Here is a 57,671-nt window from a genome sequence, read left to right on the forward strand (position 1 = left end):
GATCAATAGTTCCTGCCGTTTCAAGAGATACATGGTGAAGTGAATTGTATTTATAATCATATCGCTTTAATGTTCTTTTTTTACTAATCGCAGAATCACCATCAACGTGGATTAAGGCGTAGTTTGTAAAACAATATTCATCAGCCTTCGTTTTAATAATAAAATAAATCTTCTCACCTTTTTCGTATAAAACGTAATCATCTGATTCAGTTTTATCATAATCCTGAGGTTCAATTACTTTTCCGATATCGGATAGACCTAAAGCATCGGCTGCAAGTTTTTTAAACAAGTTTTAACCCCTTTTCACTTAAAAATTACTACAAGATTAATATACTTTTTTATCATCAATATATGACAATAAATTCGAAGCTAATTCATACTATTTATTATTCTGGTATGAACTATCTGAACCTATTAATCTATGCTAAACTAAGAATAATTATCCAAAGAAAGTGCTGGTGGTCACATGTCAATCAATACAATTATTTTTGATTTAGATGATACATTATTATGGGACAAGCAAAGTATACAAACCGCTTTCGATAAAACTTGTGAATATGCTGCCACGATACATAATGTAGAACCAAAGCAATTAGAACAAGCTGTACGTGTGGAAGCTCGGAAATTATATGAGTCTTACGAAACTTATGATTACACTGTGTTAATTGGTATCAATCCTTTTGAAGGTCTGTGGGGCACGTTTGATGATCCGACACCGGAGTTCCAAAAAATGAAGGAAATTATTCCGCAATATCAAAAAGAAGCATGGACAAACGGGTTAAAAGCTGTGGGAATTAATGACCCGGCGCTTGGTGTAGCACTTAGTGAACGATTTGTTGAAGAAAGAAAAAAATCCCCATATGTATATGAAGATACATATGCAGTACTTGATGAATTAAAAGGGAAATATCAACTTGTACTTTTAACTAATGGAGCACCGAGTTTACAAAATTTAAAATTGCAAATTACACCTGAAATTCGTGCCTATTTTGACCATGTAATTATTTCTGGAGATTTTGGAATAGGAAAACCCGATGCCAGTATTTTTGAGTTCGTAATGGATAAAGCAGGTATCACTGCTGAAGAAGGGATCATGGTTGGTGATAATTTAAATACGGATATTTTGGGATCCTCTCGCGTTGGTATGCGTAATGTGTGGATTAACCGTGAAAACAAAGAACAGAATCCTGAAATTCCAACGACTTATGAAGTGACGTCGTTGACAGAGTTTTTAAACTTAGTGAAAACCTTATAGTTTAAGTAGAAAAAACGTTGGAATGGTATGAAATTATTCATTATCATTCCAACGATAAATTAACTGTACAACACCGGAACTAAACGATCGCGTATTTACCAGTTGAAGGTATACTCTCTGCTGAATATTAGTAAACAATGGCTTACCTTCCCCTAAAATCACTGGATGAACAGATAATCTAAATTCATCAACAAGCCCCAAGTTGATAAAGGTAGTAATTAGGCTCGATCCTCCATATAGCCAAATGTCTTTACCAGGCTGCTTCTTTAATTTAGTAACTTCTTCCTTTATATCATTATTTATATATTTTACTTTTGACCCGATTTCTTTTTGCGTTTTGGAAAACACAATTTTCTCTTTTGAATGAACTAAATCCCACATTTCTTTTTCTGCCTCATCAGAAGTTTGTGGCAAAAATTCTCCCCACAAATCGTAACTTTTTCTGCCGTAAAGGATTGTATCAATTTGATTTAGAAATTTTGTGAAATCCATATCTGGCTCCATTATGCACCAGTCAACTTCTCCATTTTTCCCCTCAATAAAGCCATCTAAAGTGACCGCTAAATCTAATATGACTTTTCGTTTAGACATTTACTTCCACCTCTTTTTAGGAACGTTCGTTCTCTATATTGTACCAAAGGTTAAAAAAAATGGCGAATTCGAAATAACCGAATCGCCACTTAATTTATTCCTCTAAATAATCGTATTTTCTTGCATGGTCAACTTCCCGTTGAGAAAGTTGTTGTGTTAACTGATCAATTTCTGAAATATGGAAGGAACTGAGTTCGTCGTTTCTTGCCACTTCTTCAGGGTCATCATATAAATCCTCATATTCTTCAAAGTCCCCTTCGAAATCTGAAGGAGTCTCGGATGTCCCATATTTTGCAACAACTTGAAACGTATCCTCATAATCATGGATGTCATCTTTATCATCTCTACCTGAAAATGAATTATCAACAGGTGGTAAAATCACTTGTTCTTCAACAGGGCGATCTGTTGGAATGTTTTTTGCATCCGTATGTTCAATACAAAAAGCAGTATAGGGAAGTGCTTCTAGACGTTCATATGGAATATCTTGATGACAAACTTCACAAACTCCATATGTACCGCTATCCATTTTTTCTAATGCAGCATTAACTTTTGCTAGTTCATCTTCATCGTGAACTTTTAACGCCATATCTTTTTCACGTTCATATAACTCAGTTCCTAAATCAGCTGGATGATTATCAACGGTAGACAATTCATCAATTGAGTCACGAAGACTCCCGCGTTCTAAATATTCCTGGTCATCAGCCAAATCTTCCTTAGATAGAGATTTCTTTTGATCGAGTAACATCATTTTTAAGTTCGATAACTGATTTTCATTTAACAAAGCATCACGTCCTTTCTAACAAACATAGTATGGACGGAAAAAGGGAAGTTATTAGAAGGAGAATTTTAAAAATTACCGAGGAAAGTCGCTTAACCTATAGGGAAATTTGTTCAGTAGTTTGAGCAAGTGCTGAGGTTGCCCATAAGTGGCGAAAAGTCGCTCATAAAACAGTAGAAGTCGCTCAATTGGCACCAAAAGTCGCTCAATTCCATCCGATAGTCGCTCATAAATTGGAGTGGATGCTGGAGTCGCTCATAAGAGGCGAAAAGTCGCTCATAAAACAGTAATAGTCGCTCAAATCGCACCAAAAGTCGCTCAATTCCATCCGAAAGTCGCTCATAAATTGGAGTGGATGCTGGAGTCGCTCATAAGAGGCAAAAAGTCGCTCATAAAACAGTAGAAGTCGCTCAAATCGCACCAAAAGTCGCTCAATTCCATCCGAAAGTCGCTCATAAAATGGATTGGATGCTGGAGTCGCTCATAAAACAGTAGAAGTCGCTCAATTCGCACCTAAAGTCGCTCAATTCCATCCAAAAATCGCTCAAATCACTCCCGAAATCGCTCAAAAAAAGTCAAGTCCTTATTATTGTGTAAAATACTTTTACTCTGTTTTCAACCTATTTTTTTATGAGATTATTGGGTTTTGAATTTACATCCCTAACATTTTTTCGGCCTTAACTTCCGTGGGGTAATAACTTCATACTCAGTGAAGGCTGTCAAAGGCTCTTTTCACTTTGATAGCCTTTACTGGGTATGAAATACTCCCAGGAATGGAAGTTAAGTACGAAATTGACTCATAGTGATTTTCTATTGTTATATTTTGTTTCTTGATATTCCATTAGTACTGCTCCTACTAATCTAAAAGCTGACTGTGTATTAGGGAAAATACGCAATACAGTCTCTCTTCTTCGAACCTCTTGATTTAAGCGTTCAAGCGAGTTAGTACTTCGAATATGTTTACGGATTCTTTCAGGAAAATTCATATATTGAATGGTATCTTCGAAACCTTCTTCAAAGATCTCAAGTGCTTTTTCATATTTTGAGTGATCACAAAATTGTTCCATTAATTCATCCTTGAATTTGCGGATATCATCGATTGTTATAGCTTCAAAAACACGTTTAATCATTGTACGTATTTCAGTTGAATCCTTTTTAGGAAGTTTATCCATGATATTACGCTTAAAGTGCACATTGCATCTTTGCCAGGAAGTACCGATGAATTCACGGTGTATTGCTTTTTGTAACCCTTGATGAGCATCTGAAATAATTAGCTTGGGTGATTGTAGTCCACGAGCTTTAAGTTGTTGTAAAAAACGACTCCAACTTTCAAAACTCTCTACATGATCAACACTTAAGCCTAGTATTTCTCTTTTATTATCTTCTGTTATAGCAGTTGCAATATAAACAGCTTTAGAAACAACACTATGATGCTCGCGAACTTTAATATACATTGCATCAACAAAAACATAAGGGTAATAAGTGGTGTTTAGAGGCCTATTGGCCCAATCGTTAATAACTGGATCTAACTTAGATGTTAGTGAAGAAACAAAAGACTTTGAAACATGTTCCCCACATAATTGCTTTACGATATTCGTAACTTTTCTAGTGGAGACACCATTTACAACCATCTCTAACATAGAAATTACTAATGCTTGATCACAACGAGCATACTTTTCAAAGACTTTAGTTGAAAATTCTCCACTACGAGTTCTTGGAACCTTAAGTGTTAACTTTCCAATGCTCATTATTAGTTCACGTTCATAGTATCCATTACGATAATCACGGCGTTCGGCAGAACGCTCATAGGCAGCTACATTTAAGTATTCATCACGTTCTTTTTCCATGAATTCATTTAATACAAGAACAATTGCCGATTTAATAACAGTATCAATATTTGAATTCATAATAGAATCTTTTAAAACATCTAAATCTAGGTTAAACTGTAATTGAGTCATTTTATATCCTCTTTTCTAATGTGATCGTGGTTGAAAACATTGTATCAAAGAGGAACAAAAATGACTCTTTTCTTTTTACACAATTATACGGACTTAATCTCAAAAAAAGACCCCGGAAACTAATCCGAAGTCTTTCTCAAGTTAATTAAAGCGTGATTGCTTTTACTTCATCAATATTTTCAAGTTGTGCAACATAATCTAAATCTTCAGGTGTAACTTCATTATCAATAGTTAACATCATTACTGCTGTTCCACCTACTTGGTCACGTCCAACTTGCATTGTTGCAATGTTAATGTCTTTTTCAGCTAATTTTGTTGCAACACGTCCGATAGCACCTGGTTTGTCAGTGTTTTTAATGTATAGTAAATGTCCTTTTGGAATTACGTCAACTACATAGTTTTCAACTTTTACAATACGAGCACCAAGGCCGTTTAGTAATGTTCCTGCAACTGTGTGAACTTCATTTACAGTTTTAACCTCGACAGTAATTAAGTTCGTAAAGCCTTTTGCAGTCGTTGTTTTATGTTCATTGATTTTAATACCAACTCGTTCAGATAAATAACGAGCATTTACATCGTTTACATGGTCGCCATGATTTTTCTTCAACAAGCCTTTTAGACCGTTTGATGTTAACGGGCGAACATCGTAATTTGCAACTTCACCAGCATAAGAAATATTCACTTCTTTTATCGCTTCTTCTGTTACTTGTGATAAGAAATCACCAAGTTTTTCCGCTAACTCAAAGAACGGTTCCACTTGAGCAAGTAATTCTTTCGGAATAGAAGGCATGTTCACTGGATTCGTCACTGTTCCTGTTTTAAAGAATTTAATGATGTCGTTAGAAACGTCTACTGCAACAGATTCTTGAGCTTCAACTGTAGAAGCACCTAAGTGAGGTGTTGCAATAACTTGAGGTAAAGTTAATAGTTTGTTGTCAGTTGCAGGTTCCTCAACGAATACATCAAGTGCAGCACCAGCAACTTTACCACTTACGATTGCATCGTATAAATCGTCTTCGTTAATAATTCCACCACGTGCACAGTTGATGATACGTACTCCGTCTTTCATGATGGCAAACTTTTCTTTGTTAAGTAAGTTTTTCGTATCTGGTAAAAGTGGAGTATGTACTGTAATGAAATCTGCTGCCTCACAAATTTCTTCAACTGTAGCTTTTGTTACTCCAAGTTTTTGAGCACGTTCTTCTGTTAAGAATGGGTCATAGGCCATTATTTCCATACGCTGTCCTTTTGCGCGGTAAGCAACTTCAACACCGATACGGCCAAATCCAATAACACCTAATGTTTTATTTTTAAGTTCTACACCGACAAATGATTTACGATCCCAAACGCCATTTTTTAAAGAATTGTAAGCTTGTGGAATATGGCGAGCAAGAGACGTCATCATTGCAATTGAATGTTCAGCGGCAGAGTTTGTGTTCCCATCTGGTGCATTGACTACGATAATACCGTATTCAGTTGCAGCAGTTAAATCAATATTATCTACTCCAACCCCTGCACGGCCGATTAATTTTAAGTTTTTAGCAGCTTGAATAATTTCACGAGTTACTTTTGTTTGGCTACGAACTAATAACACATCTACATCTTCAATTTTTGAAATCAATTGTTCTTGAGTTAAGCCAGTTTCAACAATCACATTTAAATCTAGTTCCGTTTCTTGACGAAGTGGGAAGATCCCTTCTTCGCTTAGTGGATCTGCTATAAATACGTTAATTACTTTCGTTGCTGTTGTAGTTTTTGTTACCATGAGTATTCGCTCCTTTAAAGTGTTTTCCAAGTATTTACAAAAAATAAAAAGCCTTCCGTTCCTTACAAAATGTAAGGGACGAAAGGCTATAAATAACGACCTTACGTGGTACCACCCAAATTTGCTGTGCAACAATGGCACAGCCTTCGCATATACGTAACGTGTACGAACCGGAAAAGGCATACTCTAATTCAGCCATTCTATTCGGGAGTGGAACATTAACCGCAGAATTACTGATTCGCACCAACCATCAGCTCTCTAAAAATTCAGACGACTATGTATGTCTCCGTCTCTATATTTTTCGTAATTGATTTGAATACATCATAATACCGAATGTTCACCTTTGTCAACAGAATTTAACGAAAAAATTAATATTAAATAAGAAAACGGTTTCATATTCATGTAAAAAACGAACAATATATATATTTAATATTGTTAATGTTCGTAATACGAGTTATAAAATTAGGTTGTTGTTCCGTTCGGAATCGGATAAATGTCAAAAAAAACTGAATAATCAAGAAAAATTTGTACATGACCTAAAGTATTTTATTGAGCTCTAAATTTTTCAAAAGAGGGAATAGAAATCGAAAATCGAAATATACAAGAAGGGGGGATTAGTATGAAATATGACGTCATTATTGTTGGTGGTGGACTTGCAGGATTGACTGCTGCAGCGGAACTAATTGAAGCAAAGAAAAAAGTATTACTCCTGGATCAAGAACCTGCGAATTCAATTGGTGGACAAGCATTTTGGTCCTTTGGAGGGTTGTTTCTAGTTGATACACCGGAACAAAGGCGGCTCGGCATCAAGGATAGTAAAGAACTCGCTTGGCAAGATTGGATGGGAACTGCCGGATTTGATCGTCTCGAAGATGAAGATTATTGGGGCTATCAATGGGCGAAAGCTTATGTTGATTTTGCAGCGGGTGAAAAATATAGCTGGTTAAAATCTAAAGGGATAAAGTTTTTCCCAGTAGTAGGGTGGGCTGAAAGGGGAGGCTCACTTGCAGCGGGACATGGAAATTCTGTTCCTAGATTTCATATAGTTTGGGGAACAGGTCCTGGAATAGTTGAACCCTTTGCGAATAAGGTATTGGAAGCTGCTAAAACTGGTCTAATTGATTTTAAACCTAGACATCGAGTGGATGAGCTCATTATTGAAAAGGGTTCTATTGTTGGGGTGAGTGGAATAGTTTTAGAAGAAAGCGATAGCGAACGTGGTAAAGAATCTAATAGAAATGAAATTGCCGAGTTTGAATATAGAGCAAATGCTATTGTAGTAGCTAGCGGTGGGATTGGTGCCAATTTAGAGCTAGTCAAAAAAAATTGGCCATCTCGATTAGGGAAAGCACCTGACTTTATGGTTCAAGGTGTTCCATCTTATGTTGATGGACGAATGCTAGAAATTTCAGAGAGAAATGGTGCAAGGATTGTTAACCGTGATCGTATGTGGCATTACACAGAAGGTTTAAGGAACTGGGATCCGATTTGGAATAACCATGGAATACGTATTCTTCCTGGACCTTCTTCCCTTTGGCTTGATGCGGAAGGAAATCGTTTTGGTGCACCTAATTTTCCAGGATTCGATACACTCTCAACTTTGGAAGCGATATTAAAAACAGGATACGATTACTCGTGGTTTATCTTAACTGAGAAAATTCTTGAAAAGGAATTTGCATTATCTGGCTCTGAACAAAATTCCGATATTACAAATAAAAGTGTGAAAGATATTTTAAAGCGAATTCTACCTGGGCCACCTGCACCAGTAAAAGCATTTAAGGATAATGGCGTTGATTTTGTTGTAGCAGATAGTTTGAAAGAATTAGTTGATGGAATGAATAACCTTGTCGGCAATGAATTGTTAGATTTTATGAAAGTGAAAGAACAAATTCTTGCACGTGATCGTGAAATAGAAAATAAATTTACAAAAGATGCTCAAATCATGGCGATAAGAAGTGCACGCAATTATGTAGGCGATAAATTAATACGAGTCGCACCACCGCATAAACTATTAGAGGCGAAAAATGGACCGTTGATTGCTGTTAGACTAAATATTTTAACACGTAAAACATTAGGTGGACTTCAAACGAATTTGAATGGACAAGTATTAAACGATGAAGGTCTACCCATCAATGGGTTGTATGCTGCTGGTGAAGTAAGTGGATTTGGTGGGGGTGGTGTGCATGGCTACCGCTCACTAGAAGGCACTTTCCTTGGGGGCTGTTTATTTTCAGGAAGACAAGTAGGAAAATATTTAAGTAGTTTAAAGGATAATTCGACTATGATGTGAAATATAATGAATGGAGATTCATTTATTAACTATGGGGGTGGGGAATATGACGTATCAAACTATTAATTTAGAGATAGCTGATCGTGTGGCAACGCTTACATTAAATCGTCCACAAGCGATGAACTCAATGGACACACTCATGATGAGCGAGTTAGCTGATTGCTTTGAATCATTAACTTCAAACAATGATGTACAAGTATTGGTGATTAAGGGGAATGGTAGAGCTTTCTCTGCGGGTGGTGACATTAAAATGATGTTGCAATCAAATGAGGTAACAGATTTTAATGTTCTTATGGAGGAAGTTACTAGGCTTATATTAGCTTATTATCAATTGCCAATTATTACGATTGCTCAAGTACATGGCGCTGCGGCGGGATTAGGCTTTAGCCTTGCCCTTGCTAGTGATATTGTAATTGCGGAGGAAACTAGTAAATTAGCGATGAATTTCATAGGAATAGGGCTTGTACCAGATGGTGGTGGCCATTTCTTTATGAAAGAAAGATTAGGCGTACCGAAAGCAAAACAGGTAATTTGGGAAGGCAAATTGATGAACGGGCAAGAAGCATATGCACTTGGTTTAGTAGATCAAGTAGTACCAGCGGATAATGCTGAACTTGTTGTTAACCAATTTGCTAGGAAATTATTATCCTCACCAATTTCTGCAATGATCGAAACGAAACAACTCTATCATCAACAAAAAATTGATGAATTAATAGAAGTCTTGAAGCTAGAAGCGGATGCACAACTTCGGATGAGGAAAACTGAAGATCATCTTGAAGGGATTCAAGCTTTTGTCGAAAAACGAAAGCCTGAGTTTAAGGGGAGATAAAGGGAGTAGGGTCTTCATCGTGTTGATGAAGACCTTTTAATATGGGGATTGATCTAGAAAGGGTCATCATAGGGTTGATGAAGACCTTTTGAAAGGGAAATCAGCCCAGAAAAGGTCTTCATAAGGTCGATGAAGGACATTTGGCAGGTGAATCAGCGCGGAAAAGGTCATCATAGAGGTGATGAAGACCTTTTGATAAGGGAATAGATCCAGAAAAGGTCATCATAGAGGGGATGAAGACCTTTTGATAAGGGAATTGCCCCAGAAAAGGTCATCATAAGGGTGATGAAGACTTTTTGATAAGTGAATTGCCCCAGAAAAGGTCATCATAAGGGGGATGAAGACCTTTTGATAAGGGAATTGCCCCAGAAAAGGTCATCATAAGGGTGATGAAGACTTTTTGATAAGTGAATTGCCAAAGAAAAGGTCATCATAAGGGGGATGAAGACCTTTTGATAAGGGAATTGCCCCAGAAAAGGTCATCATAAGGGTGATGAAGACTTTTTGATAAGTGAATTGCCAAAGAAAAGGTCATCATAAGGGGGATGAAGACCTTTTGATAAGGGAATTGCCCCAGAAAAGGTCATCATAAGGGTGATGAAGACTTTTTGATAAGTGAATTGCCAAAGAAAAGGTCGTCATAGAATAGATGAACGATAATTGAAAGGTGAATCAATGCGTAATGCCAAAAAAAACGACCCAAGCGAGTAAAAGCGCCTGAGTCGTGATTTTTATACATGAAATAATAATAACTTACCTGACGAATTCACTAAACGATGAGTTTTTGCTGCTATCCCTTTTTCTTCAATACGTTTCTGACCTTCTACTTTAGCAACCTCGTCACTTTCAAAAGTCCAGACTTCATCAAATAATGTCTCACCAGATTTTTCAAAAGCAGTAAAACGATAATTTCCCATCCCAATCCCCACTTTCAATAACAAATCTCAATTAAGAAAAATAACATTATATTAATAAAAATCTTACATCAAATAGAAAAAAATGTGAATAGCATAAAATATATAATTTATATGAACTCATTAGAGTGTACATCTTTTTAGATATACTGGGCATCTACGGCAATCATAAAGGCATCACTACAGTTAAAGTTATATTACTCTAAAAGATTATAACTCATTTATTCCCATCGAAACTAACCGTAACAAATGATACAATATTGATTGAATGCAAGATTAATGTAAACATAAACTAATTGAAAGGGAGTGATTTCTTGGAAGGAATTACAAAGCTCCAGGCTGGGGAACAAGTAGACCAATATTTATTAATTAAACAAGCGACAAAAGGTGTTACAACTGTAGGAAAACCCTTTATGTCATTAGTTTTGCAAGATAAGAGCGGAGATATTGAAGCAAAATTATGGGATACAAATGAAGAACATGAGCAAATGTATAAGGCCGAGACAATTGTTCGTGTTGGTGGAGAAATTCATGACTACCGTGGAAAAAATCAACTTCGTATAAAGCAAATTCGAGTAGCTAAACAGGAAGAAGGAATAAGTATAAATGAACTAGTTCCTTCATCATCCACACCAAAAGAACAATTATTTGATGAACTAACTCAGTTTTTCTTTGAAATCAAAAATCCGAATATCTCTAGAATTACACGTCATATTATTAAAATACATCAACCTGAAATTTTAGTTTTCCCTGCAGCAACTAAAAATCATCATGATTATGCGTCTGGATTGCTAGATCATGTAGTTTCCATGTTACGTTTAGGAAAAGCTATTTGTGATTTATATCCAACATTAAACAGAGATTTAATATATGCTGGAATTATTTTACATGATATCGGGAAAGTGAAAGAACTTTCGGGTCCTGTAGCAACTACATATACAGTTGAGGGGAATTTGTTAGGTCATATTTCAATCATGGTAGACGAAATTGGACAGGCAGCTAAAGAATTAGAAATTGATGGAGAAGAGGTAACACTTTTAAAACATATTGTGTTATCCCATCATGGAAAAGAAGAATGGGGTAGTCCAAAAAAACCTATGATTCAAGAAGCAGAGATTTTACACTACATTGATAATATTGATGCTAAAATGAATATGCTTTCTAGAGCATTAGGTAAAACAAAACCAGGTGAGTTTACTGAAAGACTATTTGCATTAGATAATCGCGCCTTTTATAAGCCAACAATATAATATAAAAAGAGATGGAGGTTGTTTCCATCTCTTTTTTGTATCTATTTTCTGTTATTGATGTTTCTTTTGAAATTCAACCATAAAATCAGCAAGAGCTTTACATGCTTCAAATGGTACCGCGTTATATGTTGAAGCACGGCAACCACCCACTGAACGGTGACCGTTTAATCCTACAAAACCAGCTTCTTTAGCTTCAGCTAAAAATTGCTTTTCTAATTCTTCATCAGCAATACGGAAAGTAATGTTCATAAAAGAACGTGAATCTTCTGTTGCATGACCTTTGTAGAAACCTTTACTATTGTCGATTACATCATAAATGAGTCCTGCTTTTTCCACGTTATTTCTTTCAATAGCAGGAACGCCACCTTGATTTTCAATCCATTTTAAAACTTCACCTAACATGTAGATTCCAAATGTAGGAGGTGTGTTATATAAAGAATTAGCATCCGCATGTGTTGAGTATTTTAACATTGTTGGAATATTTGTATTTTCCTTTTCAAGTAAATCTTTACGAATAATCACTACTGTTACTCCAGATGGTCCAAGATTCTTTTGAGCACCTGCATAGATTAAAGCGAATTTGCTAATATCAACAGCTTTTGAAAAGATATCACTAGACATATCAACGATTAGAGGAACATCACCAGTATCGGGGAAATCTCTCCAAGCCGTACCGTAAATTGTATTATTAGATGTCAAATGTACATAAGCATCATCAGAATCAAATTTAATTTCGTTTGAAGTTGGAATGTTACGATATTGATTTTCTTTTGAGCTAGCAGAGATCACTGGTTCGCCAAATAGTTTTGCTTCTTTTAAAGCCTTTTCAGACCAAACGCCAGTTAATATGTAACTAGCTTTTTTACCTTCTTGTAAAAAATTCATAGGAACCATTGTAAATTGAAGGCTGGCTCCACCTTGTAAAAATAGTACCTCGTAGTTCTCAGGAATAGCGTAAAGCTTTTTCAAACGAGCAATCGCTTCGTTATGAACAGCTTCATAATCTTTACTCCGGTGACTCATTTCCATAATAGACATGCCTGTTCCGTTAAAATTAACTAATTCTTTTTGAGCCTTTTCAAGAACTTCTAGTGGTAATGCAGATGGTCCTGCATTGAAATTATAAGCACGGTTATTTGTTGTACCCATGTGAACACTCCTTGATTTTAGTAAATTCCTTTATGTTAATAGATAATAAACTCTTTTTTGAAAAATGGCAAAAGTCATTTTATTTTTTTAATTACTAAAAAAGTGCCCAGAATCTTTAAACTATCAACCATTTTAGAACATTATTATAAATAAACAAGTGGAAATGTGACAAAAATTTCATTATTAACTACAAAATAAAGCTAGTAAAGCTGTAAAAAAGCGATAAATTCCATAAATAAAGGTTTTTTATACAGAAATCGTTTATACTAAAATGTATTATGTTCAAAAGTATGGAGGTATTTTATTATGAATTTACCAAACTGTCCGAAATGTAATTCAGAATATACTTATGAGGATGGCTTACTATTGGTATGTCCAGAATGTGCACATGAATGGTCAGCAGATGAAAGCCAAAATGATGTAGATGAGCTAGTTGTAAAAGATGCGAATGGAAATCTTTTAGCTGATGGAGATACGGTAACGGTTATAAAAGACCTGAAAGTTAAGGGAAGTTCTCAAGCTCTTAAACAAGGAACGAAGGTAAAAGGTATTCGACTTGTAGACGGAGATCATAACATCGACTGTAAAATAGATGGTTTTGGTGCAATGCAACTAAAATCTGAGTTTGTTAAGAAAATATAATGACGAAAAAACGCGTAAACAAGATTTTCACTTGTTTACGCGTTATATATTATTTTTCTTCAGTAGTTTCTTCTTTTGCAGTTTCCGCTGGTAGGATATTAACTAAAGCGCCTTGTAAATCTGCGTCTTTAATATCTACATTAGCAGCACGTACTAATTCAACTAACTTTGCATTTGCTTTTTGACCAACGATAGATTGGCGAAGTTCAGCTTGTTTTTCTTCATAAGTTCCGTAACCTTCTACTTCACGTTTGTCAGTTACTTCAATAATATGATATCCAAACTCAGTTTTTACTGGTTCGCTAACTGTATTTAACTCAAGGGCATATGCCGCATCATTAAATTCTTTTACCATTTTACCAACAGAAAACCAACCAAGTTCTCCGCCGTTAGCTGCAGTTCCATCTGTACCATATTCAGCAGCTAGTGCTGCAAAATCTCCACCGTTTTTAATTTTATCGTATACTTCTTGTGCAGTTGCTTCATCTTCTACTAAGATATGTCGAGCATTTAACTCATATTTAGCTTGTTCATATGAAGCTTTTACTTCTTCTTCTGTTACAGTTTTATCCACTTCTTCAGTTAATTTTTTGCTAAGTAAACCAAGTTTGATCTCTTTTTTATAACTATCTTCAGTGTAACCGTACATACTTAAAATCGATTCATAAGAATCTCCGTAAGTTTCTTTAAATGCATCAAATTCTTTATTAATGTCATCTTCAGAAACTTCATAATTGTTTTCTAATACTTTTTTTACAACTACTTGTTCTAAAATTTGTGGTCCAGTTGTAGCTGATTTTAGTTCGTTGTAAAATTCATCTTTCGTTATATCACCAAAGGATGCAGAAACAACAACTTCATCTGTTGCTTCCTTATCACTGCAAGCTGCTAATAACAAAGAAGAAGCTAGTCCAATTGCTAATAATGATTTTTTCATGTGTATTTTTACTCCTCTAAATTCGAATTTTATGCAATAGATACTATAACATAAACGGTTAAAAAACAAAATGGTTCCATGTTGAATGCCCAAGATTAGTGACACTCCCCCGCATAATATAGACCTAGAAAGGAGGTGTTCATGAATGGGCAGTTCTTATAGCGGTGGTTACGGTAACGGTTCAGGATTTGCGCTATTGGTTGTTTTATTCATTCTATTAATTATTGTTGGTGCAGCGTTTATGTACTAATCGAATAAAACAACAGGTATGCAACCTAAAGAAAGAGCTAAAGGCCAAAGTCTTTAGCTCTTTTACGTATAATTAAAGTATAGGATTACATAGCTAATGAAACTTCAACATAAAAAGAAACTAGTAGAATTGTTATAAGTACATTAATTGTACGGAATATTTTTGGGTGTTTTTCTTCAGGAATTTCCTTTTGCATAACAAGTGCATATGTCATGCGATTTATTTGGAATAAATAAAATAATGAGAATAGCACTAATACTAAAATTAGCAAGTCTATTCCTCCCCTCTTTCACTTCATTTTAGCATATCAAAGGTTGATAACAGTTACAAGTTAGAGATTACTTGGAGGTACTAAAATTTCATAACCTTTTGGAGTCTCTTCGATAACTGCATTTTTAGGAGCCGGTAAAAGGTTTTTAACACATAATATGTCCATTAAACAAATACTGCTATGAAAAGCTAGTAAGATTGTTGAATAATGAGTATATTCTGGGACTGAATAAGCCACAAAAATCAATAGTGAATTGATGAGTAAAAAAGGTAGTAAAAGGACGAAAATATAATAATTTTTCGGGATCAAATCTTTTAATCGAATATTAATTACTGGAATAAACGTAAAGTCAAATTTAAGTTTTAATTGTACGTTTTTTCGATATTTAAATAGGCTAATGTAATGGACTAATTTATGAATAGGGTATAGGAACAGAAGTGCAATAAAAAACAACCAAACAAAATCATCAGTATACTGAACTGGATCTAAGTATCCAAAGCTAATATATGAGAAGGAAAATACAAGAACGAAGATGATAACCGACCAAAGAGTTAAACGTGTTGTTCCATACTCATGTTTTATGTTAAAAGTTTTCCAACAATGCATGCAAAGACATCCTTTATTCATAATCGTAAAGATTATTTTAAATCAAGTGTTAAGCTTATGCTACTTTTAAAAGCGAAAAATATGTAAATAAAAAATAAAAAAGAGTGCTTTTAAACACTCTCTAACTTTCTATTTAACAACCATTTCTTTTTCGTGAATTACATCGAACACTTCCTGATAGTTTTTGTAGGAACGTTCAAATATTTCCACAAAATCATCACCATAAATGTTACGAATTACTGCCATAACATCCAAAAATTCTGGGAATCTACCATACAACTCTTTTAATGGAAGTGAACCTTCTAAAATAGTATGAGGCGAATCTAAATAATGTCTGTTCATTTCGATAATAAGCTCTGATCCAGATTCTGTTAATTCAATGTAAGTGTTTCGTTTATCATCATCCCGTTTGGAAAACTTTAAATACCCTCGTTCCTCTAGCTTTTTTGAAAAGTTAAAAGCAGTGGATACATGCATAACTCCGAATCTAGCAACATCAGATATGGAAGCCCCTTTTAAATGATAAGAAATCCATAAGATATGATGTTCGTTAATGTTTAAGTCATATGGTTTTATCCACAGTTGCCAATCTTTTTCAACAGCTTTCCATAAAGCTTTGGATAAATGTCCAATTCTTTGACTATAAAGCATTGCCTCTTTTATTGAATACATTTCTTCAGACAAAAGAATCACCTTCTTCTTTCAAGTCGTTTTAAAATATTATAGCAATAAAAGAATAAAGTTTAAAGTTAGAAAAGTTAAATAATTGAAAATAGATTAAAAAATATTATAATAATGTAAATAATAATAGAATAATAATATTTTATTTCTATTAAATAGGTCCTTTTACTCATATAGATAAAAGTTAAAATATTTATTTTTTATTCAAATCGTTTAAATTATTCTCGATTTCGGCTATAGAATTCTGCAAATTATCCAATTCTTCTTTTAGTTTTGTTGCATCAGGCTCAATTTGCTGGTTGAATTTGGAAATGCTCATTTTTAAATCGGATATTATTTTTGGTATATTATTTTTAGCTTCATTCGTTAAATCCACTACAGAATCTTTTACAGAAAATACCTGTTGTTTAACTTCATCTAAATTTGCTTTTGTTGTTTTCGCATTTTTGGCGATAGTAGATCTGAATTGGTCTCCAGATTGAGGTGTTGTAAATATTGCTGTTGCCAATCCACCTACTAAACCAACTGTTACACCTAAAAAGAATGTTTTTGCTTTCATCTTCTTCCATCTCCTTATAATAGTAGTTTTTGTTATTATACTGAAAATTATGAATCCTAATAATTTTATCATATATGATTTTTACGTAAAAATAAAAAAAGCTATCCGAAATGGATAGCTTTTTATAATTTACTATTAAGCAGGTGTCACAGCTGTTTTGAATTTTGAACGTTTTAAAATGTTTGTGATGATTGGGTAGATAATAATAAATGCAACAGCATTCATTGCCACAGCCGGTAATACTACAATTGTATATAGTACATTAAAGGCTTCTGGCAGACCACCAAGTAATAAAGCTGATGAAAGGAATATAGCTCCAGAAAGAAGTGTTCCTAACCCAACAAGTACTACGCCTACACCAATGTTTTTAGCAAAATGTTTTAATGCTAGTACAACTACTAGAAAAACTAGACCAGTAATAGCTTTGTCGATAATATTTGGTACTAATCCTCCAGGAAATGTAGTAAATATACCTGATAAAACACCAGTTACTAATGATACAGTGAATGCTTCCTTAAACGTTGGGAATAAAAAGATTGCAATAAACATCATCGTTAGCATGAAGTCTGGCTTCATTCCATTACCATAGCCAGGAATAACAAAGTACAACACCGTACCTACACCGATTAGTAGTGCCATCAAAACAAGATTTTTCGTATTCAATTCTCATCTCTCCTCATTCTTTTCTAAGCTCTCTCATTTCCTAACGTGTTCTCATAACCGTTAGCGAAATATTACAATGATTTTATACTGATTAGATATATTTTGCAACCTAATTTAATAGAATAGTAATAGAAATTGAATTATAGATTTAGTTTTTCTCGAATTTGTTCTCCGAAAGATTTTAAGACTTCTTGAGTGAACTCGCTCTGTTTTGTTTCCCATTTAACTTTTAATCCATCTGTTTCATCATAACGAGGGATAAAGTGAAGGTGATAATGGAAAACCGTTTGTCCTGCAAAAGAGCCATTATTGTTAATTGTATTCATACCTTGTGGATTAAATGCAGATTTAATGGCATTTGCAATCTTAGGTGCAGCTGCGTATAAGTTTCTTGCAACTTCCTCTGGCATTTCAAATAGGTCTTTTACATGTTGTTTTGGAACTAATAATGTATGTCCTTTTGTTAAAGGTGCAACATCCATAAAAGCATACACATGATCATCTTCATAAATTTTTGTACTTGGAATGGAACCATCTACGATTTTACAAAAAATACAATCTGACATAAAAAACATCCTTTCATGACAAGTTTTGTATTCATTTTAGCATATTAAAACTGATTCCATTCACAATTTTTGCTAAACTGTAAATAAGAATAGGAGTGACGCGTAAATGGCAGTGTTAGAACTAATCAATGTAACTGGCGGATATACACGAAAACCAGTCATTAAAGATTTGAATTTTACAATTAGTCAAGGGGAACTTGTAGGATTAATTGGCCTAAACGGGGCAGGGAAAAGTACTACGATTAAACATATTATCGGTACACTAATCCCTCAACAAGGTGAAATTAAAATTAACGATATCACTTTAAAACAGGATATCGATAAGTATCGTTCCTCTTTTTCATACATTCCAGAAACACCTGTTTTATACGATGAATTGACGTTAAAAGAGCACCTTGAACTAACTGCCATGGCTTATGGAATTGATGAAAAAACGATGAAAGAAAGAGCAAGTCGATTACTCAGTGAGTTTCGAATGGAAAAAAGACTAAATTGGTTCCCTTCCCATTTTTCAAAAGGGATGAGACAGAAGGTAATGATAATGTGTGCCTTTTTAGTCAATCCACATCTTTATATTATAGATGAGCCATTTGTTGGGCTTGACCCACTTGGAATTCAATCTTTACTTGATCAAATGGATGAAAAGAAAAAGGAAGGCGCTTCTGTATTAATGTCGACGCATATTTTATCGACAGCAGAAAAACATTGTGATCGTATTATCTTACTTCACGATGGACGTGTACGTGCACAAGGAACAATGAACGATTTAAGACAAGCCTTTAATATGCCTAATGCGACCCTTGATGATTTATACATTGCCATGACAAAGGAGCAGGACAATGAATAATTTGTCACAAGTATGGTCGAAACGGTTTAATCATTATCTAACTGAAGTTCAAAAATATATGCGATTTGTGTTTACGGGGCATTTGGCAATTGTATTAGTCTTTGTCATAGGGGCAGTAGGTTATCAATATAGTGAATGGCTAACAGTAGTAGAATCAAGTTTTCCAGCAGAATGGTTAGTGGCAGGGATTGTTGGTTTTGTACTAAGTTTTAGTCGACCAACTACTTTGTTAAAAGAACCTGACCAAGTATATCTTTTGCCATTGGAAACAAAAATGGCTTTTTACTTTAAAAAAGTACTTCAATGGACTTTCTTTTCGCAAGCTGGGTTAGTAGCAGTTATTTATATCATCGGGATTCCGTTATTAAATGAAGTTACTGAACTTTCATCGACAAAGATCTGGTTAGGGTTATTTCTAGTAATCACGCTAAAACTTTTAAATGTACATGTTGAGTTCAATTTCAGATATGCATTAAGAGGGAAATGGGTTTTATTTGATCGGTTAATCCGGATTATTTTTTCAATTTTAGCTATTCAAACATTATTAACAGATAACTACTTATTAGCAGTTATTTTTGTTTTATTGTTGTTCTTCTACAATTTTATATGGAAGAAAAGTGAGAATGAGCAACCGATTCCATATGAGCATTTTGTTAAATTAGAGCAAAATCGAATGATGGCCTTTTATCGATTTGCGAATTACTTTACAGATGTCCCTCATCTAAGAGGCGGAATTCACAGAAGAGCATGGCTAAATTTTATATACACGCTAGTTCCATATACAAAAAACAATACGCAGGGCTATTTAGTATTCCGAACTTTTATAAGAACAGATGATCACTTTTATCTGTGGGTAAGACTGACAGCAATATCAGCGATTATTGCCGCCTTTGTGAATATACCAGCTGTAATTTTAATAGTAGCAGCGGCACTTTCATTTGCAACGACGATTCAATTGAAATATGCTCTATTGTCTTCAAAAGAATTTCGGATGGACTTGCTATTTCCAGTAGATTCAAACTTACGAACAAAGGCTGTTCAAAAGTTAATCCGCACAATGGTTTTCTTACAGGCTATTGTGATACTAATATGTTCTATTGGACAACCGTTATTCTATTTGCCGCCAATTGTCGTATTACTTATCAGTGAGCTTACTTATTATCTAACGAAAAACCCTGCTAAACATCTATATTAAATACACTAACCCAATCTTAGGGAATCCTTAAGGTTGGGTTTTTCTGTTTTATTTGGGATGGATATTGGAAGTGCCTAAAAATTTAAATAACCAATTCTTCTAGAAATAGTAGCAGCTTCATCTAGTAATAAATTTAAATAATATTTAATTTTCTCATCATTAAATCTACCCGATTGTCCTACAAGATTAATTGCGGCAATAACATTTCCTTTATAATTTTTTATAGGTACAGCAATAGAAGTAATTTGATCCCGAGATTCTCCCCTTGCAATTCCATATCCTAACGATTTAACTTTTTCAAGTTCCTTTAGTAGAACCTGTGGATCAGTGATTGTTTTATCAGTTACACGTTCAAGTGGTTTTTGTAATATGCGATTTAAAACATCCGGTTCACTATATGCTAATAACACTTTTCCCGTACCTGTACAATGAATATAATTGTGATGCCCAATATGGGACTTTATACCGTGAGAGGGTGAAAACTCAACTTTGTTTAGATATACAATATTCTCGTTTTCTAAAACTGCTAAGTGTGAGGTTTCGCCAGTTTTTTTAGTAAGTTCAATTAGACTATTATGAGATTCTTCATATATATCTAAATGGTGTAAGTAAATCGAATTTAGCTCAACAACTGATAGCCCTAATTCATATTTAGAAGAACTTCTAGCCTTTTTAACAAAGCCTTCAGTAGCAAGTGTCTGTAAAATTCGATGAACACTACTTTTGCTAATTCCTAATTCCCTCGATATTTCTAAAACACCTTTTTGATTATTCTCCATTGTAAAAGAACGTAGAATCCGTAGTGCATTTTTTACTGAGGATAATTCACTATTTTTCATCTTATCTTCCATTAAATCAACCTTTCTATTTTTAATCCCTTAATGAATTAAATTGTAGAACTCTATAAATTTATTATTTAAATAATAGTTTATTATAAATCACGCGTTAAAAACAATTCGGAAAAATTTGAATTTTAAATTAAAAATATTCACTTCGTCCCTCTATGTGGGAAAAACGCGTTGTATAACAATAGCTTTAATGTAAAATAAGCATAATAATTCAATTTATAGAATTTTCAAAATAATAAAAAGGAGGGCAACTATGGTCAATGAAATTTTGAAATCTAGTGATGAAGTAAGTACAAATCAATCACAAATAACAATAACCAATCTATACAAAACATTTGAACGAGACGGAAAAGAAAAAGAAGTATTACGAGATATCAACTTAAACTTTAAAAAAGGAGAGTTTATTTCCTTATTAGGACCAAGTGGTTGTGGAAAATCCACACTCTTAAAGTTAATTGGTGGTTTAATAACTAAATCTACTGGTTCAATTCAAATTGATAGCCAAGAAGTTAAAGATCCAATTTCAAAAGTGGGTTTTATGTTTCAGAAAGCTGTATTACTACCGTGGAGAACAGTAGAACAAAATCTTATATTGCCTATTGAATTGGCTAAAGGAAATATAGCTGAAGCAAAATTGAGAATTAAAGATTTGCTTTCTTTAGTTGGCCTCGAGGGGTATGAACATTACTATCCTAATGAACTATCCGGTGGAATGCAACAGCGTATATCATTGGCAAGGACTTTGATGACAAACCCTGATATTTTACTATTAGATGAACCTTTTGGTGCTCTGGATGAATTTACACGGGAAAATTTAAACTTTTCTTTAATGGATATAGCAGAAAAAAGCGGAAAGACAGTTGTTCTAGTTACACATAGTATTAGCGAAGCTGTTTTAATGTCAGATCGAATAATAGTTATGGGTATTAATCCCGGTCATATTTTAGAAGATATGAAGATTGATTTCCAAAAACCACGAACGGATAAAATCATTGCAACTGAAAAATACGCACAGTATATGTTGCATATACGTGACTTGTTAGGAGTTGGTAGATAATGAAAGCGATTACTACAAGTGAACAAGAGATTAAAATTCCAAAACCAAAGATTATAAGAATAGAATACTTGCTCTCCTTATTATTGCTAGTCTTTATTTTAGTTCTATGGGAAGTTTTATCTCGCTTCAAAATTGTACACGAGCTAATACTACCAGGGCCAATGGTTGTAATAGGCTCCATGTTTGAACTACTCGCTGCACCATTTTTTTACTCGAACTTAGGGGTAACTTTGTTCGAAACATTAGCCGGATTTGCTCTTGGATCTATTTTTTCGATTGTTTTAGCTTTAATTGTCGTATCAGTGCCAATTTTATATAAAGTATTAAATCCATTTATTATAATCCTTCAGGCAGTTCCTAAAGTTGCTTTAGCTCCAATCTTTGTAACATGGTTTGGATTTGGTCTGACTGCAAAGATTGTAATGGCTATTGCTATTTGTTTCTTCCCAACTTTCATCAATACAGTTGTTGGTTTAAAGTCCGTGGACGAAGATAGTAAGTTATTGTTTCAATCCATGGTTGCTAGTAAAAAAGATTTGTTTCTTAAACTGTCACTGCCGACTGCCCTACCGTACATCTTTGCTGGATTAAAAGCCTCTTTAACATTTGCTTTAATTGGTGCAATCGTTGGTGAGTTTATGGGTGCTGATAAAGGAATTGGAATGTTAATTAACACATTCAACTTCCAATTAGAAATGGATAAAGTGTATGCGTTGATTATTATTCTATCTATAATCGCTCTTTTACTCTATTTGTTCATTGAATGGTTAGATAAGAAAATCGTCTTCTGGACAGATAATAAATAAGTTATTTCAAGGTAAGAAAAAATTTAAAAAAATTAGAGCGGGGGAAATTAATATGAAAAAGTTTTTACTTTTGGTTTTTAGTGTTGTGTTTCTATTAGCTGCTTGTGGAAATTCTGGGGAATCAACTGGACAAGGTAGTACTAAATCAGGGGATCTAACTAAAATTCAAGTAATACTAGCAGCAGAAGGTACCCCTATGTACTATGCATACGTTGCAAAAGAAAAAGGATTTTTTGAAGCAGAAGGGTTAGATGTTGAATTAGTATCAGGTAAAGGTGGTAGTTATGTAGTACAACAAGTCGGTGCTGGGACAGTTAATATAGGAATCACTGCAGTATCTGCATTGGTTACCGCATGGGATAAAGCAATTGATATTCGATCTGTCTACCAAATCAATGTAACAAATTTATTCGATTTAATTGTAACTGAAGAGTCTGGAATTAAGAGCGTCGAAGAATTGAAAGGGAAAATTGTAGGTGTAACTGACTTAGGTGGTGGTGAGGTGCCGATGGTTAAATCAATCTTGGCACATGCGGGTCTTACTGCTGATACAGACGTTACATTACGTGCAATTGGTTCAGAGGCACCATCAATATTAGCAGCATTTGAAAAAGGAACGATTGATGCATATAGTGGTGGCGCACACGATTTAGTCAGTCTTTATGGTCAAGACAACTTCAAATCCACTTCTTTAATACCAGAAGAGTTTAAAACCCTTCCGTCTACAGGAATTATTGTGAATGGAAAGTACCTAGATTCTAATCCAGAGGTTGTAACTAAATTTGCAAGAGCTATCGCAAAAGCTACAGATTTCTCTATTAACAATTACGATCAAACCTTTGAAATCATGAAAAAGGTATTCCCTGAGCAATATATGGATGAAAAAATTGCAAATATGTTCCTTACAACATTTATCGGATTATCTACACCTATCGAACCTGAAAAAGGATATGGCTACATTTACGAGGACGCGTGGCAACTTATGGTTGATCAGTTTAAGGGAGACGTCATTAGTAATGACATCAATATAAAAGACTATTTAGACTCATCACTATTACAGGAGATTAATAACTTCAAAAATTAAAAATGTTTAACTTTATGATTTACAGGTTGGAAAGTTAAGGGGATGAACTGAAAGGTTAACTTTACAACCAATTTAAATAAATAATAAAAAACAAAGGGGATATGAAAATGAGTTTATATGATGTTGCTCAACTTGCACACGTGGAGCTTTATACACCGAAGCTTCAAGAATCAGTGGAGTTCTTTACAAAAATTTTAGGTTTACAAATTACAGAAGCGACAAACGATTCAGTTTATCTTCGTGCGTACGAGGATTTCTATCACCATTCTTTAAAATTAACAGCAGGTCCTGAAGCTGGTTTGGGACATGTCGCATGGCGTGCAAGCTCAAAAGAGGCGTTAGAACGTCGTGTGAAAGAGTTAGAAGCAAGCGGGCAAGGGAAAGGGTGGATTGATGGCGACTTAGGTCATGGACGTGCTTATCAATTTACAACACCAGATGGGCACCTTCATGAAATCCTCTGGGAAGTGGAATATTACCAAGCACCAGAAGATCAAAAAACTCTGTTGAAAAGCCGCCCACAAAAACGTCCAACACAAGGTATTCCAGCACGTCGCTTAGATCATGTGAACTTAATGGTTAGTGAAGTAACGCCAAACAAAGAGTTTATGGCAAATCAATTAGGCTTCAAACTTCGCGAGCGTATTACGATTAATGAAGAAGAAATTGGCGCATGGATGAGTGTTAGTCCACTGGTGCATGAAATAGCTTTAATGAAAGACCAAACAGGTCAAAAAGGTCGCTTCCATCATATTGCTTTTTGGTATGGCTACCCACAACATTTAATGGATGTTGCAGATTTATTAGTCGAAAACGGCATTAAAATTGAAGCTGGCCCTGGTAAACATGGTGTCAGCCAAGCTTACTTTATGTATATATTTGAGCCAGGCGGAAACCGTGTAGAGTTATTCGGCGATTCTGGTTACTTAATCTTTGATCCAGATTGGAAAACGATTACATGGACTGAAAAAGATTTACAAGAAGCAATTATTTGGTACGGCTCTCCACTTCCAGAAGAGTATTTCTTATATGGAACACCTGATCGCAAAGTAGGAGCATTAGTAAAATAGAATATTCTTTTAACTATTTTAAATAAGCCTCCCACATTCTGAGGTGAGGCTTTCCACCATTTTTCAACCTATAACAGCACCTAAAAAGGAGGTAGACATATGAATGAGGGAGCTATTGCGCAAGCGTTACTAGATTCATATAGTACCAAACAGCCCATCTCACCATTAACGACACTTTACCCGTTGATTTCGGTAGATGAAGCATATCGTATTCAGCTTGCACAAATTGAAAAGCGAATCGCAGATGGGGATGTAATTGTCGGTAAAAAAATAGGTTTAACAAGTAAAGTAATGCAGCAAATGTTTAATGTTTCAGAGCCGGATTATGGTCATATTTTAGCATCAATGGTATTAGCAGATGGTGATGAAATCTCAGTTGACCAAATGATCCAACCTAAAATTGAGTTTGAGATTGCATTTGTATTAAAAGAGGATGTACAAGGTACAAATGTTACTGAAGAACAAATAATTGCTGCTACAGATTATATTGTGCCAGCATTCGAAATTATCGATAGTCGAATTGAAGATTGGAAAATTCGATTTGAAGATACAGTTGCGGACAATGGCTCATCAGCTTATGCAATTTTAGGAGGTAAACCGACAAGCTTAGAGGATGTTGATTTAGAGACATTGGGCATGAACGTGTTGAAAAACGGTCACTTTATCGATCATGCTACAGGTGCGGCAGTAATGGGAAATCCAGTCCGTGCAGTAGTTTGGCTCGCAAATGCCCTTGGAAAATACAATATCGGACTTAAAAAAGGAGAGTTTGTATTATCTGGTGCATTGACAGCTGCTATAACAGTAAACCCGGGTGATACCTTTACTGCTGATTTTGCTCATCTAGGGACGATTCAAGTCACATTTAAGGAGGACTGCCAAGAATGAAAAAATTAAAAGTAGCGATTATCGGTTCGGGTAATATTGGTACCGACCTAATGTATAAGATTGAACGCTGTGAGCACTTAGAAATGAGCTTAATGGTCGGAATAGATCCTGATTCGGAGGGATTAAAACGAGCAAAATCACGAGGCTATTTAGCAATTGATAATGGTATTGAAGGTTTGTTAGAACACCACGAAAAGTTTGATATCGCATTCGATGCAACAACAGCGAAAGCGCACAAAGAGCATACAGAAAAAGTAGAAGCATTAGGAAAACGAATGATTGACTTAACACCTGCAGCTATTGGCCCGTTTGTCATACCAGCAGCAAATTTATCGGAACATTTAGATAAAGGGAATGTCAACATGGTAACTTGTGGTGGTCAGGCAACAATTCCAATCGTTCACGCCATTAATAGTGTTGTGCCACTTGAGTACGCAGAAATTGTAGCGACAGTTGCAAGTAAGTCAGCTGGTCCAGGAACACGAGCGAATATAGATGAATTTACTCGTACTACTGCGCGTGCGATTGAGAAAATTGGTGGTGCAAAAAAAGGTAAAGCAATCATCATTTTAAATCCTGCGGAACCTCCTATCATGATGCGCGATACGATAAATGTTTTAACGACGGAAGAAGGTAATAAAGAAGAAATTATTGAAGCAATTCAAAATGTTATTAAAAAGGTACAGGAGTATGTACCAGGCTACCATTTAAAAAGCGAACCAATTTTTGATGGTAAGCGTGTAAGTGTGACTGTCGAAGTTGAGGGTGCTGGTGATTTCTTCCCACCTTACTCAGGCAACTTAGACATAATGACGGCTGCAGCTGCAAAGGTAGCAGAGGAAATAGCAAAATCGTCAATTGTAACTGCATAAGGGAGGAGAATGGGTATGAAAAATAAGATAACAATGTTAGATGTTACTTTACGAGATGGTAGTCACTCAATGCGACATGCATTTACAGAACAACAAGTACGTGATGTAGCACGTGGTTTAGGAAAAGCGGGTGTTCCGTATTTTGAAGTATCACATGGAGACGGATTAGGTGGATCTTCATTACAATACGGCTTTTCTAAAGTAGATGAACTTAAATTAATTGCTGCTGCTCGTGAAGAAGCAGGAGACTCAAAAATCTCTGTTCTAATTTTACCGGGGATTGGAATACATGAAGATTTAGTAAATGCTGCAAATGCGGGTGCAAGTATGGCCCGTGTTGCAACACATATAACAGAAGCAGATGTAGCAAAACAACATATTGAGTTAAGTAGAAATTTAGGATTAGAGACTGTTGGATTTTTAATGATGGCACATATGGCACCAACCTCTGTATTAGTGGAGCAAGCAAAAAAATTCGAAAGCTATGGCGCTGAAATTGTCTATGTGACAGATTCTGCCGGGGCATTACTGCCACACGAAGTATCAGAAAAAGTGAGGGCATTACGTGAAAATGTAGGCTGTAAAGTGGGCTTCCATGCACATAACAACCTATCACTATCAATGGCAAACACAATTGCTGCTGTTGAGGCAGGTGCTCAGTTTGTGGATGGTAGCTTGCGTTGCTTGGGTGCTGGTAGTGGCAATACACAAACTGAAGTAATGGCCGCTGTATTTGATCGTTTAGGTTACAAAACAGGTGTGGATCTATTTAACATTATAGATGTAGCAAACGATGTGGTTGCTAAGTTTATGCCTCGACCACAGGAAATTACAGGATCAAGTCTTTTCATGGGTTATGCAGGTGTATATTCGAGTTTCTTACTATTTACACAAGAAGCCGCAGAACGATATGGCGTAGACGAACGTGAAATATTAATTCGTCTTGGAAAAATGAAAGCGGTAGGTGGCCAAGAAGATTTAATCGTTGAGGTAGCCCAACAAATTGCGAACGAACAGGCAGTAGCAAAATAAGGGAGGAACAGCGATGTTAAAGGTAGACGTGCAAGAAGAAATTTCAAACATACTGTTTCATGCAGAGAAAAATCGTACAGATATCAAAAAGTTCGTTGACCAATATCCAGAGCTTACGATTGATGTAGCCTATACAATACAGGAACGATTAATCGAAAAAAAATGTTTTGAAGAAAAGACAGAAATCTCAGGATGGAAACTTGGTTTAACAAGTAAAGCAAAACAAAGAATGATGGGGGTTCATGAACCTTCTTACGGTGTTTTGCTTCAAAATATGGAGTTACATCCAGGCGAACCAATCTCTATTGCTCCTTTTATCCATGCAAAAATTGAACCTGAAATTGCATTCGTGATGAAGAAAGACTTAGGAGGTCCTGTTGTAACAGTAGCAGATGTACTGGATGCAACAGATTATGTAATTGCGGCAATGGAGATTATTGATAGTCGTTATGAAAACTTTAATTTTACATTGCCAGATGTTATTGCGGATAATTCTTCTTCCTCAAGATATATTTTAGGGACGAAAAAGCATTCGGTAAAAGATATAGATTTAGAGCGAATGGGCTGTGTATTCAAAAAGAACGGCCAAGTTTGTGCTACGACAACGGCTGCCTCAATTATGGGAAATCCAGCACGTGCAATAACTTGGATGGCCAATAAATTAATCTCGCGAGGTAAAAAAGTTCAAGCAGGTGAAATTATTCTGAGTGGTGCTCTAACTGGGGCTGAAACACTTCAGAAAGATGATACATTTTTAGTACGTTTCGATGGATTAGACGGTTTTGAAGTTACTTTTACAGAATAGGAGGTTTCAAGCATGCCATTTTTACACGTAACAATTGTTGAGGGGCGTACTGAAGAAATGAAGGAAGATTTAATTTTAGAATTAACCAACACAGTGAATAGAGTGCTTGATGCTCCTCTTGAAAATATTCGTGTATGTATAAATGAAGTTCCTGCCTCTCATTGGGGAATCGCGGGTAAGTCTATAAAAAAACGTCGAGAAGAAGACGTAAAGAGGTGACGGCATGACAGAGACAATTACAAAAGTAAGAGAAGTAAAACTATTTATTAATGGAAAATATGTGGAATCCTCAGCAAATCAATTATTTGAAGTAAAGAACCCTGCAACACAAGAAGTAATCGCACATGTTCATGAAGCAACTGCTGACGATGTCGATCAAGCTGCTCGTGCTGCACGTGAAGCCTTTGAAAATGGTCCATGGCGTACAATGCCACTATCAGAGCGTTGCAATAAAATTCGCCGCATGGCAGAAATTATTATTGAACGTAAAGAAGAACTTGCACGCTTAGAAGCGCTGGATGTTGGAAAGCCATACACAGTAGCTCTTGAGCGCGAAATTCCACGCGCGGCTCATAACCTAAGTTTCTTTGCTGATTTTATGGAGCAGCAAGGTGGCGAAGTATATCCAATGGAAGATTACATCAACTATACCCGCTATGAACCAGTTGGGGTTGCAGGTCTAATTACTCCTTGGAACTTACCTCTTATGTTAACAACATGGAAACTGGGCCCATGTTTAGCGGCGGGAAATACTGCAATTATTAAGCCCGCAGAAGTAACACCATTAACAGTCTCATTACTTGGTGAAATTGCAAAAGAAGCGGGTATTCCAGATGGAGTAGTAAATGTTGTTCACGGATTCGGCGGTGGCTCTACAGGCGAATATATGACAACGCATCCTGAAATTGATTTGATTTCATTTACAGGTGAAACATCTACAGGAAAAGCAATTATGAAAAATGGTGCAGATACACTTAAAAAGGTTTCCTTTGAGCTAGGTGGTAAAGCAGCGAATATTATCTTTGAAGATGCTGACTTAAATAAGGCAATACCTGTATCCATACAAGCAGCTTTCATGAATTCTGGTCAAGTATGCTTAGCAGGGTCTCGAATTTTAGTGCAACGCACAATTTTAGATAAGTTTTTAGAACAATTCAAAGCTGCAGCCGCTGCACTTGTGGTAGGTGACCCTCAAAATCCAACGACAAATATGGGTCCAGTAGTAAGTAAAGAACATTATGAAAAGGTAACTAGTTATTTAGATATTGCTAGAGAAGAAAATTCTACATTAATTTACGGTGGGAAACGACCTGAATTACCGGATTATTTAAATACTGGTTACTATTTAGAACCAACAATTTATTTACAAGAAAACCCGAATGCTCGTATCTGTCAGGAAGAAATCTTTGGACCTATAGTAACAATTATTCCTTTTGATACTGAGGAAGAAGCACTTTCTATTGCAAATGCAACTGATTACGGATTGAATGGGATTGTTTGGACTGAAAATCTAACACGTGCTCATCGAATTTCACATAAAGTACGTGCAGGTACGATTTGGGTCAACTGTTGGTTTGTTCGAGATCTTCGTGCACCGTTTGGAGGCTTTAAGAAGAGTGGTGTAGGACGTGAAGGTGGCCACCATAGCCTAGAATTCTTTACTGAAGCAAAGAATATCTGTATTAATCTAAACTAAAAGATTACTAGGGATAATTGTTAACTTGATATGTTTTGAATCCCCCTATAAACAAAACGGGCTAGAGAGAACTTGTAAGAGTTTATACTTTAGCTCGTTTATTTTTGAAAGGAGAATAAGTCATGACGACAACTATTATGTCAAAGTTCATTAATATAAATGGTATTAAAACGCACTATCATGAAGAAGGTTCTGGTACCAAGAAAATTGTTTTAATACATGGATCTGGACCAGGTGTATCGGCATTTGCAAATTGGCGCTTAATCATTCCTCGTTTAAGTTTGACGAACCATGTATTCGCACCAGACATTATTGGCTTTGGTGAAACAGATAAACTGTCTGGTCATAAGTATACAGTCGATTTATGGGTAGATCATTTAATAGGTTTTATTGAAGCAATTTCAGATGAACCTGTATATTTAGTTGGTAACTCAATGGGAGGAGCATTAGCACTCCATGTTGCTTATAGAAAACCTGAAATTGTTGAAAAACTAATTTTAATGGGTAGTGTTGGTGTTAAATATCCAATTACGGAAGGTTTAGAACAAGTTTGGGGTTATGAACCGAGTATAGAATCCATGCGAAATTTAATTAAATTATTCTCATATGATGAAAAAGCTGCAAACAATGAAGAACTTGTTCGTTTACGTTATGAAGCAAGTATTAAGGAAGATATAAAAGAGGCATTTAAAGCAATGTTTCCAGAACCACGTCAAGAAAAGTTAGATGAACTAGCTCTATCAGACGAGCAAATTAGAAGAATCGAAGTTCCTACACTACTTTTCCACGGATTAAACGACAAAGTAATTCCCATTGAAAAAACAAGCTATCGTTTGATTGAGTTATTACCTCATGCAGAACTCCACGTATTCAATGAATGTGGACATTGGACTCAAATTGAAAAGACAGAACCATTTGTAAATAACATTTTAACTTTTATAAATTAAATTCTAAAGGGCCGGGACAGAACTAGCTTCAAAAAGAAAAAACAGTGGAAAGCTGAGCCGTTTCCACTGTTTTCACATTTAAGAGGAAGTAGGTGCCCAAGACTGTTTTTTATAATGTTGAAACTAAAATAAAACGAACATCGGTAAGAGTGTTATTCCACCAATAGTGATTTTTACTAGATTCAAACATCATAGAATCATTTTCTTGTAGTTCATATACTGTTCCTTCAATGGATACAGTTAGGATTCCAGTCAAAACATATATAAATTCATACCCAAGATGAGAAAATTCATTCCCTTGATTTTCTTTCGGTTTCAAAGTGACTAAAATTGGGTGGAAAGAAGCTCCTTTAATATTCTTCGACAAATCCTCATAAAAAAAGGGAAATTTACTTTGTGATGAAGCCTGCAAAGAATTTGGAAAAAAAATACTCGGATTTACATTTAGGGCATCGCTAATTTTTCTTAAAGATTCTAAAGTTACATTGCATTTATTTCGTTCTACTTGAGATAGGAAGCTAATAGAAACGTTAGTCTTATCTGAGAGAGTTTTTAATGTCATATTATGTTCTTTTCGTAGCTTTCGAAGTTGTTCACCAATTGTCATCTCATTTACACCTCAACATTTACTAAAAAAATTATACTCTAGCATACTTTAGTACAAAAGTGGAAATTGTTGTTGACCGAAAATTCCAAACAATGTAATAATTGATATAATAATTTAAGTGTCACTTCAATTTATTGCAATTGAGCTTATCCTTTATACGTTTATACCTGTATTTAAGTGTCACTTAAATTTAGTTAACAAGGGGGATTGTGTATGAGCAAAAATCAAATGAGAAGAGTTTGGATTGCTAGTTTAGTAGGAAGTTCGATTGAATGGTTTGACTATTTTCTTTACGGAACTGTAGCAGCGTTAGTATTTAACCAAGCATTCTTTGCTGCTGAGGATCCAACAGTGGGGTTAATGTTAGCTTATGCATCGTTTGCGTTAGCATTCTTTATTCGTCCATTAGGCGGGGTTATTTTCGGTTATGTTGGGGACCGAATCGGACGTAAGAAAACATTGGTTTTGACACTAACAATTATGGGAGTTGCAACTGTATTAATGGGGTTACTTCCAACTTATCAAGCGATCGGTGTAGCTGCACCAATTATTTTAATTGCATTACGGTTAGTACAAGGTCTAGGTATTGGTGGAGAATGGGGAGGTTCGGTTTTACTCGCTGTTGAATATGCACCAAAAGAAAAACGCGGATTTTATGGTGCCTTCCCTCAAATGGGTGTCACAATAGGAATGTTCCTTGGGTCAGGTGCACTAACATTTATAACTTCGGTTGTTTCCCCGCAAGCTTTTATTGATTGGGGATGGAGAATACCATTTATTGCAAGTGCATTTTTAGTTATATTTGGTCTTTGGATTCGTAAAGGAATTGATGAAACACCATCATTTAAAAGAGTACAAGAATCAGGTGAAACTGCAAGATTACCTTTTGTAGACATATTTAAAACACAATGGAAGGAAGTTTTAATTGCAGTAGGCGGTAAAGTTGTTGAAACAGCACCATTTTATATTTTTGCGACATTTATCGTTTCTTACGGAACAAAAAACTTAGGATTCACTAGTACGCAGGTCCTTGTTGTCGTAATGATTGCTACAATTGTCACGACAATCCTTATGCCATTTATGGGTGGATTATCAGATAAAATTGGACGTAAAAAAGTATATATGTTTGGAACAGTTGCTATGTTACTTTATGCCTTCCCGTACTTTTGGCTGTTGGAGCAAAGAACGTTTGCTACTCTTCTAATTGCAACGGTTCTAGGTCTGGGGATTATTTGGGCACCTATTACTGCAGTTTTAGGAACAATGTTCTCTGAAATTTTTGATGCAAAAGTGCGCTATACAGGTGTGTCATTAGGTTATCAGATCGGGGCTGCGGTAGCTGGTGGTACAGCACCATTAATCGCAACAGCATTACTTGTTCAATTTAACAATTCATACGTTCCAGTAGCGATCTATATTATGTTAACTTCAGTGATTTCTTTAATAGCAGTTTTGGCAGTAAAAGAAAGGAGCAATCAAGAACTAGACGAATTTTCAGATGTGGCGATTGAGAATCAAGTTGAACAGCGTGAAAAAACATCTGTAAATTAATTATAAGAAAATATGCAACAGGAGTGTGGCAATTGATCGTATTAAATCAAGAACAGATTATGAGTTTTTATAAAATAGAAGATGCTATCAAAGATGTTAAAGAAACATTAATCGCAAAAACTGTTGGAAAAGTTCAATCACCACACCGCACAGTTTTAGAATTTCCGGAAAATAGTGCGACTTCTCTATATATGCCAAGTAGTGATTTAGAAAATAATGTTGCCGCAGTTAAAGTAGTGACAATTTTTCCTGAAAACCCTGCAAAAGGATTGCCAACTACTCAAGGAATTATAGTTTTAACGAGTACTGAAAACGGAGAACATTTATCTGTTATGAATGCATCTTATTTAACTAGACTTCGGACAGGGGCAATGACGGCATTGGCTACTGATTCCCTTGCTAAAAAGGATTCATTTATACTAACTGTTGTTGGAACAGGTGGCATGGCCTTTGAGCAGACAATAGGCATCTTAGCGGTGCGTCCTATTGAAAAAATTATACTATTTAATAGAACTGAAGAAAGAGCGCTAAGTTTTTCTAAAAAGTTAAAAGACTATGGCGTAAATGCAGCAATTGAAATTGCAAACGATGTGAATGATGCTGTGAGCAAAGCTGATATTGTTTGTTGTGCGACAAAATCTAATACACCTGTATTTAATGGTGAATATTTAAAGGCTGGTACACATGTAGTTGGGGTCGGATCGTATTTACCACATATGCACGAAATTGACGAAACTACTATTAAACGGGCTTCAAAAATTGTTGTTGATGACCTACAAGGGGCTAAAGATGAAGCAGGTGAACTTATGGATGCGGCACAAAAAGGAATATGGTCTTTTGACGATGTTTATAGTGAATTAGAAATGTTAGTGAGTGGCAGTATTCACGGACGAGAAAATGATGAGGAGATTACGTTCTTTAAGTCGGTTGGAGCATCCTATTATGATTTAGCTGTAGCAAAGGGTGTTTATCAAAAAGCGATTAGTGATAACTATGGGTTAAATATAGAGGTTTAATAGTAGTTGTATTCTATAGGGTGTATTGGTGTGGTCTATGTACCAAATCGATTCGGATTTCGTTGTGAAAGGTAACATAGGAACGTCCTATGTGCCCGAACGTGGTGGAATTAGTACTGAAAGGTAACATAGAAGCGTTCTATGTGCCCGAACGTGGTGGAATTAGTACTTGAAGGTAACATAGAAGCGCTCTATGTGCCCGAACGTGGTGGAAATAGTGCTGAAAGGTAACATAGGAGTGCTCTATGTGCCCTTAAGTGCTGGAATTAGTTCCAAAAGGTAACATAGAAGTGCTCTATGTGCCCGAACGTGGAGGAATTAGTACTGAAAGGTAGCATAGGAGTGCTCTATGTGCCCTTAAGTGGTGGAATTAGTTCCAAAAGGTAACATAGAAGCGCTCATCATTGCTAACAAATTAGAGGATCATCTTGAAAGTCGATTCTTTCAAGATGATCCCCTTCTATTTCTTCTCGGGAACTTTCCCTGAATAAGTTGAAACATAGCTAGCTGCATTGAAAATATTTTGCTTTTGTACACCAGGTTCGAGTTGTGGTTTAGAATGTGCTTTAGTAAAGGCATTGGATTGTTTCCAATCGTCAAACGCTCGTTTGTTTTCCCATTGAGTCAACACAATATACGTTTCAGATTTAATCGGTCGTAACAAACGAAAAGCTACAAAGCCTGGCATTTTTTCAATGTCTTTCGAACGGCTTAAAAATCGCTGTTCAAATACAGGACGTCCTTCGTCAGAAACTGGGATGTTATTAAAAACGAAAAAACCTCTTTGCTCAATTTCATGTACTGAATCAATGACTTCAAATTTACGAGGGGAAGCAAAAACGGTCTTTCGTTCGGTTTCGTGTAAAAGTACTGTATTATCAGAACCATATAAAATAAACATGTTTTCTTTTTCATATTTTTTTAATATTTTCTCCATATAATCAGGCGTCCCTGAAGTTAAGTAAATGTACATAGAATAATTCCCCCTCATATCCATACTGTTAGTTTCATTTAATGCAAATGTGTGGTTTATTGTCAAAGAAAGTGATTGGAAAAGTCATAAGAGAAGAACAAATTTATGACAAATGTCAGATTAAACTATACAATATTATAGGAAAAGTTTATATTGGAAAACGGATAGCATTAGTAAAGTTTATTTATTTAGAATTAATACTAGGTCAAAAGTAACGAAAATGAAACTATCGAAAAATTTGAGGGGCAGGTTCTAATTGAATGAGAAATATTAATGATACATTACTGCGTGCTGCAAGAGGGGAAAGAACAGAGTATACGCCAGTATGGTACATGAGACAAGCAGGTCGATCACAACCGGAATATAGAGAAATCAAAGAAAAGTATTCTTTAGAAGAAATTACTCAACAACCTGAATTGTGTGCATATGTTACACGCTTACCTGTAGAAAATTATGATGTTGATGGAGCAATCCTATACAAGGACATTGTTACTCCACTCCCAGGCATAGGTGTAGATGTAAAGATTAAAGCAGGTGTAGGGCCTGTTATTTCAAATCCAATTCGTACTGTAAAAGATATTGAAAACTTAGGTGAATTTAATGCGAAAGCGCATACACCATTTGTATTAGAAACAATTAAATTGTTAACAGAAGAACAATTAAATGTTCCACTAATAGGTTTTGCGGGAGCACCATTCACATTAGCAAGCTACATGATTGAAGGGGGTCCTTCAAAAAATTATGCTAAAACAAAATCGTTAATGGTTTCTGAACCCGTTGCTTGGTTTGCATTAATGGACAAACTGGCTGATATGATTATTTCTGATATTTCTGCTCAAGTTGAAGCTGGTGCAAAAGCAGTTCAAATCTTTGATTCATGGGTAGGTGCGTTAAACGTTGATGATTATCGCATCTTTATCAAACCTGTAATGACAAGAATCTTCGCGGAACTTCAAAAAGAAAATGTACCATTAATTTTATTTGGAGTTGGTGCAAGTCATTTAGTTAAAGAATGGAATGACCTTGATGTTGATGTAGTAGGATTAGATTGGCGCTTACCAATCCGTCAAGCTAGAGAAAGAGGCGTTACAAAAGCAGTTCAAGGTAACCTTGATCCAACACTTCTTTTGGCAAATTGGTCTGTAATTGAACAACGTGCAAAAGATATTATCGACCAAGGGTTAGAAGTGCCAGGTCATATCTTTAACTTAGGTCATGGCGTATTCCCAGAAGTAGATCCTGCTGTATTAAAACGTTTAACTACATTTATTCATGACTATAGTAGAGAAAGAATTGCACAATTAGGGCAATAACAAATTAGAGGTGAAATCATGAAACCGATTCGTGGATTATTAGTAATGGCATATGGAACTCCATACAAAGAAGAAGATATTGAAAGATACTATACACATATTCGTCATGGCCGTAAACCATCTGAAGAACATTTAGAAGATCTAAAAAGTCGTTATAAAGCAATTGGAGGCATTTCACCTCTTGCAAAAATGACTCAAAAACAAGCAGAAACTCTGCGTGATCGTCTAAATGAACTACAGGACGAAGTAGAATATAAATTATTCATCGGTTTAAAACATATTGAACCATTCATTGAAGATGCGGTTGAAGCAATGGTAAACGAAGGAATTGAAGAAGCAGTGTCCATCGTTCTTGCACCACACTTTTCAACTTTCTCAATCAAAACGTACAACGGTCGTGCACAAGAAACGATTGATAAATTAGGCAGTTCATTAAAGTTAACATCCGTTGAAGCTTGGTACGATGAGCCGAAATTTATCGAGTATTGGAAAGATGCAGTCAATGCAGTATTTAATGAGATGAGCGATGAAGAACTTGAAAAAGCATGTTTAATCGTTTCAAATCACTCATTACCAGAAAAGATTAAACTAGCTGGTGATCCATACGAAGATCAGTTAATCGAAACGGCTCGTCTAATTCAAGAAGCAACAGGCGTTAAAAATGTTGAGGTAGGTTGGCAATCAGCTGGTCAAACGCCAGAGCCATGGTTAGGACCAGATGTTCAAGACCTTACTCGTGAACTTTATGAGAATAAGGGCTATCGTTCATTTGTCTATATTCCAGTAGGCTTTGTAACAGAACATTTAGAAGTTTTATATGATAATGATTATGAATGTAAAGTGGTATGTGATGAGTTAGGTGCAAATTATCACCGTCCTCCAATGCCAAATACACATCCATTGTTCATCGATGCAATGGTAGATGCAATCAATAAAAAGTTAGCTAACTAATTTTAGGAAGCGTGATGAGGGTGACTTTAGGTAGAAAAAAAGTTGCCGTTATAGGTGGTGGAATCACTGGCTTAACGGCAGCGTTTTATATGCAAAGAATGGCAGATGAGCACAATCTTCCTCTAGATATTATTTTAATAGAATCATCTTTGCGTTTAGGTGGAAAAATTCATACTTTAAGAAAAGATGGTTTTATCATTGAAAGAGGACCTGAATCATTTTTAGATCACTCAAATAGTGTACGAGAATTAGCTCGAGAGTTGGATATAGAAGATCAAATGGTATGTAACAATGAAGGTAAGACTTACGTAGCAGTTGGTAATAATTTATATCCAATTCCGACCAATTTTGTATTTGGTGGTCCGCTTGAAGTCTCCTCTTTCATCACATCTGGGATCATTTCACTTTCTGGGAAAATTCGAGCGGCAGGGGACCTGGTATTACCAAAAACTGATCAGGAAGATGAACCAATTGGGGATTTCTTCCGTCGTAGATTTGGAAAAGAAGTGGTAGAGAATCTTGTGGAACCATTGCTTGCGGGAACATTTGCAGGTGATATTGATCATTTGAGTTTAAAAGCAATGTTTCCTCAATTTTCTCAATTGGAAAAAGATTATCGCAGTCTTATTTTAGGTATGAGAAAATCTAAACAATCTATTGAAAATAAAATGATTGGCTCATATCAAACGTTCCAAAATGGCCTTGAAACTTTAATTGAAACTCTTGAAAAGAAGCTTGAAACAAAGAGAATCTTCAAAGGGGTTAAAGTTGAAAAGATTGAAAAAGAGGAAGAACAATTAAAGCTCACATTGAACAATATGTCTCCTATCAAATGTGATGCTGTCATCTTAACCACGCCATTTAATGCTACAAAAGAGATACTAAACAATAATTCTTTAATCAATGAAATGCCGCAAATGAGTTATTCAACAATTGCAACGGTGACGATGGCATTTAAAAAAGATCAAAGTAATATAGATAAAAAAGATGCAATGAGCTTTTTTGTCTCAAGAAATAGCGATTATGCAATAACAACATGTACATGGTGTAATCATAAATGGAATAATGTAGCCCCTGAAGGTTATGACTTATTCCGTGCATATATAGGTCGTGTAGGCGATGAAGCGATTGTAGAACTATCTGATACTGCGATTGAACACACAGTATTACATGATTTGAAAAAATCGATAGGTATTACAGGTTCACCAGAATTTACGGTTGTTTCCCGTTGGAAGGAATCTATGCCACAATATACGGTAGGGCATGAAATGCGCATGGAAAATCTAAGAATCGATTTACAAGAACAATTCCCAAATATTCGTTTGGTAGGTAGTTCTTATGAAGGAATTAGTGTTCCAGACTGTGTAACTCAAGGGAAAAACGCTGCGAAAGAAATGCTAGATAGTATTTTTTTATAAACAGTACAAGTAATAAAAACTATTAAAATGTAGACAAAGTTTTAAGCTTCAACTTTGTCTACATTTTTTCTTTGCTACTTTGTATTAATGTTGTCGATTTTATTTCATTTAAACTTCACAAATATAAAGTAAAATTTTAGTAAGAGGTGAAGGTATACGTGCAAAGAAAATTACTATTCTTACTAATATTATGTACAACCATATTAGTTGGTTGCCGTGATGATCAATTTCCCTCAATTGATCAACATCAATCATTTCTTGCTTCAATGAATATATTGGAGCCGTCCATGACTTTTTACGGTGAATCAGGTGAACTGATTGCCGAGTGGAAGTTTGATAAAGGCTATTCCGGTGCATTAATAGTCAATAATCATGTGTTGTTTTATGGCCATCAATTAACAGAGGCAGATATTTATGAATTATCCTCTGGCAAACTTGTTTCAACCATTAAGACTGGCGTAGGTTCAACGAATGCATATTACGATTTAACATATAAAAGGGTATTCATTACAAATAGTGTTAGAAACTCAGTCACTAGTTTCGACACCCAAGGAAACAAACTAGATGAATGCTCTTTAGGTGAGTATCCTATGTCAATGACGTCCAATAATGGGTTACTCTATGTTATTAATTATAAAGATTCCAAACTCTCAATTGTAAACATAGATACGATGGACCTTCACGATGAATGGACAATTAACGAATCATCAAATGGAATCTTAATCGTTCCCGAAAAAAATACAGTATGGATAGGTGGACATGGTAAAGGAAATAAAGCCAACCGAACTGTTGATATATTGGATTTAAAAAGTGGAGAGTTACAACATCAATTGGACGTATCGATCATGCCAGTTGGATTTTCAAGAAGTGAGGATGAAATTTATATCATCAATCATGGTTCAAATGAATTACACGCAACTAATTTAGATGGACAAGCGTTGTGGAATATAGAAATAGGCGCAAATCCATTTACTGTTGCAAACTTTAATGGAAATGTTGTTGTTGCAGGTTTTGATGATCATAAAATTTATATCCTAAATGATCAAAAACTTATTAAAACAATCGATACAGGTAGCGGGCCTTTTCAATTATTAGTAAGGGAGGTTTCCTAATGACGAATGTATTAATTGTTGACGATGAAAAAGATATGAGAAACCTAATCGAAGTCATGCTTTCAAAATTCGATATGAATACCGTTTCGGTCGAAAATGGCATTGACGCTTACTATGAGATTTCTAAAGGTGGAATCGATTTAGTTTTACTTGATGTCATGATGTCAGGCGAAGATGGTTTTACAGTATGCCAAAATATTCGCGAAATCTCACCTGTACCAATTATCTTTTTAACTGCCAGAGACGCAAATGAGGATAAAGTAAAAGGATTAACGATTGGTGGTGACGATTATATTGTAAAACCATTTACGGTAAGTGAACTCGTGGCAAGAATTAACGCTGTCCTAAGAAGAACAGTATTAACTAATGAAATTTCTTCAAAGCAAGTGACCTACCTAGAACGGGGGTTAATAAAAGTAGATGAAATCTCTCGTAAAGTATTTGTGAATGGTGAGATTGTGCCGTTAACATTAAAAGAATTTGAGTTACTCTATTTATTTATGAAAAATCCAGATCTTGTTTATACAAGAGAACAGTTACTTGAAAAAATATGGGATTCAAACTACTCAGGCGGGACAAGGACTGTCGATACACATATAAAAACATTAAGGTTAAAATTAGCAAAACAATCTAAGGAAGCTTGCGACTATATCCAAACGGTTTGGGGAGTTGGTTATCGCTTTGAGAAATGCAAATGAAGAAGTTATCTAGCAAAATTTGGTCACTCATCATTTTATTTTTAGTAATTACAGTTGTTTTCATGTCTCTTTTCACTAATTTTTTATATGACCAGTTATATGTTAAAGACTCAGAAGAATCCATGATTGAAGTAGGTGAACGGCTACAGTCCAATTACCAAGGTGGAAAAGTAACAGATGAGTTTGTAGAAAAAGTGGAAGATTTCAATATGTATTCAACCTTTAATGTATTTGCGGTTCGAAATCCAAAAGAACTCAGTGCATGTGTACCATTTGAAATCGATTACGATACGTTAATCGGACCAGAAGAAAGACGTCAATTATTAAAAGGTGAGCCTATTACGAAAATAGGATATGAAGAACGATTTGAACGTGAAGTAATATCGGTGATTGTACCACTGACAGACCAAAATCGATTAGAAGGTATTATTTACCTCTACTATCCCCTAGCAAGAATTACAGAATTAGCAAACAACGAAGTGATTATTTTAATAAGTAGTGTAGTAGTGTTTTCAATGTTGTTAGCATTTTTCGTACATAAGGGTTTAGGCCACATCATGCGGCCATTAAATGAATTACAACATGCTGTCGAAAAAATGTCAGATGGTGATTATAAAACACGGGTAAATGTTTCTTCCAAAGATGAAATCGGTAAATTATCTGAAGCATTCAATGAAATGGCAGCTGCCATACAATCTGAAGATGAAGACAAAAAGACCTTTTTAGCTACGGTTTCACATGAATTAAGAACGCCTATTAGCTATGTGAAAGGATATAGTGAAGCGATACAAAATAACTTCATCGAGGGAAAAGAAAAAGATGACGCGATTCAGTTAATCCATAGAGAAGCGAATCGAATGGAAAGATTAACAAATGAACTACTACAATTGGCACATTCTAATAGAGACCAAGAGAAAATAGACGTATACCCAATGGTAATATCAGAGACAATTCGTGAGTCTGTTGATTTATTGAAGAATCAATCTAAACATAAGGAAGTTGAGATAAATTTAGAACTGGATGATTCGTTAATCGTCCAAGCTAATGAAGAAAAGTTAAAACAAATTTTCATCAACGTAATCGAAAATTCCATACGATATTCCAATAAAAAATCCTTGATTTACATACTACTAAAAGCAAGTGGTGGTAATGCTGTAATAGAAATTAATGATCAAGGAATTGGTATACCGAAAGATGATCTACCTTATATAACAGAACCTTTCTATCGAGTAAATAAAGCAAGAAGCCGAGCCGACGGAGGAAGTGGTCTTGGTTTATCAATCGTAAAAGACCTTGTTAAACAGCATAATGGAAAATTATTAATAGATAGCGAACTAGGAAAAGGAACATATGTAACAATTACTATACCTTTAATGGAGGAATTATAAATGAAAAAATTTTTAATCAGTTTTGCAGCACTACCTTTACTATTAGTTGGATGTTCTTCAAGTGAGCCAGAACCGATTTCAGATGTGATTGATGTAGCTGCATTAGAAGTAAAAGTAGATATACTAACGCCCCAGGAAGTTGCTGTAAATGAGCCGGTAGAACTGGCTGCACATGTTCATCAAAATGATCAAAATTTAGATGACGCATCGGTGAAATTTGAGGTTTGGGAATCAGGTTATCGTAATGGAGGAGAAATGATTGAAGGAAAATTAGATGCTGATGGAGTTTATAAAGCAGAAACGACTTTTGATCACGATGGTGTTTATTTTATGTACGCGCATACAACTGCCTCTAATGGATTGCACGTAATGCCGAAACAACAGATTGTTGCAGGACACCCAGATATGAGTAATGTGAAACCAGATGATAGTAGTGACTCTATGGATATGGGAGACCACGGAGACCACGATTCAACTGATACAGATTCAGAAGATGAGCATAGTGGGCATTAATTTCGGCTGAAGGAATAGTTTATCAATATAAAATTAATCGTTGCAATAATAAAAATAAAACCTCAAAGCTTGAGCGGGCTTTGAGGTTTTTTAACTTCTGATTAAATGAAGTATTAATTGTAAGTAAGAGATTTAATTATAGATTCATAGTCCATTAATTAGTGTAAGGGTTAAAGATTGTAATCTATATCTTAAAGGGAGTCACATTTTTCACAAGTGTTATTGTAGCATTCACACTGTTCGTCAATTTTGTCTCCGCATGAAACACATACTTTGTCAGGTAAGTTTTTGAAAAACTCAACAACGTTTTCTAACATCTGAAATGTACCCCCTTCCGCCTATCTGTTATAATATAACTTCTTGTTGTACTTATTGTATTATAACAGATAAAAAACGTCAATAATTTTTTTGAGAAAATTTAAAAAATTCTTTTCACGTCATTCGCCGTCACTAAAGCGATTACGTTTGGAAACAATCTAAAGAAGGTTTACAATAAAAAAGGGTACATATTCGAATTAAATTTAAGATAAAGGGGTTCAACAACGTATGGAAAACCACCGTATTTTCATTGTTGAAGATGATATAAAAATTGCAACACTGCTTGCTGATAAATTAATGAAATACCAATATCAAGTGAAAATAGTTGAAAACTTTGAGGAAATTATTGAAGAATGTTTGGCGTTTGAACCACACATTGTCTTGCTGGATATTAATTTACCTTCTTATGATGGATATTATTGGTGCCGACAATTGCGCCAGCATACAACTTGTCCAATCATCTTCATTTCTGCAAGATCAGGGGAAATGGATCAAATCTTCGCCCTTGAAAATGGCGGAGATGATTTTATTACAAAACCGTTTAACTATGAAATTGTACTAGCAAAAATAAAAAGCCACCTAAGAAGAACTTATGGTGAATATTCAGCCCGCTTAGAAGAAAGAACGATTAAACTTGGGCAACTAACGCTATATTTAGAGCGAATGGAACTTAACAAAAAAGAAGTAGATGTTCCTCTACAGAAAAAAGAGTGTATCATTTTAGAATTATTAATGAGCCAATCTCCAAAGGTCGTTACTCGAGAACATCTATTAGAGGAACTGTGGGACGATCAAGCTTTTGTAGATGAAAACACATTAAATGTGAATATGACACGAGTACGAAAGAAACTAACTGAATACGGTGTTACATCTGTTATAGAAACAGTGCGCGGTGCAGGGTATCGTTTTGTACTTAGTGCGGAGGAAATGTAATGGGGTTACAGTTATTTATAAGAGAACATATTGCATTTTTTGTCTTTCAACTATGCGTTATTATTTTTGTTCTATCACTTTATTGGTTAGATGGCTTTAGAAATATGAATACAGCATTTTATTCTATTGTAATTAGTCTTATCTTGCTGTTTTCATTTCTTTTAGTTCGTTATTTTGCTAGAAGAAACTATTTGAACAAAATTACTCAACTGCCAAATACGATGGAAGATGCGTTACAAAAAAATGCGAAAACACCTGAGTATTTTCAAACAGAACAGTATTTACATGAACTGTATCATGTCTATCAAAAAGAAGTACAAGCATTATATGAAAAACAAAGTCGTGGGGAAAAGTTTTTAAACCAGTGGATACATCAGATGAAAACACCAATTTCAGTTCTTGAATTACTTCTCCAAAATGAAGGAAAGCTCGATAAAAAAAATGTTCAAGAAGAAGTAGATCGTTTAAAAAGAGGATTAGAGATGGTTCTTGTTAACGCAAGAATTGAACGATTTGAAGAAGACATGCAAGTGGAGCGGGTGAATTTAAAGGCAATTGTTACGGAAACAATCAATGAACATAAACGTTTATTTATTACAAATCATGTATTTCCAGTAATTCAAATAGAAGAAGATTTAACAGTTGCTAGTGATTCTAAATGGTTGAAGTTTGCACTCGGTCAATTCATAACAAACGCTGTGAAATATACATTTGAAGATAATAAGAAGATTAAGATATCATCAGAACTCAATAATGGAACAGTTATGTTACATATTCAAGATGAAGGGATTGGCATTCCCAAATCCGACTTAACCCGTATTACAAAAGCGTTTTTTACAGGTGAAAATGGACGTAAAACAGGAGAGTCAACTGGAATGGGTCTTTACTTAGCAAATGAAATATGCCAAAAACTTGGTCACCTTTTAACGATTGAATCTGAAGTGAATGTGGGAACAAACGTAACAATTACTTTTTAAATTCATTTTACTAGATGCGCATAGCATCAAGTAGTGAAACGTCATCTTTAGAAAATGAGGGAAATTGATATGCCAATTTTACGAATCCAAGATGTTACAAAAGTATATGAGGGAAAAGTAACACATCGAGCAATAAATCAACTTAGCTTTGAAGTAATGCAGGGAGAATTCCTAGCTGTTATGGGGCCATCTGGGAGTGGAAAAACGACATTATTAAATTTAATTTCTACGATAGATAAGCCGACATCTGGAGAAATCATTGTCAATGATATAATGCCTTCTAAACTGAATAAAAAAGAACTTGCTTTATTTAGAAGAAGAGAATTAGGTTTTGTGTTTCAAGATTTTAATTTGTTACCTATGTTAACTGTTGAAGAAAACATTGTCCTTCCATTAACGTTAGATGATAAACCTGTGTCACTTATGGAAGAACGTGTTGCTAAATTAGCAGAAAAAATTGATTTGACCTCTTTTCTTCATAAGAAACCAAATGAAATATCAGGCGGACAAGCACAACGTACTGCAATTGCAAGAGCCTTAATCCACGAGCCAACCGTAATTTTAGCTGATGAGCCAACTGGAAACCTTGATTCGAACAATTCTCGTGAAGTACTTGAGTTATTAAGCTCTATCAATAAGGAAAGAAAATCCACAATTGTTATGGTAACCCATGATCCAATTGCAGCAAGTTACTGCGATCGAGTTTTGTTTATTAAGGATGGAGAATTTTTTAATGAAATATATCGAGATGATCGTAGACAAACATTCTTCCAACGAATTTTAAATGTTTTAAGCTTATTAGGAGGGGGAAATGTAGGTGACCTTTCATCAATTCGCTTACCATAATGTCGTACGGAATGCGCGAATCTATGCCGCATTTTTCTTAGCCAGCTTATTTTCTGTTTTTGTTTTTTTCATCTATTCTATGTTAATGTTTCATCCAGATATTGAGGATGGCTTTTTAGGAAATGTATCGATTATTGGCATGATCATAGCTGAAATTATTTTAGTTTTATTTTCATGGTTTTTTATTTTTTATTCGATGAAGGCATTTCTAGAAGCACGTTCGAAAGAGTTTGCGATTTTGCTTCAGTTAGGGATGGAAAGGAAACAGTTAAGTAAATTAATTTTCCTAGAAACTTTACTAATTGGAACTGTTTCGATAGTCATGGGGATATTATTTGGATATGCTTTCTCTAAATTTTTCTTTATGATCGTAAGAGAAATTCTTATGTTAGAAGAATTACCTCTTTACATTTCGTGGGAACCTTTTGTATTAACATTTACTGTTTACCTAAGTGCATTTATATTAATTTCGATTTTTAGCGTTTACTTTACGCCAGAAAAGAATTTAATAGACCTTTTTAAAGGGTATTCAGAATTTAATGGGCATCACAAGTATTCAATGACTAGAGCTATTATTGGAATTGTTTTTATTATTTCCGGCTATATATTAGCCCTACTTACCTCGCGAATGACTCTCTATAGCTTTGGTGTAATTATTATCATACTAATAACCATTGGTACATTTCTGTTTTTCTCCGATACAACCCAATTTATATTGGAAAAAATCAGAAATAAGAAACAACTCTATTGGCAAAAGTATCGCATGTTATCTGTAGCAGAGCAGTCAATGATTATGAAAAGTAATTCCAAAATGTTTTTTGTTGTGACGATGGTGACTGCACTTGCCTTTCTTTGTGTAGGGTTACTAGCAGCGCTCTCATCTTACACATCGCAATATGATAAGATGAACCCGCTTGGTCTTGTATATAAGGGGCATGTAGATAATCCGTATGAATACAGTCATATTACTACACTGATGAGGGAATTAGAAAAAAAGGGACTGTCATATCATATGGCAAGTCTTGAAGTGAAGAAGCAAACTTCCTCTTTTACTCAATATGAAGTGGAAGTGTTTAGTGAGTCTGATATAAATAGTTTGCTGTTTTCTTATGGCTATCCCTTTGTAAGACTCGATTCAGGGGAAGCGATGTTTATACCATATTCAAAAGAGTCTATAAACCAACTCTCAAACTTAACCGTTGAAACCGTGTTAATAGAAAATGACGTAAAAATTACAATCGATGCAGTCTATCCGGAGTTGATTTTCCCTAGTTCAATTATCAGTTTAAACTCCATTATTATTAGTGATGAGGATTTTAGTCGGTTAACGGCTCCTTATTTAGCAGCACCTCATGTACAACCAGGTTATCATTTGTTTGCTTTTGATATACCTCAATGGATTGAGACTAAGGATATTGGACTTTCAATTTATAATCGAGTTTCTTTAGAGTATTTAAAAGATCATTATACTTTGCCATACTATTTCGAAAATGCTGGGCTAAACTACTCGTTTATCTTGTCTACTTATGCACTTTTTACACTCGTCGGACTATTAGTAGCGGCTGTCTTTTTATTAGCTGCGGGTAGTTTCATTTATTTTAAACTGTATACGAGTCTTGAATTAGAAAAGAAGAAATTTGATGTTCTAAAAAGAATGGGGTTAACAGATTTAGAATTAAAAAGACTAGTCAATGCGTATTTAGTTCCTCAATTTTTTATACCTTTAGGAGTTGCACTACTCCATAGTTTCTTTGCATTTTTAGCTTTGCAAAACTTATTAAGACACATTGCAAATATCTCAATCGTAAAGGAATTGGTATTTGCATTTGTATTTTTAGTTATTATTGAAGTGATATACTTCTATCTAATCAGATGGCGTTATATTACACATGTAAATGATTAGTTATTTGAAGGGGAGTTTGAAGTTTTGAATTTAGTAGAACATGTACGAGAGATAGCAAAAAATTCACCAGAAAAAACGGCCTATCATTATTTAGGACAAGATACAAGCTATGCTGAGTTTGATGAAAAGGTCGAGAAATTAGCCTTCTCACTAAAAGAAATAGGGATTGAAAAGGGAAATCATGTTGCGTTTTTATTAGGAAATTCACCGGAGTTTCTTATTTCCTTATATGCTTGTATGCGTTTAGGTGCAACTGCTGTTCCAGTGAACCCGATATTTCAATTAGACGAGATTTCTTATATTTTTGAGAATGGTGATGTCGATGCAGTGATTGCAATTGATACTCTCTTACCGTTATTAGATCAAGGAAAGAACCGGTTTTCGAGGGTCGAAAAGTATATTATTTGTGAAACGGCTAGTTGTAATGAAGAAATGTACACTTCAATATCGAATGAGCTGAAGAATAAAATTGTATATTTCTCTGAACTTTTGCAAACTGCTGACGGGCAAATTGCGCCACGCACAATTAATGAGGAAGATACTGCAATTATTTTGTATACATCTGGGACAACAGGGCAGCCAAAAGGGGCGCAAATTTCTCATCGTAATCTTTATGCAAATGCGCGCGATGTGGCACATTTCATGGAATATACGTCTAGGGATCGAGTGATTGCAACATTACCACTATTCCATGTGTTTGCACTGACTGTAGTTGCGAATGCCCCTTTGTTTATAGGTGCAACAGTATTAATCGCACCACGCTTTAGCCCAGGAGAAATATTACAATTAGCTAAAACAGAAAAAGCGACCATTTTTGCAGGTGTACCAACGATGTATAACTTTTTATATCAATATGAGTCAGGTAATGCTGAGGATTTTGCGACATTACGTTTAGCGATATCAGGTGGAGCGCCACTACCTGCCCAAGTGCTTCATAATTTTGAAGGGAAATTTAATGTGAAGATTTCGGAAGGCTACGGTTTATCAGAAGCTTCACCAGTTACTTGTTTTAATCCTCAGGATCGTGTGAGAAAAGTGGGTTCTATCGGAACTTCCATTACAAATGTTGATAATAAAATCGTCGATGAAGATGGTAACGAACTGTCACCACATGAAGTTGGTGAACTAATCGTTCGTGGGCCAAATGTGATGAAAGGCTATTATAAAAATCCTGAAGGAACTAGTGCTGCGATTCGCGATGGGTGGTTATATACAGGGGATTTAGCGAAACGAGATGAAGAAAACTATTTCTATATCGTGGATCGTAAAAAGGATATGATCATTGTTGGTGGCTACAAAGTATATCCTCGTGAAGTAGAGGAAGTTTTGTATCAGCACCAATCAGTGAAAGAGGCAGTTGTGGTTGGAATACCCGATGAAAACTTCGGTGAAGCTGTTTGTGCGTTCGTTGTGTTAAACGATCAAAAAGCGAATGAAGAAGAACTTAAGGTTTATTGCGCACAGTATCTAGCAAAATATAAAGTACCAACTGAGATTAGAATAGTGGGTGAACTACCAAAGAATTCGACGGGGAAAATATTACGCAGGAACTTGCGAATAAATTAATGGTGAGAAATGGTTTTTGGTCTGCCCAAAAACCGTTTTTTTATTTATATAAAGGGAGTTAGGTAGAAATATTGTGAGTTTAATCATTCAGATTAACTTAACGATTTATAAAAGACATTTCGGGTAGATTTCGAGGATGGAATGTCAGTGAGCAGTCTTATGAATGACATTTCGATTGGATTATTAACTACAAATGTCGTTCATCCTCCCTATGAACGCCATTTCGATCTGAATACTAATTAGAAATGTCGTTCATCCTCCCTATGAACGCCATTTCGATCTGAATACTAATTAGAAATGTTGTTCTTCTCTCTTATGAAAGAAATTTTGGGCAAGTTTTGAGTTTCCTATGAATGAATAGAACCACCAATAGTTTATTCACCGGTTCTGTTTCTATTTTTTTCTAACTTTTAGTAAAAAACCTTTACATAGAATGGTAAAATAATAGTATTAACTTTCAAAGGTGGTATGGTGGATGAAAAGATTGTTAGGTGCAGAGGACTTATATAAAATCCAGTCAGTTTCAAACCCTCAAATCTCTCCAAATGGGGATGAGGCAGTATTTATCAGAACAGAAATTGACGAAAAGGATAATAAATATTATGCTCAATTATTTCATGTTCAGCTAACAACTGGTGTCATCTCCCAATGGACATTCGGAAAAGAAAGAATTTCTTCTCCTAAATGGTCGCAAGATGGGCAACAAGTGGCCTTTCTTTCAAATCGTGATGAAAAAAATCAGTTGTATGTAATGAATAAAAATGGCGGGGAAGCCAAAAAGGTTACGACGTTGGATTCAGGGGTAAATTCATTTTTATGGGATCCATCCGGCCAAAAAGTTTGGATTTCTAGTAAAATTAAAAGCGGTAAGACTATAACTGATAAAACTGAAAAAGAAGAAAACCCATTACCAAAACCATATGTAGTAGATGGAATGAAATATAAAATGGATGGATTAGATGGGGCTGGTTTAGTTCCACAAGACTCATATTCTCAAATCGCGGTACTGGATTTAAAGGATGAATCCATTGAACAATTTACAACAGGGGATTATCAGCATTCCTTGCAGGCAATTTCTCCGGATGGTAAAAAGTTAGTTATCGGGGTAAATCGTGCTGACAATTTAGATTTTGTCTTCAAATCACCATTGCTTTTAATAGATATAGAAACAAAAGAAGAAATTACGATTGTCGATGAGAATGGATATTATGGTGGAGCAGCATTTTCTTATGATGGTAGATACATAGCGTTTGCTGGAAGCGACCATGCTTATAAAAATGCGACTCATTCTACTATTTATATTTATGATGTTGAAGGAAAAACAACTCTTTCATTAACGGAAAATATTGATAGTCCTGTTGGTGATTATGCAGTTGCTGATATTCAACAGGGTGTTTCTGCTCCATCGGTTGTTTGGACAGAGGCAAATGAATTATACTTCCAAATGTCAACAATGGGAGATGTTCGTCTATATTATGCAACATTAGATGGAGCAATTTATCCGGCTTCACCTGAAGGGGAACATATTTATGAATATGCCGTTACTAAAGATGGGAAGTTTGCAATTATAGCGGTTTCTAATCCAACGTTCCCTGGAGAATTATACTATTATGAAATTGCTGCTGGTGAAAGAAAGCAACTTACTCATTTTAATGACCAATTTATCCAAGATGTAGAGCTTGTTCAACCTGAAGAAATATCTTATCATGTTTCAGATGGATCCACTGTTTATGGTTGGCTGATGAAACCAGCTGGATTTGAAGAAGGAAAAAAATATCCTTTAATCGTAGAAATCCATGGTGGTCCTCATACAATGTATGCGAATACGTTTTTCCATGAATTACAATTACTTGCTGCAAAAGGGTACGGGGTGCTTTATGTGAATCCACGTGGTAGCCATGGCTATAGTCAAGCATTTGTAGATGCAGTGCGCGGAGATTATGGTGGCGGTGATTACACTGATATCATGTCTGGACTAGATTATGCGATTAGTCAAAATGATTGGATTGATACGGATAAGCTAGGTGTTACAGGTGGTAGTTACGGTGGATTTATGACGAACTGGATTGTTGGTCATACAAATCGTTTCAAAGCTGCTGTTACACAACGCAGCATCTCAAACTGGATTAGCTTCTTTGGCGTTTCTGATATTGGTTATTACTTTAGTGATTGGCAAATTGGTAGTGATATGCTAGATCCTGAAAAGCTTTGGGAACATTCACCATTAAAATATGCAAAGAATATCGAAACACCTTTATTGATTTTACACAGTGAAAAAGACTTCCGTTGTCCAATAGAACAAGCAGAACAGTTGTATATCACTTTAAAATCGATGAAAAAAGAAGTTGGATTTGTTCGTTTCCCTGATAATAACCATAATTTATCACGTACTGGTACACCAAATTTACGTATTGAACGTTTAAACCAAATCGTTCAATGGTTTGAAAAATATATTTAATGTTATTTTAATAGATTCTTTGTACATTAGAAATTATATCGAAAGAGAGCTTATTTATGTCGTTTATTCAAGGATTGATAGACTTTATTCTGCATATTGATGAACACCTTGTTGAGATTATTCAACAATTTGGCGGATGGGCTTATGGAATTATTTTTTCCATTGTCTTTGTAGAAACTGGAGTCGTCATCATGCCGTTTCTTCCTGGAGATTCGCTACTTTTTGCAAGTGGAGCACTTGCTGCATTAGGTGCCTTTAGTTTACCGGTTTTACTTGTAGGCTTTATCGTAGCAGCAATTCTCGGGGACACAGTTAATTACCATATTGGTAAAAAAGTAGGTACAGCAATAAAACCAAATACGTTGATTGGTCGTTTTATCAATGAAGAAAAAATGATGGCTGCCCAAAAGTTTTTCAATAAACATGGTGGTAAAACAATTGTTATTGCCAGGTTCATGCCATTTATAAGAACGTTTATACCTTTCGTTGCTGGTGCAAGTAGGATGAACTATAAATACTTTATTGTTTATAACGTTGTTGGTGGAGTATTATGGGTGTTGATTTGTACTTTAGCAGGGTACTTCTTTGGAAATATCCCAATTATTAAAGAGAATTTCTCAATAGTTGTTTTATTAATTATTTTCATTTCAGTTTTACCAGTCATTTTCAGTGCATTTCGCACTCGAAAAAAATAGTGAATTTAAAAATGAACACAAGATGTTTGAATGCAACAGAAGTTCCTGCATGCAATGAAGTGCAATGTGGATGGGCTGCAAACCAAAGCTTAGAAGGTGCACAAGAGTTAGCAAAAGAATTGCTAGCAAAGTGCGATGAATGGTCGATTGTATTTCAAGATTAAAATGAAGGAACTGGCACTTCGCTACTTTGCGAAGTGCTTTTTTTTATGGCCATTGGCAAACTATATTTGAGGTAATTTTTCATTAAACTGCGCGATAAGGTTTTCATAAGTGCGATCAAGACAATTTGCTCCAGGAAATCTGCTCGAAAAGGTCTTGATAAGGGTGATGAAGACCTTTTGTGCTAGGAAGTTCATTCAAAAAGGTCCTCATAAGTGCGATGAAGACCTTTTGTGCCAAGAAATCGGCACGAAAAGGTCATCATAAAGATGATGAAGACCTTTTGTGTTAGGAAATCTGCTCGAAATGGTCATCATGAGGGTGATGAAGACCTTTTGTGTTAGGAAATTTGCTCGAAAAGGTCTTGAAAAGGGTGATGAAGACCGTTTGCGCTAGGAAATCTGCTCGAAAAGGTCTTCATATGAGTGATGAAGACCTTTTGCGCTAGAAATTCCATTCGAAAAGGTCTTGATAAGAGTGATGAAGACCGTTTGCTCCAAGAAATCGATTCAAAAAGGTCATCATAAGAGCAATGTGACCTTTTGCTCCAAGAAATCGATTCAAAAAGGTCATCATAAGTGCGATGAAGACCTTTTGCGCTAAGAAATTCCATTCGAAAAGGTCTTGATAAGAGTGATGAAGACCGTTTGCTCCAAGAAATCGATTCAAAAAGGTCATCATAAGGGTGATGAAGACCTTTTTCGCTAGGAAATCCATTCGAAAAGGTCTTCATAAGGGTAATGAAGACCTTTTGCGCCAAGAAATCGATTCGAAAAGGTCATCATAAGGGTGATGAAGACCTTTTGCGCCAAGAAATCGATTCAAAAAGGTCATCATAAGGGTGATGAAGACCTTTTGCACCAGGAAATCGATTCAAAAAGGTCATCATAAGAGCAATGAGACCTTTTGCGCCAAGAAATCGATTCAAAAAGGTCATCATAAGTGCGATGAAGACCTTTTGCGCCAAGAAATCCATTCGAAAAGGTTTTCATAAGCGCAATGTAATTTCAAGGTCAACAACAAGTACATAATTCAACGCATTTAAAACATGAGCACAATGTATACGATGTTATCCTTCAGTTCAAAAATAATAGTAGTACTCAATAATTACACACCCTTTTTCCCAAAATATGTTTCGATGTGTAGTGAATTGAATCTGCATAAAAATATTATTTCCACAAAAACATCTTCTCATGAATAAATTCAGTGTAAATAGAAAAAATAAGTTAACAGAACACCCTACTATGCCACTGTTAAGAAAAGATTGCTCCTTTAGATTAAAGTGATTGTTAAAAGTTTTTGACTACTTTTTGACAGAATCTTTAAAGATATGTGAACTGAGGGAAAACGTTTACAAAAAGGATCTTAATTCTCTTATAATGGTTTAGTAGTAAAATTATTCTATCGGAGGGAAAATGTATGAAAAAGGCATTACTTGCTTTAATTTTTGGTTCAGTTCTAGTCTTAGCTGCATGTGGTAGTGGCGGAGAAAAAACAACTGATGAAACAACAGATGACAATGTTGCTAATAACCAAGGTGCAACAGATAATACTGGTAACAATAACGGTGGTACAGCTGGTGACACAACAAACAATAACAATGACACAACAACAGATACTGAAACTGCAGATGAAGGTGCAGTAGCTCATGGTGAACAAGTTGTTCAAAAAGCTTGTATTTCATGTCACGGTGCTAATTTAGAGGGAATGGGTAACTTCCCTGCATTAAATAATGTTGGCTCAAGACTTTCTCAAGAAGAAATTCTAAATGTTATAAATAACGGTAAGGGCGGAATGCCTGGAGGAATTGTTAAAGGTGAAGATGCAGACGCTGCTGCTGCATATTTAGCAACACTTAAATAATTCATAGCTGTGGACTAATTAGAGAGGTAACTTTCTAATTAGTCCCTTTTTAATTTTTGAGAAGTTTGAAAATGTCAAAACACAATTGATTTCATTTCTCTCATAACATGCTAAAATAAGTACAGTATTCTAAATAATGTAGAGGGTGTTAAAAAATGATATCAGTTACAACTAGAGATGTTATAGAAAAATTTAACTTAACATTAGTAAGTGGTAATGAAGGAATAGGTCGTTATATTACAACAAGTGATCTTTCACGCCCTGGATTAGAAATGGCTGGTTATTTTACCCATTATCCAGCAAATCGTGTGCAACTAATCGGGAAAACGGAACTTTCTTTTTTTGATATGCTCCCTACAAATTTGAAAAAAGAACGTATGCTACGACTGTGCTCAACTGAAACACCTGCGATTATTATTTCTCGTGGTTTAGAAGTACCTGAAGAACTCATTCAAGCTTCTAATGAAAATAACGTTCCTGTTCTTTTAACGACAATGAAAACAACGAGATTCTCTAGTAGATTAACTAACTTCTTAGAAAGTAGGCTTGCTCCTTACGTTGCTATGCATGGAGTACTTGTGGATGTCTACGGAATTGGTGTGCTAATAATCGGAAAAAGTGGTGTCGGAAAAAGTGAAACTGCTCTTGAACTTATTAAAAAAGGTCATCGTTTAGTTGCAGATGATTGTGTTGAAATACGTCAAGAAGCTGAGGATTTACTCATTGGTAGTCCACCACCATTATTAGAACATCTGTTAGAAATTCGTGGAATTGGCATTATCGATATTATGACATTATTTGGTGCAAGTGCAGTTAGACCGCAAAAACGTATTACACTCATCGTAGAGCTTGAAAACTGGGATGGAGAAAAAGTTTACGATCGCCTTGGATTAGATGAAGAAAAAATGAAAATTATCGATACAGAAATTACAAAATTAACGATTCCTGTTCAACCTGGTCGAAACGTTTCAGTAATCATTGAAGTTGCTGCGATGAATTATCGTTTGAAAAAACTAGGTGTAAATGCAGCACAAGAATTTTCACGTCGATTAGAAGAAGTGATTTCAGTTCAAGACGAGTTAGAAGATTATTAACTGTTTGAGAAACTTGCTCTTTACAGAGAGGAGATAGAGGATGGATTTTTTATTATTAGACATTAATCCGATTGCGTTCCATATTGGATCTATACCTGTACGGTGGTATGGGATTTTAATAGCACTAGGTATTGTCTTAGCTTACATAGTTGGTCAACATGAAGGGACAAAACGAGGATTACCAAAGGATTTCTTTGCTGATTTACTGATTTGGGCAATTCCTATTTCAATTGCCTCAGCACGAATTTACTATGTAGCAATGGAATGGGAATATTATGGTGCAAATCCCGGCAAGATTATTCAAATTTGGAATGGTGGAATTGCAATCCATGGGGCACTAATAGGTGCAATTATTACCGCCTATGTATTTTGCCGATATAAAGGCATTAGCTTCCTAAAAGTAGCAGATATTGCAATCCCAAGTGTATTAATTGGTCAAATCATCGGCCGCTGGGGTAACTTTATGAACCAGGAAGCTTATGGTGGACCAGTATCAGAAGAATTTTTACGCAGTTTAATGATTCCTGATTTTATTATTAATCAAATGTATATCAATGACCCAGTATATGGGTTAGCATACTTCCACCCAACGTTCTTATATGAATCAATGTGGAATGTGGTAGGACTTATTCTTTTATTAGTCCTTAGAAAAGTAAATCTTCATCGTGGTGAAATATTCTTTACTTATTTAATTTGGTACGGAATTGGCCGATTCTTTATTGAAGGAATGAGAACAGATAGTTTGTATCTAGTAGGTGAACTGCGATCTGCTCAAGTTGTTTCTATTTTAGGAATCATTATCGGAGTTGTTTTCATTATCTATCGACGAGTAAAAGTACGACCTATAGTACGATATAAAGATAAATAGTAGACTAATTTCTTAGAATTGCTTCAATAGTGTTCGAGAAATGAAGGAGTAATAACTATGGTAAAAGCATTATTATTCGATTTTGATGGGACTTTATTAAATACGAATGACTTGATCATTCAAACTTTTATGCATGTGTTGGAAGAAAGGTTTCCCGGGCAATATAAACCTGAAGATTGTTTGCGCTTTATGGGTCCGTCGTTAGTTGAAACCTTTAAAGAACTAACACCGGATGAAGTAGATGAAATGGTAGGTAAGTATCGAAAGTGGAATCTTGAACACCATGATGAACTTGTAACAGAGTTTGATGGAGTAATTGAAACCTTAGAAGAACTCCAGGCTTTAGGAATTCGTTTAGCGATTGTTTCGACGAAAAGACGTGACACGATAAAACGTGGATTAGATTTAATGGGTGCAAGCCACTTTTTTGAGTTTTTAGTTGGAATCGAAGATGTGAAAAATGTGAAACCAGATCCAGAGCCTGTTTTACTTGCTATTGAAAAACTTGGTGTGGAAAAAGAAGATGTAATAATGATTGGCGATAATCATCATGATATTTTAGCAGGTAAAAATGCAGATGTAAAAACAGCGGGAGTCGCTTGGTCGATAAAGGGTGAAGATTATTTAAAACAATTTCATCCAGATTACATTCTTCAGCACATGTCAGATTTACTACCAATCGTTAAGGAGTCCTAGGCTATGAGAAGGACAGAGCGATATAAGGTGGAAGGATCAAACTCATTATGGCAGATATATAAAACCGTGTCCTTTTGGAAAGTTGTAAGATGCTTTGCGTTTGGTCAAATTGGTCGTGTCACTCCTTTTATGAGCTGGAAAAACTGGATTTATCGTACGTTTTTAAGAATGAAAATCGGTCGACAAACTTCATTGGCATTAATGGTCATGCCCGACACAATGTTCCCTGAGCGTATATCAGTCGGTGATAACACGATCATTGGGTTTAATACAACGATTTTAGCCCATGAATATTTAATTGATGAATATCGTTTAGGAGATGTGAAGATAGGAAGTAACGTCATGATTGGAGCGAATTCTACAATCTTACCAGGCGTTGAAATTGGTGACGGTGCAATAGTTTCTGCAGCTACACTAGTACATAAAGATGTACCTGCTGGATCGATGTGCGGAGGAAATCCAATGCGTATTATTTACACGGCTGAAGAAATGGCCGAACGAAAAAAGAATGATGTGCCTAAGTGGCATAATGCTTAATGCATTTCGCAAACTTGATGAAACTCACTATTTTGGTAGTGGGTTTTTTTCTTAATTTAGAGGAAGGTTTAGTGTGGGAAGGCTAGAGGACAAAGAAAAGGATTGTGGAGAAAA

The 57,671-nt window shown here is 35.3% G+C and carries 61 protein-coding genes and 1 pseudogene (1 of these 62 only partly in view); 42 read left to right on the forward strand and 20 right to left on the reverse strand.

Going from position 1 to position 57,671, the window contains the following annotated elements:
• Window positions 1–289, reverse strand: the start of a protein-coding gene (locus CD29_RS02985) for a PH domain-containing protein (protein ID WP_036182692.1). It extends 329 nt beyond the left edge of the window; only the first 289 of its 618 coding nucleotides appear in the window; the start codon lies at window positions 287–289; its stop codon lies beyond the left edge, outside the window.
• 177 nt (window positions 290–466) lie between these two features.
• Here CD29_RS02985 and CD29_RS02990 point away from each other — a divergent pair, with 177 nt between their 5' ends.
• Complete coding sequence (locus tag CD29_RS02990) at window positions 467–1,255, forward strand: HAD family hydrolase (RefSeq protein WP_036182694.1); 789 nt, start codon at window positions 467–469, stop codon at window positions 1,253–1,255.
• Between the two features lie 33 nt (window positions 1,256–1,288).
• Here CD29_RS02990 and CD29_RS02995 read toward each other — a convergent pair whose 3' ends face one another.
• Together CD29_RS02995 and CD29_RS03000 are read right to left on the reverse strand one after the other, a co-directional pair.
• Entirely contained in the window at window positions 1,289–1,846 is a 558-nt protein-coding gene (locus CD29_RS02995) for a dihydrofolate reductase family protein (RefSeq protein ID WP_036182696.1), read from the reverse strand.
• Between the two features lie 94 nt (window positions 1,847–1,940).
• Window positions 1,941–2,627 (reverse strand): TraR/DksA C4-type zinc finger protein, encoded by a 687-nt coding sequence (locus CD29_RS03000; protein ID WP_036182698.1) that lies wholly within the window; start codon window positions 2,625–2,627, stop codon window positions 1,941–1,943.
• 348 nt (window positions 2,628–2,975) lie between these two features.
• On the opposite strand from CD29_RS03000, the gene CD29_RS20415 reads away from it, so the two are divergent.
• The gene (locus tag CD29_RS20415; protein WP_169716145.1) at window positions 2,976–3,119 is read left to right on the forward strand and encodes a hypothetical protein; all 144 of its coding nucleotides are present in this window, start codon (window positions 2,976–2,978) and stop codon (window positions 3,117–3,119) included.
• 302 nt (window positions 3,120–3,421) lie between these two features.
• Here CD29_RS20415 and CD29_RS03005 read toward each other — a convergent pair whose 3' ends face one another.
• Together CD29_RS03005 and serA are read right to left on the reverse strand one after the other, a co-directional pair.
• Window positions 3,422–4,582 (reverse strand): IS256 family transposase, encoded by a 1,161-nt coding sequence (locus CD29_RS03005; protein WP_036182700.1) that lies wholly within the window; start codon window positions 4,580–4,582, stop codon window positions 3,422–3,424.
• A 145-nt stretch (window positions 4,583–4,727) separates the two neighbouring features.
• The gene (gene serA, locus CD29_RS03010; RefSeq protein WP_036182702.1) at window positions 4,728–6,347 is read right to left on the reverse strand and encodes a phosphoglycerate dehydrogenase; all 1,620 of its coding nucleotides are present in this window, start codon (window positions 6,345–6,347) and stop codon (window positions 4,728–4,730) included.
• A 619-nt stretch (window positions 6,348–6,966) separates the two neighbouring features.
• Here serA and CD29_RS03015 point away from each other — a divergent pair.
• Together CD29_RS03015 and CD29_RS03020 are read left to right on the forward strand one after the other, a co-directional pair.
• The gene (locus CD29_RS03015) at window positions 6,967–8,637 is read left to right on the forward strand and encodes an FAD-binding dehydrogenase (RefSeq protein WP_036182704.1); all 1,671 of its coding nucleotides are present in this window, start codon (window positions 6,967–6,969) and stop codon (window positions 8,635–8,637) included.
• Between the two features lie 46 nt (window positions 8,638–8,683).
• Entirely contained in the window at window positions 8,684–9,466 is a 783-nt protein-coding gene (locus CD29_RS03020; protein WP_036182706.1) for an enoyl-CoA hydratase, read from the forward strand.
• Between the two features lie 731 nt (window positions 9,467–10,197).
• Here the strand turns inward: CD29_RS03020 and CD29_RS03025 are convergent.
• On the reverse strand, window positions 10,198–10,383 hold the full coding sequence (locus CD29_RS03025) for a YhzD family protein (RefSeq protein ID WP_036182709.1): 186 nt from the start codon (window positions 10,381–10,383) through the stop codon (window positions 10,198–10,200).
• A gap of 311 nt (window positions 10,384–10,694) precedes the next feature.
• On the opposite strand from CD29_RS03025, the gene yhaM reads away from it, so the two are divergent.
• The gene (gene yhaM, locus CD29_RS03030) at window positions 10,695–11,630 is read left to right on the forward strand and encodes a 3'-5' exoribonuclease YhaM (RefSeq protein ID WP_036182711.1); all 936 of its coding nucleotides are present in this window, start codon (window positions 10,695–10,697) and stop codon (window positions 11,628–11,630) included.
• 51 nt (window positions 11,631–11,681) lie between these two features.
• Here yhaM and serC read toward each other — a convergent pair whose 3' ends face one another.
• Complete coding sequence (gene serC, locus CD29_RS03035; protein WP_036182713.1) at window positions 11,682–12,779, reverse strand: 3-phosphoserine/phosphohydroxythreonine transaminase; 1,098 nt, start codon at window positions 12,777–12,779, stop codon at window positions 11,682–11,684.
• 303 nt (window positions 12,780–13,082) lie between these two features.
• Between serC and CD29_RS03040 the strand changes: the two genes are divergently transcribed.
• Window positions 13,083–13,421 (forward strand): zinc ribbon domain-containing protein YjdM, encoded by a 339-nt coding sequence (locus CD29_RS03040; protein WP_088322091.1) that lies wholly within the window; start codon window positions 13,083–13,085, stop codon window positions 13,419–13,421.
• Between the two features lie 49 nt (window positions 13,422–13,470).
• Here CD29_RS03040 and CD29_RS03045 read toward each other — a convergent pair whose 3' ends face one another.
• Window positions 13,471–14,358 (reverse strand): peptidylprolyl isomerase, encoded by an 888-nt coding sequence (locus tag CD29_RS03045; RefSeq protein ID WP_036182718.1) that lies wholly within the window; start codon window positions 14,356–14,358, stop codon window positions 13,471–13,473.
• 145 nt (window positions 14,359–14,503) lie between these two features.
• On the opposite strand from CD29_RS03045, the gene CD29_RS19880 reads away from it, so the two are divergent.
• Window positions 14,504–14,608, forward strand: a complete 105-nt coding sequence (locus CD29_RS19880; protein ID WP_081976125.1) for a YjcZ family sporulation protein — start codon at window positions 14,504–14,506, stop codon at window positions 14,606–14,608.
• An 85-nt stretch (window positions 14,609–14,693) separates the two neighbouring features.
• On the opposite strand, the gene CD29_RS03050 is transcribed toward CD29_RS19880, so the two are convergent.
• The 6 genes from CD29_RS03050 to CD29_RS03075 all read right to left on the reverse strand — a co-directional run bounded on the left by CD29_RS03050 (window position 14,694) and on the right by CD29_RS03075 (window position 17,954).
• Window positions 14,694–14,879 (reverse strand): hypothetical protein, encoded by a 186-nt coding sequence (locus CD29_RS03050; RefSeq protein WP_036182720.1) that lies wholly within the window; start codon window positions 14,877–14,879, stop codon window positions 14,694–14,696.
• A 60-nt stretch (window positions 14,880–14,939) separates the two neighbouring features.
• Complete coding sequence (locus CD29_RS03055; RefSeq protein ID WP_036182722.1) at window positions 14,940–15,485, reverse strand: DUF3267 domain-containing protein; 546 nt, start codon at window positions 15,483–15,485, stop codon at window positions 14,940–14,942.
• 129 nt (window positions 15,486–15,614) lie between these two features.
• Entirely contained in the window at window positions 15,615–16,175 is a 561-nt protein-coding gene (locus CD29_RS03060) for an HTH-type transcriptional regulator Hpr (RefSeq protein WP_197061733.1), read from the reverse strand.
• 184 nt (window positions 16,176–16,359) lie between these two features.
• Entirely contained in the window at window positions 16,360–16,725 is a 366-nt protein-coding gene (locus tag CD29_RS03065; protein ID WP_036182726.1) for a YtxH domain-containing protein, read from the reverse strand.
• 135 nt (window positions 16,726–16,860) lie between these two features.
• Window positions 16,861–17,388: a tryptophan transporter gene (locus tag CD29_RS03070; protein WP_036182728.1), complete on the reverse strand. Its 528-nt coding sequence runs from the start codon at window positions 17,386–17,388 to the stop codon at window positions 16,861–16,863.
• 140 nt (window positions 17,389–17,528) lie between these two features.
• Window positions 17,529–17,954, reverse strand: a complete 426-nt coding sequence (locus CD29_RS03075) for an HIT family protein (RefSeq protein WP_036182730.1) — start codon at window positions 17,952–17,954, stop codon at window positions 17,529–17,531.
• Between the two features lie 106 nt (window positions 17,955–18,060).
• Between CD29_RS03075 and CD29_RS03080 the strand changes: the two genes are divergently transcribed.
• Together CD29_RS03080 and CD29_RS03085 are read left to right on the forward strand one after the other, a co-directional pair.
• A complete protein-coding gene (locus CD29_RS03080) occupies window positions 18,061–18,801 on the forward strand; it encodes an ABC transporter ATP-binding protein (protein WP_036182732.1) in 741 nt (246 codons plus the stop codon).
• On the forward strand, window positions 18,794–19,996 hold the full coding sequence (locus CD29_RS03085; protein ID WP_036182735.1) for an ABC transporter permease: 1,203 nt from the start codon (window positions 18,794–18,796) through the stop codon (window positions 19,994–19,996). Before CD29_RS03080 ends, CD29_RS03085 begins: the two co-directional genes overlap by 8 nt.
• Before the next feature lie 74 nt (window positions 19,997–20,070).
• Here the strand turns inward: CD29_RS03085 and CD29_RS03090 are convergent, their stop codons facing one another.
• Window positions 20,071–20,847: an IclR family transcriptional regulator gene (locus CD29_RS03090; RefSeq protein WP_036182737.1), complete on the reverse strand. Its 777-nt coding sequence runs from the start codon at window positions 20,845–20,847 to the stop codon at window positions 20,071–20,073.
• Window positions 20,848–21,097: 250 nt separating this feature from the next.
• On the opposite strand from CD29_RS03090, the gene CD29_RS03095 reads away from it, so the two are divergent.
• The 11 genes from CD29_RS03095 (at window position 21,098) to CD29_RS03145 (ending at window position 31,101) form a co-directional block, all read left to right on the forward strand.
• Window positions 21,098–21,901, forward strand: a complete 804-nt coding sequence (locus CD29_RS03095; RefSeq protein WP_052123974.1) for an ABC transporter ATP-binding protein — start codon at window positions 21,098–21,100, stop codon at window positions 21,899–21,901.
• On the forward strand, window positions 21,901–22,707 hold the full coding sequence (locus CD29_RS03100) for an ABC transporter permease (protein ID WP_052123975.1): 807 nt from the start codon (window positions 21,901–21,903) through the stop codon (window positions 22,705–22,707). Before CD29_RS03095 ends, CD29_RS03100 begins: the two co-directional genes overlap by 1 nt.
• Window positions 22,708–22,759: 52 nt before the next feature.
• The gene (locus CD29_RS03105; protein WP_036182739.1) at window positions 22,760–23,791 is read left to right on the forward strand and encodes an ABC transporter substrate-binding protein; all 1,032 of its coding nucleotides are present in this window, start codon (window positions 22,760–22,762) and stop codon (window positions 23,789–23,791) included.
• A 107-nt stretch (window positions 23,792–23,898) separates the two neighbouring features.
• The gene (locus CD29_RS03110; RefSeq protein ID WP_197061730.1) at window positions 23,899–24,861 is read left to right on the forward strand and encodes a catechol 2,3-dioxygenase; all 963 of its coding nucleotides are present in this window, start codon (window positions 23,899–23,901) and stop codon (window positions 24,859–24,861) included.
• Window positions 24,862–24,960: 99 nt separating this feature from the next.
• Window positions 24,961–25,749: a 2-keto-4-pentenoate hydratase gene (locus tag CD29_RS03115; RefSeq protein WP_036182743.1), complete on the forward strand. Its 789-nt coding sequence runs from the start codon at window positions 24,961–24,963 to the stop codon at window positions 25,747–25,749.
• Window positions 25,746–26,621: an acetaldehyde dehydrogenase (acetylating) gene (locus CD29_RS03120; protein WP_036182745.1), complete on the forward strand. Its 876-nt coding sequence runs from the start codon at window positions 25,746–25,748 to the stop codon at window positions 26,619–26,621. The genes CD29_RS03115 and CD29_RS03120 overlap by 4 nt, the downstream gene beginning before the upstream one ends.
• A gap of 9 nt (window positions 26,622–26,630) precedes the next feature.
• The gene (gene dmpG, locus CD29_RS03125; protein ID WP_036182747.1) at window positions 26,631–27,653 is read left to right on the forward strand and encodes a 4-hydroxy-2-oxovalerate aldolase; all 1,023 of its coding nucleotides are present in this window, start codon (window positions 26,631–26,633) and stop codon (window positions 27,651–27,653) included.
• A 13-nt stretch (window positions 27,654–27,666) separates the two neighbouring features.
• Window positions 27,667–28,458, forward strand: a complete 792-nt coding sequence (locus CD29_RS03130; protein ID WP_036182749.1) for a 2-keto-4-pentenoate hydratase — start codon at window positions 27,667–27,669, stop codon at window positions 28,456–28,458.
• 12 nt (window positions 28,459–28,470) lie between these two features.
• Window positions 28,471–28,677 (forward strand): 4-oxalocrotonate tautomerase, encoded by a 207-nt coding sequence (locus tag CD29_RS03135; RefSeq protein ID WP_036182751.1) that lies wholly within the window; start codon window positions 28,471–28,473, stop codon window positions 28,675–28,677.
• Between the two features lie 4 nt (window positions 28,678–28,681).
• The gene (locus CD29_RS03140) at window positions 28,682–30,154 is read left to right on the forward strand and encodes an aldehyde dehydrogenase (protein WP_036182753.1); all 1,473 of its coding nucleotides are present in this window, start codon (window positions 28,682–28,684) and stop codon (window positions 30,152–30,154) included.
• A gap of 122 nt (window positions 30,155–30,276) precedes the next feature.
• Window positions 30,277–31,101 carry an alpha/beta fold hydrolase gene (locus CD29_RS03145; RefSeq protein WP_036182755.1) on the forward strand — a complete coding sequence of 275 codons (825 nt, stop codon included), beginning with the start codon at window positions 30,277–30,279 and terminating at the stop codon, window positions 31,099–31,101.
• Window positions 31,102–31,210: 109 nt separating this feature from the next.
• Here CD29_RS03145 and CD29_RS03150 read toward each other — a convergent pair whose 3' ends face one another.
• The gene (locus CD29_RS03150; RefSeq protein WP_036182757.1) at window positions 31,211–31,708 is read right to left on the reverse strand and encodes a helix-turn-helix domain-containing protein; all 498 of its coding nucleotides are present in this window, start codon (window positions 31,706–31,708) and stop codon (window positions 31,211–31,213) included.
• Window positions 31,709–31,921: 213 nt separating this feature from the next.
• Between CD29_RS03150 and CD29_RS03155 the strand changes: the two genes are divergently transcribed.
• Window positions 31,922–33,259: an MFS transporter gene (locus tag CD29_RS03155; RefSeq protein WP_036182759.1), complete on the forward strand. Its 1,338-nt coding sequence runs from the start codon at window positions 31,922–31,924 to the stop codon at window positions 33,257–33,259.
• 32 nt (window positions 33,260–33,291) lie between these two features.
• Window positions 33,292–34,275: an ornithine cyclodeaminase family protein gene (locus CD29_RS03160; RefSeq protein WP_036182761.1), complete on the forward strand. Its 984-nt coding sequence runs from the start codon at window positions 33,292–33,294 to the stop codon at window positions 34,273–34,275.
• A 460-nt stretch (window positions 34,276–34,735) separates the two neighbouring features.
• On the opposite strand, the gene CD29_RS03165 is transcribed toward CD29_RS03160, so the two are convergent.
• Entirely contained in the window at window positions 34,736–35,248 is a 513-nt protein-coding gene (locus CD29_RS03165; protein WP_036182763.1) for an antibiotic biosynthesis monooxygenase family protein, read from the reverse strand.
• A 260-nt stretch (window positions 35,249–35,508) separates the two neighbouring features.
• Between CD29_RS03165 and hemE the strand changes: the two genes are divergently transcribed.
• From hemE to CD29_RS03200, 7 genes are all read left to right on the forward strand, one after another.
• Entirely contained in the window at window positions 35,509–36,561 is a 1,053-nt protein-coding gene (hemE, locus tag CD29_RS03170; RefSeq protein ID WP_036182765.1) for a uroporphyrinogen decarboxylase, read from the forward strand.
• Window positions 36,562–36,579: 18 nt separating this feature from the next.
• Window positions 36,580–37,512, forward strand: a complete 933-nt coding sequence (gene hemH / locus CD29_RS03175) for a ferrochelatase (protein ID WP_036182767.1) — start codon at window positions 36,580–36,582, stop codon at window positions 37,510–37,512.
• 14 nt (window positions 37,513–37,526) lie between these two features.
• A complete protein-coding gene (gene hemY / locus CD29_RS03180; protein ID WP_197061732.1) occupies window positions 37,527–38,930 on the forward strand; it encodes a protoporphyrinogen oxidase in 1,404 nt (467 codons plus the stop codon).
• A 158-nt stretch (window positions 38,931–39,088) separates the two neighbouring features.
• On the forward strand, window positions 39,089–40,042 hold the full coding sequence (locus CD29_RS03185; RefSeq protein WP_036182771.1) for a YncE family protein: 954 nt from the start codon (window positions 39,089–39,091) through the stop codon (window positions 40,040–40,042).
• On the forward strand, window positions 40,042–40,740 hold the full coding sequence (locus CD29_RS03190; RefSeq protein ID WP_036182773.1) for a response regulator transcription factor: 699 nt from the start codon (window positions 40,042–40,044) through the stop codon (window positions 40,738–40,740). Before CD29_RS03185 ends, CD29_RS03190 begins: the two co-directional genes overlap by 1 nt.
• Window positions 40,737–42,128 (forward strand): sensor histidine kinase, encoded by a 1,392-nt coding sequence (locus CD29_RS03195; protein ID WP_036182983.1) that lies wholly within the window; start codon window positions 40,737–40,739, stop codon window positions 42,126–42,128. The genes CD29_RS03190 and CD29_RS03195 overlap by 4 nt, the downstream gene beginning before the upstream one ends.
• Window positions 42,129–42,641, forward strand: a complete 513-nt coding sequence (locus CD29_RS03200; protein ID WP_036182775.1) for a FixH family protein — start codon at window positions 42,129–42,131, stop codon at window positions 42,639–42,641.
• 191 nt (window positions 42,642–42,832) lie between these two features.
• Here CD29_RS03200 and yhfH read toward each other — a convergent pair whose 3' ends face one another.
• Window positions 42,833–42,958: a protein YhfH gene (gene yhfH / locus CD29_RS19885; RefSeq protein WP_081976126.1), complete on the reverse strand. Its 126-nt coding sequence runs from the start codon at window positions 42,956–42,958 to the stop codon at window positions 42,833–42,835.
• A 229-nt stretch (window positions 42,959–43,187) separates the two neighbouring features.
• Between yhfH and CD29_RS03205 the strand changes: the two genes are divergently transcribed.
• The 8 genes and pseudogenes from CD29_RS03205 to CD29_RS19890 form a co-directional block, all read left to right on the forward strand.
• A complete protein-coding gene (locus tag CD29_RS03205; RefSeq protein WP_036182777.1) occupies window positions 43,188–43,892 on the forward strand; it encodes a response regulator transcription factor in 705 nt (234 codons plus the stop codon).
• Window positions 43,892–44,869, forward strand: a complete 978-nt coding sequence (locus tag CD29_RS03210; protein WP_036182779.1) for a sensor histidine kinase — start codon at window positions 43,892–43,894, stop codon at window positions 44,867–44,869. Before CD29_RS03205 ends, CD29_RS03210 begins: the two co-directional genes overlap by 1 nt.
• Before the next feature lie 69 nt (window positions 44,870–44,938).
• Complete coding sequence (locus tag CD29_RS03215; protein ID WP_036182786.1) at window positions 44,939–45,715, forward strand: ABC transporter ATP-binding protein; 777 nt, start codon at window positions 44,939–44,941, stop codon at window positions 45,713–45,715.
• Window positions 45,687–47,618, forward strand: a complete 1,932-nt coding sequence (locus CD29_RS03220) for an FtsX-like permease family protein (protein WP_036182788.1) — start codon at window positions 45,687–45,689, stop codon at window positions 47,616–47,618. The genes CD29_RS03215 and CD29_RS03220 overlap by 29 nt, the downstream gene beginning before the upstream one ends.
• A gap of 24 nt (window positions 47,619–47,642) precedes the next feature.
• Window positions 47,643–49,184: a long-chain-fatty-acid--CoA ligase gene (locus CD29_RS03225; protein ID WP_036182790.1), complete on the forward strand. Its 1,542-nt coding sequence runs from the start codon at window positions 47,643–47,645 to the stop codon at window positions 49,182–49,184.
• Window positions 49,185–49,659: 475 nt separating this feature from the next.
• On the forward strand, window positions 49,660–51,642 hold the full coding sequence (locus CD29_RS03230; RefSeq protein ID WP_036182792.1) for a S9 family peptidase: 1,983 nt from the start codon (window positions 49,660–49,662) through the stop codon (window positions 51,640–51,642).
• Between the two features lie 56 nt (window positions 51,643–51,698).
• Complete coding sequence (locus CD29_RS03235) at window positions 51,699–52,337, forward strand: DedA family protein (RefSeq protein ID WP_036182794.1); 639 nt, start codon at window positions 51,699–51,701, stop codon at window positions 52,335–52,337.
• A 26-nt stretch (window positions 52,338–52,363) separates the two neighbouring features.
• A pseudogene (locus CD29_RS19890) lies at window positions 52,364–52,501 on the forward strand (S-ribosylhomocysteine lyase); the annotation flags it as partial.
• Window positions 52,502–52,943: 442 nt separating this feature from the next.
• On the opposite strand, the gene CD29_RS03240 reads toward CD29_RS19890, so the two are convergent.
• Together CD29_RS03240 and CD29_RS20420 are read right to left on the reverse strand one after the other, a co-directional pair.
• Complete coding sequence (locus tag CD29_RS03240) at window positions 52,944–53,180, reverse strand: hypothetical protein (RefSeq protein WP_169716146.1); 237 nt, start codon at window positions 53,178–53,180, stop codon at window positions 52,944–52,946.
• A 100-nt stretch (window positions 53,181–53,280) separates the two neighbouring features.
• Window positions 53,281–53,466, reverse strand: coding sequence for a hypothetical protein (locus tag CD29_RS20420; protein ID WP_169716147.1), 186 nt, complete (start codon window positions 53,464–53,466; stop codon window positions 53,281–53,283).
• Between the two features lie 452 nt (window positions 53,467–53,918).
• On the opposite strand from CD29_RS20420, the gene CD29_RS03245 reads away from it, so the two are divergent.
• The 5 genes from CD29_RS03245 to CD29_RS03265 all read left to right on the forward strand — a co-directional run bounded on the left by CD29_RS03245 (window position 53,919) and on the right by CD29_RS03265 (window position 57,557).
• Window positions 53,919–54,362 carry a c-type cytochrome gene (locus tag CD29_RS03245; RefSeq protein WP_036182798.1) on the forward strand — a complete coding sequence of 148 codons (444 nt, stop codon included), beginning with the start codon at window positions 53,919–53,921 and terminating at the stop codon, window positions 54,360–54,362.
• 155 nt (window positions 54,363–54,517) lie between these two features.
• Entirely contained in the window at window positions 54,518–55,456 is a 939-nt protein-coding gene (gene hprK, locus CD29_RS03250; protein ID WP_036182800.1) for an HPr(Ser) kinase/phosphatase, read from the forward strand.
• 40 nt (window positions 55,457–55,496) lie between these two features.
• Entirely contained in the window at window positions 55,497–56,324 is an 828-nt protein-coding gene (lgt, locus tag CD29_RS03255) for a prolipoprotein diacylglyceryl transferase (RefSeq protein ID WP_036182802.1), read from the forward strand.
• A 57-nt stretch (window positions 56,325–56,381) separates the two neighbouring features.
• Window positions 56,382–57,020 (forward strand): pyrophosphatase PpaX, encoded by a 639-nt coding sequence (gene ppaX / locus CD29_RS03260; RefSeq protein WP_036182804.1) that lies wholly within the window; start codon window positions 56,382–56,384, stop codon window positions 57,018–57,020.
• Window positions 57,021–57,023: 3 nt separating this feature from the next.
• A complete protein-coding gene (locus tag CD29_RS03265; RefSeq protein ID WP_036182806.1) occupies window positions 57,024–57,557 on the forward strand; it encodes an acyltransferase in 534 nt (177 codons plus the stop codon).
• Window positions 57,558–57,671 lie beyond the last annotated feature (114 nt).

It is taken from the genome of Ureibacillus manganicus DSM 26584 (genome assembly GCF_000772945.1).
Taxonomy (GTDB): domain Bacteria; phylum Bacillota; class Bacilli; order Bacillales_A; family Planococcaceae; genus Ureibacillus; species Ureibacillus manganicus.

Excerpts from the sequence above, each read along its gene's own strand:
- lgt (WP_036182802.1), top strand. The coding sequence starts at position 55,497 with ATGGATTTTTTATTATTAGACATTAATCCGATTGCGTTCCATATTGGA.
- CD29_RS03105 (WP_036182739.1), top strand. The coding sequence starts at position 22,760 with ATGAAAAAGTTTTTACTTTTGGTTTTTAGTGTTGTGTTTCTATTAGCT.
- CD29_RS03115 (WP_036182743.1), top strand. The coding sequence starts at position 24,961 with ATGAATGAGGGAGCTATTGCGCAAGCGTTACTAGATTCATATAGTACC.
- CD29_RS02995 (WP_036182696.1), bottom strand. The coding sequence starts at position 1,846 with ATGTCTAAACGAAAAGTCATATTAGATTTAGCGGTCACTTTAGATGGC.
- yhfH (WP_081976126.1), bottom strand. The coding sequence starts at position 42,958 with ATGTTAGAAAACGTTGTTGAGTTTTTCAAAAACTTACCTGACAAAGTA.
- ppaX (WP_036182804.1), top strand. The coding sequence starts at position 56,382 with ATGGTAAAAGCATTATTATTCGATTTTGATGGGACTTTATTAAATACG.
- CD29_RS03005 (WP_036182700.1), bottom strand. The coding sequence starts at position 4,582 with ATGACTCAATTACAGTTTAACCTAGATTTAGATGTTTTAAAAGATTCT.
- CD29_RS03080 (WP_036182732.1), top strand. The coding sequence starts at position 18,061 with ATGGCAGTGTTAGAACTAATCAATGTAACTGGCGGATATACACGAAAA.
- CD29_RS03150 (WP_036182757.1), bottom strand. The coding sequence starts at position 31,708 with ATGACAATTGGTGAACAACTTCGAAAGCTACGAAAAGAACATAATATG.
- dmpG (WP_036182747.1), top strand. The coding sequence starts at position 26,631 with ATGGGTATGAAAAATAAGATAACAATGTTAGATGTTACTTTACGAGAT.
- CD29_RS03240 (WP_169716146.1), bottom strand. The coding sequence starts at position 53,180 with ATGATGACCTTTTTGAATCGATTTCTTGGAGCAAACGGTCTTCATCAC.
- hemH (WP_036182767.1), top strand. The coding sequence starts at position 36,580 with ATGAAACCGATTCGTGGATTATTAGTAATGGCATATGGAACTCCATAC.
- CD29_RS03085 (WP_036182735.1), top strand. The coding sequence starts at position 18,794 with ATGAATAATTTGTCACAAGTATGGTCGAAACGGTTTAATCATTATCTA.
- hemE (WP_036182765.1), top strand. The coding sequence starts at position 35,509 with ATGAGAAATATTAATGATACATTACTGCGTGCTGCAAGAGGGGAAAGA.
- CD29_RS19880 (WP_081976125.1), top strand. The coding sequence starts at position 14,504 with ATGGGCAGTTCTTATAGCGGTGGTTACGGTAACGGTTCAGGATTTGCG.
- CD29_RS03190 (WP_036182773.1), top strand. The coding sequence starts at position 40,042 with ATGACGAATGTATTAATTGTTGACGATGAAAAAGATATGAGAAACCTA.
- CD29_RS03120 (WP_036182745.1), top strand. The coding sequence starts at position 25,746 with ATGAAAAAATTAAAAGTAGCGATTATCGGTTCGGGTAATATTGGTACC.
- CD29_RS03195 (WP_036182983.1), top strand. The coding sequence starts at position 40,737 with ATGAAGAAGTTATCTAGCAAAATTTGGTCACTCATCATTTTATTTTTA.
- CD29_RS03045 (WP_036182718.1), bottom strand. The coding sequence starts at position 14,358 with ATGAAAAAATCATTATTAGCAATTGGACTAGCTTCTTCTTTGTTATTA.
- CD29_RS03015 (WP_036182704.1), top strand. The coding sequence starts at position 6,967 with ATGAAATATGACGTCATTATTGTTGGTGGTGGACTTGCAGGATTGACT.
- CD29_RS03245 (WP_036182798.1), top strand. The coding sequence starts at position 53,919 with ATGAAAAAGGCATTACTTGCTTTAATTTTTGGTTCAGTTCTAGTCTTA.
- CD29_RS03215 (WP_036182786.1), top strand. The coding sequence starts at position 44,939 with ATGCCAATTTTACGAATCCAAGATGTTACAAAAGTATATGAGGGAAAA.
- hprK (WP_036182800.1), top strand. The coding sequence starts at position 54,518 with ATGATATCAGTTACAACTAGAGATGTTATAGAAAAATTTAACTTAACA.
- CD29_RS03200 (WP_036182775.1), top strand. The coding sequence starts at position 42,129 with ATGAAAAAATTTTTAATCAGTTTTGCAGCACTACCTTTACTATTAGTT.
- CD29_RS03205 (WP_036182777.1), top strand. The coding sequence starts at position 43,188 with ATGGAAAACCACCGTATTTTCATTGTTGAAGATGATATAAAAATTGCA.
- CD29_RS03100 (WP_052123975.1), top strand. The coding sequence starts at position 21,901 with ATGAAAGCGATTACTACAAGTGAACAAGAGATTAAAATTCCAAAACCA.
- CD29_RS03230 (WP_036182792.1), top strand. The coding sequence starts at position 49,660 with ATGAAAAGATTGTTAGGTGCAGAGGACTTATATAAAATCCAGTCAGTT.
- CD29_RS03145 (WP_036182755.1), top strand. The coding sequence starts at position 30,277 with ATGACGACAACTATTATGTCAAAGTTCATTAATATAAATGGTATTAAA.
- CD29_RS03130 (WP_036182749.1), top strand. The coding sequence starts at position 27,667 with ATGTTAAAGGTAGACGTGCAAGAAGAAATTTCAAACATACTGTTTCAT.
- CD29_RS03265 (WP_036182806.1), top strand. The coding sequence starts at position 57,024 with ATGAGAAGGACAGAGCGATATAAGGTGGAAGGATCAAACTCATTATGG.
- CD29_RS02990 (WP_036182694.1), top strand. The coding sequence starts at position 467 with ATGTCAATCAATACAATTATTTTTGATTTAGATGATACATTATTATGG.
- CD29_RS03165 (WP_036182763.1), bottom strand. The coding sequence starts at position 35,248 with ATGTACATTTACTTAACTTCAGGGACGCCTGATTATATGGAGAAAATA.
- CD29_RS03235 (WP_036182794.1), top strand. The coding sequence starts at position 51,699 with ATGTCGTTTATTCAAGGATTGATAGACTTTATTCTGCATATTGATGAA.
- CD29_RS03065 (WP_036182726.1), bottom strand. The coding sequence starts at position 16,725 with ATGAAAGCAAAAACATTCTTTTTAGGTGTAACAGTTGGTTTAGTAGGT.
- CD29_RS03055 (WP_036182722.1), bottom strand. The coding sequence starts at position 15,485 with ATGCATTGTTGGAAAACTTTTAACATAAAACATGAGTATGGAACAACA.
- serC (WP_036182713.1), bottom strand. The coding sequence starts at position 12,779 with ATGGGTACAACAAATAACCGTGCTTATAATTTCAATGCAGGACCATCT.
- CD29_RS03110 (WP_197061730.1), top strand. The coding sequence starts at position 23,899 with ATGAGTTTATATGATGTTGCTCAACTTGCACACGTGGAGCTTTATACA.
- CD29_RS03135 (WP_036182751.1), top strand. The coding sequence starts at position 28,471 with ATGCCATTTTTACACGTAACAATTGTTGAGGGGCGTACTGAAGAAATG.
- CD29_RS03140 (WP_036182753.1), top strand. The coding sequence starts at position 28,682 with ATGACAGAGACAATTACAAAAGTAAGAGAAGTAAAACTATTTATTAAT.
- CD29_RS03090 (WP_036182737.1), bottom strand. The coding sequence starts at position 20,847 with ATGGAAGATAAGATGAAAAATAGTGAATTATCCTCAGTAAAAAATGCA.
- CD29_RS03075 (WP_036182730.1), bottom strand. The coding sequence starts at position 17,954 with ATGTCAGATTGTATTTTTTGTAAAATCGTAGATGGTTCCATTCCAAGT.
- CD29_RS03155 (WP_036182759.1), top strand. The coding sequence starts at position 31,922 with ATGAGCAAAAATCAAATGAGAAGAGTTTGGATTGCTAGTTTAGTAGGA.
- CD29_RS03095 (WP_052123974.1), top strand. The coding sequence starts at position 21,098 with ATGGTCAATGAAATTTTGAAATCTAGTGATGAAGTAAGTACAAATCAA.
- CD29_RS03210 (WP_036182779.1), top strand. The coding sequence starts at position 43,892 with ATGGGGTTACAGTTATTTATAAGAGAACATATTGCATTTTTTGTCTTT.
- CD29_RS03020 (WP_036182706.1), top strand. The coding sequence starts at position 8,684 with ATGACGTATCAAACTATTAATTTAGAGATAGCTGATCGTGTGGCAACG.
- CD29_RS03025 (WP_036182709.1), bottom strand. The coding sequence starts at position 10,383 with ATGGGAAATTATCGTTTTACTGCTTTTGAAAAATCTGGTGAGACATTA.
- serA (WP_036182702.1), bottom strand. The coding sequence starts at position 6,347 with ATGGTAACAAAAACTACAACAGCAACGAAAGTAATTAACGTATTTATA.
- hemY (WP_197061732.1), top strand. The coding sequence starts at position 37,527 with ATGAGGGTGACTTTAGGTAGAAAAAAAGTTGCCGTTATAGGTGGTGGA.